Consider the following 48919-nt stretch of genomic DNA (forward strand, 5'->3'; position numbering starts at 1 on the left):
CCCCCCCCCCCCCCCCCCCCCCCCCCCCCCCCCCCCCCCCCCCCCCCCCCCCCCCCCCCCCCCCCCCCCCCCCCCCCCCCCCCCCCCCCCCCCCCCCCCCCCCCCCCCCCCCCCCCCCACGACAGCTCAGGAGACGACGGCGCGGACGATCTCGGCGATGCGCTCCTCCGTCGCTGCGTCGAGGGTCTCGAAGTACCAGGCCGCCGGCATCAGGGCTCCGTCCGCGCCGCCTGCGGGCCGGAAGTCCGCCTTCTCGGTGATCGCGAGGTTGAGGCGCTCGTCGTTGCGCAACGTCACCAGTGCCGGGGCGCCCGGTGAGAGGGCGTATGCCGGCATCCCGTACCAGATCCGCGGCTTCAGCGCGGGCGCGGTGGCCACGATGATCTCGTGCACGCGCTGCACGATCGACCGCCGCGGCTCGTCCATCCCCGCGATCTTGTCGATCACCTGGGCGAGGTTCTTCTCGTCCTTCGACGACATGCCATGTCCTCTCGTCGACCGATGCCAGGCATCGGCGCAATGAAGTCGGCGCATCAGCGCGCCGCACCCCATCCGGACATGTCCTGAGGTGCTCAGGCCTCTCCGCGATGATTCACGTGGTCTGCCACGTGGAAGCGCAGTCGGTGGCGTACCACCGCGGTCAGGCTACTGGCATGCGGACGGATCTGATCATCCGGTCGGCAGACCCCGTCACACGTTGAAGCGGAACTCCACCACGTCGCCGTCGGCCATCACGTACTCCTTGCCCTCCATGCGGACCCAGCCGCGGGCCTTCGCCTCGGCCATCGACCCGGCCTCCATGAGGTGGTCGAAGGAGACGATCTCGGCCTTGATGAAGCCGCGCTGGAAGTCGGTGTGGATGACACCGGCGGCCTGGGGGGCGGTGGCGCCGACCGGGATGGTCCAGGCGCGGGCCTCCTTCGGCCCGGCGGTCAGGTAGGTCTGCAGCCCGAGGGTGCGGAACCCGACGCGGGCGAGCTGGTCGAGGCCGGGCTCGTTCTGCCCGATCGACTCCAGCAGCTCCGCGGCCTCCTCGGCGGGCAGCTCGATCAGCTCGGACTCCGTCTGCGCGTCGAGGAAGATCGCCTCGGCCGGCGCCACGAGCGCGCGGAGCTCGTCGAGGAGCTCGGTGTTGCCCAGCTCGTCGGCGTCGACGTTGAAGACGTAGAGGAACGGCTTCGTGGTCAGCAGCGACAGCTCGCGCAGCGGCTCGGTGTCCACGCCGGCGGCGAACAGCGTCTGCCCCGTGTCCAGCACCTCGGCTGCGGCGACGGCGGCGGCGTGCAGCGCGGCGCGCTCCTTGTCCTTGCGCGCCTCCTTCTCCAGCCGCGGGATCGCCTTCTCCAGCGTCTGCATGTCCGCGAGGACGAGCTCGGTGTTGATCGTCTCGATGTCGTCCTTCGGCGACACCTTGCCCTCGACGTGGACGACGTCGGGGTCGGTGAACACGCGGATCACCTGGCAGATCGCGTCGCTCTCGCGGATGTTGGCCAGGAACTTGTTGCCCAGGCCCTGCCCCTCGCTGGCGCCGCGCACGATGCCTGCGATGTCCACGAACGAGACCGTTGCCGGGATGACCTTCTGCGACGAGAACACCTCGGCCAGCCGGTCCAGCCGCGGGTCGGGGACGCCGACGACGCCGACGTTGGGCTCGATCGTGGCGAACGGGTAGTTCGCCGCCAGGACGTCGTTCTTGGTCAGCGCGTTGAACAGGGTCGACTTGCCGACGTTGGGCAGACCGACGATCCCGATGGTGAGACTCACGGGAGACCAGCGTACGGGGCGCCGCGGACACCCGAGGACGGTCGCGGCGCTCGCGTCGACGCGGCTGCCGGGCCCTGCCACCATCCCCGGTCATGCGCGCCTCCACCGCCGCCGTCGGTCTCGCCGCCCTCACCGCCGGGGTCGTCGTCGCCCGCCGCCGCGCCGCCCGCCCCGCCACGCCGGCCGCCGGGCCGACCGCCACGCCCCCGCCCCCGCCGCGCGGACGGACCCGCACCGTCACCACCGAGGACGGCGTCGCCCTGCACGTCGAGGTCTTCGGCGCGGAGCGGCCGGCGGCGACCGTCGTCCTCGCGCACGGCTACGTGCAGTCCTCGCGGCTGTGGGCCGGCCAGGTCCGCGACCTGCTCGACGCCCGGCCGGACCTGCAGGTGGTCGTCTACGAACACCGCGGCCACGGCGACTCGGGGCCGACGACGCGCGACCGGGCCACCATCGAGCAGCTCGCCCGCGACCTCGCCCGGGTGCTGGAGGAGGCCGTCCCGGCCGGGCCCGTCGTCCTCGGCGGCCACTCCATGGGCGGCATGACGGTGATCGCGCTCGCCGAGCAGCGGCCCGGGCTGTTCGGCGACCGCATCGCCGGAGTCGCGCTGGTCGGCACCAGCTCCGGCGGGCTGGACGCCGTCACCTACGGGCTGCCGGCGCCGGTCGCCCGCGCCGTCAAGAAGCTGCTGCCGGTGCTGAACGAGCGTGCGGTGAAGGCCGAGCTGGCCGGGAAGCCGCGCGCGGTCGGCCGCCTGGACATGTGGCTCATCTTCAGCGGCACGGCGGACGCGGCCGACATCGCCGCCGCGACCGAGGTGCACCGCCGGACGACGGCCGAGACCGTCGCCGCGTTCATGCCCACGTTCTCCGACCACGACCGCGCCGAGGCCCTCGCGGCGCTGCGCGCGGTGCCGGTGCTGATCGCGGTGGGCGACGCCGACCGGCTGTGCCCGGTCGAGCACAGCCGCACCATGGCCGCGGCCCTGCCGGACGCCGAGCTCGCCGTGTTCCCCGGGGTCGGGCACATGGTGCAGATGGAGCGACGGCGCGCGGTCAGCGACCGCCTGCTGGCGCTGGTGGACCGGGCGCTGCAGCGCTCGTCCCGCCCGGCCGCGACCGCCTGAGCGGTCGGGCCGGGCGGGCGGCGGCTCAGGCCGCCAGCGCCGCCTCGATGTCCCCGGCGATCCGGTCGGGGGCCACGGTCGGCTCGTAGCGGCGGATGACCTCGCCGTCGCGGCCGACGAGGAACTTGGTGAAGTTCCACTTCACCTCGTCGGTGCCGATCGTGGCGGGGTTGCCCCGGGCGATGTGCTCGTAGAGGCCGGGCGCGGTCTCGGCAGAGAAGTCGCCGGGGTCGGCGGCGCGCAGGTGGGTCCACAGCGGGTGCGCGCCCGCGCCGTTGACGTCGACCTTGGCGAACACCGGGAAGGTGACGCCGTACTGCGTGGAGCAGAACTCCTGGATCTCCGCGTCGGTCCCCGGCTCCTGGCCCATGAACTGGTTGGACGGGAAGCCGAGCACCTCCAGCCCCTGCTCCCGGTAGCGCGTGTACAGCTCCTGGAGCCCCTCGTACTGCGGCGTCAGCCCGCACTTGCTGGCGGTGTTGACGACGAGCAGCACCTTCCCCGCGTAGTCGCCGAGGCGCTGGGTGGAGCCGTCGGCGGTCTCGACGGTGAAGTCGTGGGTCGTCATGCGGGGGTCCTCTCGGATCGGGGCTGCTGCTCCCGCAGAAGCCCCGCCACCCGCTCCCGTGTTCCCGTCAGCCCAGGTCCTTCGCCATCCGCACGCGGGTCAGCTCCACGCCGTCCACCGCCACGGTCTCCACCTCGACCTCGCGGAACCCCGCCCGGGCGAACACCGGCGCCGCCCGCCACGAGGCGTGCGTGACCAGCTCGGCCAGCCCCTCCGCGCGGGCCAGCGACTCGACCTCGGCCAGCAGCGCCCGCGCCACCCCGCGCCCGCCCGCGGACGGCGCGACGAACAGCTGGTCCACCTCGCCGGGCACCAGCCCGTCGACCGGCGCCACCGCCAGCGAGGCGAAGCCGGCCGGGCCGCCGTCCACCTCGGCGACGAGCACGACCGTCACCTCGACGTAGCGCGCGTGGGCCTCCTCGGTGCGCCGGCGGGCCCACACCGCCCGCTGCGCCGGCGTGTAGTGCTCCGCCGCCGACACCTCGATCGCCGCCCGGCTGATCGCGGCGAGCCCGGCGGCGTCCTCGGTCCGCGCCCGGCGGACGACGACGCTCACGCGCCCGGCCGCGGCAGCAGCCCGCGCTCCACCGCGACCATCACCGCCCGGGTGCGGTCGTCGACGCCGAGCTTGGCGAACAGCCGCAGCAGGTGGGTCTTCACCGTCGCCTCCCCGATGAACAGCTCCCGGCCGATGTCGGCGTTGGTCAGCCCACGCGCGACCCCGGCCAGCACCTCCAGCTCGCGCGCGGTCGGCTCCTCCACCGCCGGGGCGCGCATCCGCGACACCAGCCGCGCGGCCACCGGCGGCGCCAGCACCGTCTCCCCGCGGGCGGCGGCGCGCACGGCGTCGGCCAGCTGCGGCAGCGGGGCGTCCTTGAGCAGGTAGCCGGTCGCGCCGGCGGCCACCGCGCGGACGATGTCGGCGTCGGTGTCGTAGGTGGTCAGCACCAGCACCCGCACCCCGGGGTGCGTGGCCGCCAGCCGCTCGATCGCCGTGACGCCGTCCATCCGCGGCATGCGCAGGTCCATGAGGACGACGTCCGGCGCCAGCTCCGCGACCCGCGCCAAGGCCTCCGCGCCGTCACCGGCCTCGCCGACCACATCGAGGTCGGGCTGGGCGTCGAGCCAGCCGACCAGCCCGCCGCGCACCACCGGGTGGTCGTCGACGACCAGCACCCTGATCCCGCTCACGATCCCGGCACCCGCACGGTCACCCGCGTCCCCTCTCCCGGGGCGGAGGCCACGTCGACCTCACCGCCCACCTGCTCCGCCCGCCCGCGCAGCCCCTCCAGGCCGGCGCCGGTGACCGCCGCCGGGTCGAAGCCCACGCCGTCGTCCTCCACGTGCACCGACACCACACCGGCGAGCCGGGAGACGCGCACCACGACGGCGGAGGCGCCGGCGTGCCGGCGGACGTTGGTCAGCGCCTCCTGCGCCCCGCGCAGCAGCACGACCTCCTCGTCGCGGCGCAGCGCCACCCCCTCCCCCAGCGCGGCCGTGTCGACCCGCACCCGCAGGCCGGTCTCGCGGGCGAACCGCTCGGCCAGCCGCTGCAGCGCCTCCAGCAGCGTCGACCCGTCCAGCGCCACCGGCCGGAACGCGGCGACGACCGCGCGCGCCTCGGCCAGGTTGTCGCGGGCAACCTCCTCGATGAGCCGCAGCCGCTCCCCGGCCGCGGCCGGGTCGGTGTCCACCTGGGCGGCCGCGGTCTGCGCCAGGACGACGATGCTCGTGTAGCCCTGCGCGAGCGTGTCGTGCACCTCGCGGGCCAGCCGCTCCCGCTCCTCCATCACCCCGCGCTCCCGCTCGACGGTGGCCAGCTCCGAGCGGGTGCGCTCCAGCGACGCGATCAGCTCGCCCCGCTCGGCGCTCTGCTGCAGCACCCGGCTGATCCACAGGCCCAGCGCCAGGCTGAACAGCAGCCCGATCCCCGCCTCCCGCGCCACGTCGCCGGCGGCACGGCCCGACGTCCCGGCGACCACCGGGCCCACCGCCCCGGCGGCGGCGAGCAGGACCGTCCAGGCGACCCCCACCCGCCGGCCCTGCACGGCGAACCAGACCTGCGGGTAGGCGAGGAAGAGCAGGAACAGCAGCCGGGGCGCCAGCCAGCCGAGGACCCCGAACGCGGTCACCAGCACGACCAGGTAGACCAGGCTGCGCGCCGGCCGGCCACCGCCGATCGCCGGCCCGCCCGCGACCGCGTAGGCCACGGCGAGCACCGCCAGCACCGCCAACGCCGGGCCGCGGGCGCCGTCGTCGACCGCGTCGCCGGTCAGCACCGTCAGCAGGGCCAGCCCCCACAGCAGCGCCGAGATGACGTGCATCCCGACGACGGTCGCCCGCCAGCCGCGCGCGGACAGCGGTGCACCGCCGCCGTCCTCCCGCGGGGGGAGGACGGCGGCGGCGAGGCGGGCCGACCACGTCATGCCGGGCGCCGCCAGCGGAAGGTCCGGGCGCAGATCACGGCCCCGATGATCACCCATCCGGCCAGCACCGCGGCGGTCAGGCCGTGCTCCCACGTGCCGGCCGGCTCGACCGCGGCGGCGCCGTCGGGCAGGAACACCGACCGCATGCCCTGCACCATCCACTTCAGCGGCAGCAGGGAGGCGACCTGCTGCATCCAGCCGGGCAGCTCGGAGTACACGAAGAAGACGCCGGAGAAGAACTGCAGGACGACGGCGGAGGCGGTGATGCCGTTGCCGATCGCCCGCGAGCTGCCGCCCAGGGCCGAGACCGCGATGCCGAGCACCGTGCCGGCGGTGGCCCCCAGGACGACGACCCAGCCGAAGGTCGCCCAGCGCGCGGGGTCGGTCGGCAGCGGCACGTCGAACACCGTCGTGGCGACGGTCAGCAGCACGGCCAGCTGGGCCACGGTGGTGACCAGCACCTGGCCGGCCTTGCCCGCGAAGTAGCCGACCGGCGGGGTGCCCAGCGTCTGCAGCCGGGCGAGGTCGCCGCGCTCGCGCTCCTCGGCGATGCCGGTGCCGACGGCCTGGAAGCTGGTCAGCAGGATGCCGGTGGCGGCGATCCCGGCGAGGAAGTACTGCGCGAAGGGCACGCCGCTGGGGGTGTCCTGGTCCTCGAACACCGACGCGAAGATCAGCAGCATCACGACCGGGTAGGCGAAGGCGAACAGCACCTGCGCCGGGTCGCGCAGGAACAGCCGCAGCTCCAGCCGGGTGCGGGCGAGGCCGATGGCGGCGGCCGACGGCGGGGCCGGGCGGGTGGTCGCGGGCGCGAGGACGGCGGTCATCGGGAGGCTCCCTGGGGGTCGGCGGTGACGGCGGCGGGATCGGTCCCGACCAGGCGGAGGTAGACCTCCTCCAGGTCGGGGCGGGTGACGGTCAGGCCGGGGACCTCGCCGGCCGGGTGCGCGGCCAGCAGGTCGCGCAGGACGGCGGCGGGTTCGGCGGTGAGCACCTCCCGCGGCGCGCCGGCCTCGGTCCAGCGGACGGTGGCGGTGCGGCGCAGCTCGGCGCCGAGCTCACCGGGCGGCGCGACCTCGACCAGCCGGCCGCCGGCCAGCACCCCGACGCGGTCGGCCAGGTGCGCGGCCTCGTCGAGGTAGTGGGTGGTGAGCAGCACCGTCGTCCCGCTGTCGCGCATGCTGCGGACGAGCGCCCAGAACTGCCGGCGGGCGACGGGGTCCATCCCGGTGGTCGGCTCGTCGAGGAACACCAGCTCCGGGCGGCCCTGCACGCCGAGGGCGACCTCCAGCCGCCGGCGCTGGCCGCCCGACAGCCGGTCCACGCGCCGGCCGGCGGCCTCGGTGAGCCCGACCGCGTCCAGCAGCTCGGCGGTGTCGCGCGGGACCCCGTGGTAGCCGGCGAAGTGGTCGAGGGTCTCCCGCACGGTCAGCGCGTTCCCGGCGCCGGTGGTCTGCGCGACCACGCCCACCCGGTCGCGCCAGGCGCGCCCGGCGGTGGCCGGGTCCGCCCCCAGCACCGTGACCTCCCCGGCGTCGCGGCGGCGGACCCCCTCCAGGATCTCCACGGCGGTCGTCTTGCCGGCGCCGTTGGGGCCCAGCAGGGCGAAGCACTCGCCGCGGGGGACGTCGAGGTCCAGGCCGTCGACGACCGCGCGGCCGCCGTAGCTCTTGACCAGGCCGCGCACCCGCACGGCCGGCTCGCTGCCGCTGCCCGAGGTGCCCGCCCGGCGGGGCGCCGTCTGTGTCGTCGTCATGGCCCGAGCCTGTCGGCCGGCGGCGCCCGCCGGGACCGACGAGCCGCCGACCGGCCGTCCACCGGTCGGTGGACACCGGACGTGCGCCGGGCGTTCGCCGGGGCGGCCCGTCGTCGGGGGGCGGGCGCCATCCGACTGTGCCAGTCTCGGTCGTACACCACCTTCTACGGCACAACTGGAGGCTTCCGTTGGTTGCTGGGGTACGTCGGGTCGGGATCGCTGTCGTCGGCCTGGGAGGGGCGGTCGCGACGACCGCCGTGGCGGGGCTGGAGCTGCTGCGCCAGGGGGTGGTCGCCCCCGACGGGCTCCCGCTGGCCGGGCTCGACCTCGACGGCGTGCCCGTCGCGGCGGCCACCGGGATGGCCGACTACGCCGACCTCGTCGTCGCCGGCTGGGACCTGGACGGGTCCGACCTCGCCAAGGCCGCCGAGCAGCACGCGGTCCTCGACTCCCGCCAGCTGGGGCAGGTGGCGCCGGCGCTGTCGGCGATCACCCCGTGGCCCGCGGCCGGCGACGCCGACTTCTGCCGCAACGTCAGCGGCGGCAACGTGCTGCTGGCCGAGACCCGCCGCGCGCAGGCCGACGCCGTCCGCGCCGACCTCGCCCGCTTCCGCGCCGAGCAGCGGCTCGACGGCCTGGTGCTGGTCAACCTCGCCTCCACCGAGCGGTGGCCCGACCCGGCCGCCCCGGCGCTGCAGACCGCCGAGGCGTTCGAGGCCGGGCTGGACGCCGACGACCGGTCGATCACCCCGGCCATGGTCTACGCCTACGCGGCGATCACCGAGGGCGTCGGCTACGTGAACTTCACCCCCTCCCTGGCCGCCGACGTGCCCGCGCTCGTCGAACTCGCCGGCCGGCACGGGGTGCCGCTGGCCGGCAAGGACGGCAAGACCGGCCAGACGATGATGAAGACGGTGCTCGCCCCGGCGTTCCGCAGCCGCGCGCTGACCGTCGAGGGCTGGTACTCGACCAACATCCTGGGCAACCGCGACGGCCTGGCCCTCGACGACCCGGACTCGCTGAACAGCAAGCTGCAGACCAAGGGCAGCGTGCTGGACTCGATCCTCGGCTACCCGGTCGCCGACCACGTGGTGCGCATCGACTACTACCGGCCCCGAGGCGACCAGAAGGAGGCCTGGGACGCCATCGACCTGGTCGGCTTCCTCGGACAGCGGATGCAGGTCAAGGTCGACTTCCAGTGCCGCGACTCGATCCTCGCCGCACCGCTGGCCATCGAGCTGGCCCGGCTCACCGACCTCGCGCAGCAGCGCGGCGAGGGCGGGGTCCAGGAGCAGTTCGGCTGGTTCTTCAAGGCGCCGATGACCCCCGGCGGCGGCACCCCCCAGCACGCCCTGCACCGCCAGGAGCAGGCGCTGCTCGACTGGCTCGGCGCCGGCACCCCCGCCCGGTGACGGCCGCGCTGGACGCGCTGGGCCGGCTGCGGCCGCTGCTGGCCGAGATCGGCGACGCCAAGCGGGTGCGGGTGGCCGCCGCCCCCGGCTCGCTGGCCGAGCAGGCCTTCGCCCGGGCGTGGGGGCGGCTGACCGCCGGCGAGGACGCGGCCGCGGTGGCGCTGTCGGAGACCGCCGCCGCGGTCGCCCGTGCCCGGCTGGCCGGCATCGACGGCACCGTGCTGCGCGGGGCCGGGCTGGACGACCGGGAGACGCTCGCCGTGTTGCGCCGCGGCTTCGACGAGGTCGCCGGGCCCCTGGACGACGTCCTGCGCGAGCGGCTGCGGGAGGCGCTTCCCACCGCGCTGCCCTCCCCCGACGTCCCGACAGTGGCCGCGTCGCTGAACCGGCAGCCTCGGGCCGGCGCGACCGCCCCGGGCCGGGCCCGCGTGGTCGTCGAGCCGCCGGAGAGCCACGGCGACCACTGCCTGACCGTCGCCGTCTACGGGGTGCTCGTCGCGCCGGTCGTAGGCGCCGACCCCGTCGTCCCGTTCCTGCTCGGCCTCGCCCACCACCTGCACAACGTCGTCCTGCCCGACGCCGGGTTCGCCGGCGAGGTGCTGCTCGGCGGCGCCCTCCCCCGCGTGCTGGAGACCCTGGACGCCGACCAGCTCGACACCCTGCCCGGGCCGCTGGCCGGGCGGCTGCGGACGGTGCTCGCCCTGCGCGCCGACGCCGCCGCCCCCGAGTCGCAGGCCTTCCACGCCGCCGACGTCCTCGACCGGGTGCTGCAGGTGCACCACCACGCCCGCGCGGCCACGTTCACGGTGGAGCAGGCGCTGGACGACCTGGAGCTCGTGCACGCCGGGCCGGTGCAGGCGTTCCACCTCGACGTCCTGGCGGCGGCCGGCCTGTGAGCCGCGCGGTGGTAGATGTGCCCGTCGTCGACGGGATCCCGTTCGCGCGGGCCGGCCGCGACGAGCTGCGGGCGGAGGTGGCCGGGCTGCTCGCGCACGGCGAGGTGGACCGGGCGCGGGTGGCCCTGCTCTCCGACGCCGACGACTGGTGGACCGAGCCGCCCCCGCCGCCGGAGCAGCTGGCCCGGGTGCCGGCCGCCGGGACCCTGCGCGAGGCCATGGCGCTGCTGGGCATGGGCCGGGTGGGCGACTACTTCGCCCACCGGTGGTCCGACCCCACCCACCTGGCCGGGCTGGCGCTGTTGCAGGCGCACTGGCCCGGCGACCGGCCGGTGGTCGACGTCGCCTGCGGGATCGGCGCGCACCTGCGGGAGCTCGCCCGCCGCGGGGGAACCGACCTGCTGGGCGTGGACGTCGTGTGGGCCAAGCTCTGGCTCGCCCGACGGTTCGTCTGCCCGCAGGCCCGCTACGTCTGCGCCGACCTCACCGCCGCCCCCGACCTCGCGGTGGCGGCGCCGGCGTACGTGATGTGCCACGACGCCTTCTACTTCCTGCGCGACAAGCCGGCGGCGGCCGCGGCGATGCGCGCGCTGGCCGGGCCGGGCGGCACCGTCGTCGTCGGGCACGCGCACGTGGCCGACCCGCACGGGGAGCCGCTGACGCCGGAGGGCTACGCCGAGGTGCTCGGCGCCGGTCTCCTCTACGACGACGCCGAGCTCACCGCCGCGCTGCTGGCCGGCCGCCCGCCGCGTCCCGCGGCCCCCGGGGACCTGCACGGCAGCGAGGCCGTCGCGCTCGTGGCCGGGGACCCGCTCGGACCCGGACCGGACCTCGGGGAGCCGCTGGGCCCGCTCGTACCCAACCCCCTCTACAGCGACGGCGTGCGCACCTGGCCGAGCGCGCGCTACGCCGCCGAGTACGGGCCCCGGTCGGCGTACCTGCCGGCGCGCTGGCCCGACGCGCTGCCCACCGACGCCGCCCGCCGCCGGCTGCTCGTCGACCTGCCGGAGGCCTGGTGACCGTCGGGTGGGGCATCGCCGGGTGCGGCTGGGTGGCCCGCGACCACGCGCTGCCGGCGCTGCTCACCACCCCGGGTGCCCGCGTAGTCGCCCTGCACGACCGCGACGCTGCCGCGCTGGCCCGGCTCGACGGCGGAGTCCCCGCGACCACCGACCTCGCTACCTTCCTCGCCACCCCCGGCCTCGACGCCGTCTACGTCGCGGTACCCAACGCGGCGCACCGGCAGGTCGTCGAGGCGGTCGCGGCCGCCGGGAAGGCCGTGCTCTGCGAGAAGCCGCTGGCCGCCGACACCGCCGACGCGCAGGCCCTCGTCGCCGCCGCCGACCGCGCCGGGGTGCTGCTGGGCACCGCGTTCGACCAGCGGTGGCATCCCGCGCACGCGCGGCTGCGCGAGCTCGTCCCGGAGCTCGGCACGGTGACCGCCGTCCGCGTCGTCTACTGCTGCTGGCTGCCCGCCGACTGGACGCCGGACGGGCAGCCGCACGACAACTGGCGGGTCGACCCGGCCCGGGCCGGCGGCGGCGCGGCCATCGACCTCGCGCCACACGGGCTGGACCTGGCCGGCGTGCTGCTCGGCGAGGACGTCGTCGAGCTGACCGCCACGCTGCAGACCCGGGTGCACGGCTACGGGGTGGACGACGGCGCGCTGCTGGCCGGTCGCACCGCGGGCGGGGTGCTCGTCGACCTGCACGTCGCCTACAACACCCCCGACGCCCTGCCCCGCCGCCGCCTCGAGGTCGTCGGCACCCGCGGGATGGCGGTCGCCGTCGACACGATGGGGCAGACGCCCGGGGGGACACTGACGGTGCACCGGCCGGACCCCGTCGACGTCCCCGTCGCCGACATGGCGCCCTTCGCCGCCCAGTTCGCCGCCTTCACCGCCGCGGTCGCCGGCGACGCGGCCTGGCCGTACCCGGCCGCCCGCGACCTGGCGCTGCACCGCCTGCTCGTGCAGACCCTGTCCGCCGCCACCCCTCCGCGGGTGCTCGGCCATTGCCCACCTCACGTGGGCAGTGACCGAGCACCCGCCGACCCCATCCCGGAGAGGACGCCGTGACCTCGACCAACCCCTACCGCGGCTTGCTGCCCGACCTGCCCGCCTACGCCTGCACCAACTGCGGGCACTGGCAGCGCTGGCCCGCACCGGGGCCGCTCACCTGCCCGGTGTGCGCCGACGTCCGCAACGCGCTGCCGCAGCACGGCTTCGAGTTCGTGACCGAGAAGCAGGCCGGCGAGCTGGTCACCGGGCACTGGCGGCCCGCCCCGGTCGCGGGCGTGACCGGGTTCGGCACGGCGCCCCGCTTCGGTCTCGACAGCGTCGGCTGGGTCATCGAGACCGACGCCGGGTTGGTCGGCTTCGAGTGCGCGCCGTTCTACACCGACGAGATGCTCGCCGAGCTGCGCCGGATGGCGGCCGAGCGCGGCGGGTTCGACGTGCTGGCCGCCAGCCACGTGCACGGCTACGGCGCCCTGTGGCAGCTGCAGCGGGAGCTGGAGCCGCGGACCGTGTGCGTCGGGGTGCGCGACCTGGAGTGGACCAAGGCCTTCCGGGTGACCTGGCCGGCCGACGACGTCCTGGAGCTGGCGCCCGGCCTGACGCTGCACCGTACCGGCGGGCACTTCCCCGGCCACTCGGTGCTGCACGACCGGCGCCGGCGCGTGCTGTTCTGCGGCGACTCGCTCAAGGTCGACCTCGCCGCCGACGGCACCCCGGTCGCGCTCAGCGCGCACAAGGCCTTCCACGCACAGATCCCGCTGTCGCACGGCGAGCTGCGCGACTACCTCGCCGTGATCGGCGCGCTGGAGTTCGACACCGTGGCGACCCCGTTCGAGATGGTCCCGGGAGTCACCACCGACCACGTCGTGCACCTCGTCAAGCGGCTGCTGGCCGCGCCGCCGGACGCCGCCCCCGTCCCCCTGGAGGACCTGTGACCGCGACCATCGCACGTGTCGCCCAGCGCTACCGCGACTCGTTCCCCGCACCGGTCGAGGAGTTCGCGATCGAGGGGCTGGACGTGCTCGACGTGCCGCTGCACAGCGCCGTCCTCCCGGCCACGTCCCGGCACCCCGGCGGCAGCGGGCTCGGCTACGGCGCCACCCGCGAGGAGGCCCGCACCGGGGCGCTCGGCGAGATGGCGGAGATGGCGCTGTCGGTGCGGGCCCACGAGCACGCCCAGCGGGTGCAGGCCTCGTACGCCGAGCTGGCGCGCCGCGCGGGCCGCGACCGGGTCGCCGACCCGCGCACGCTGTGCCTGGAGGCCGGCAGCGCCTACGACGACGACCGGCCGCTCCAGTGGCTGCCCATGACCCGGCTGCGCGACGGCGAGACGGTGCTCGTCCCGGCCGAGCTCGTCGCCTCCGCGCCGCAGGACCTGCCCGGCGACCCCCCGCCCGGCGGCTGGCTGACCACGGTCATCACCAACGGGCAGGGCGCGGCGTTCGACGCCGACCGGGCGGTCACCCACGCCCTGCTGGAGGTGCTGCAGCGCGACGGCAACGCGACCGCCTTCCGCGCCATGGACCGCGGCATCGTGCTCGACCTCGACGGCCTGCGCGACCCCGACGCCCTGGCCCTCCTCGGCCGGCTCGACGCCGCCGGCATCGAGGTCGTGGTGAAGCTGGCGAGCACCGCCTTCGGCGTCGTCGACGTCTACGCGGTCGGTTGCTCCCGGGACGGTTCGGAGCCGGTGCCGGTCATGGCGACGGCGTGCGGAGAGGCGGCGCACCCCGACCGGGACACCGCCGTCCGCAAGGCGCTGCACGAGTTCGCCTCGGCCCGCAGCCGCAAGGCGTTCATGCACGGGCCGTACGAGACGGTGCTGCCGGCGACGCCGCCGGGCTACCTGGACTCGTGGCGCACCGGGCACCCGCCGGAGCGGCTGGTCGAGGAGGACCGCGCGCTGGAGGCGATGCTCGCCTGGACCCGGATGGGCACCGGCGCGCTGACCGAGCTGCTGCACGACACGGTGCTGTCGCGCCGGCAGACCGCGCGGCTGGCCGACCTGCCCCGCCACGACGGGGACGACCTGCACGGGCACGTGACCGGAGCGCTGCACGACGCCGGGTTCGACGTGCTGGCCGAGCTGCAGCCCTCGGCCGGCGAGGCGGTCGCGGCCAAGGTGCTCGTGCCCGGGCTGGAGGTGGAGACGATGTCCTACGGCCGCATCGGCGAGCGCGGGGTGCGCCGGCTGCTCGACCGGGGCGAGCCGCTCGTGGCGGTGGGCGCCGACCCCGGCGGCTGGGCGCGGGTGCACCTGACCGCGGACGCCGAGGAGCGGCTCGGCGGCCCGGCCTGGTTCGACCGGGTAGGCGCCGACCGGCGGGTGGGGGCGCTGTACCCGCTGTACCGGGAGCCCGGCCGGCACGCGGTCGCGGAGGTGCTGGCCCGATGACCCAGCTGAGGTACGCCTACAACACCAACGGGCTGACCTCCCACCGGCTGTCCGACGCACTGCCCTTCCTCGCCGACTGCGGCTACGCGGGGGTCGCGCTGACCCTCGACGTCGTCCACCTGGACCCGTTCGCCGACGACGCGTTCGCCCAGGCCGAGCGGGTGCGGGCGCGCTGCGACGAGCTGGGCCTGGGCGTGGTCGTGGAGACCGGCGCGCGGTACCTGCTCGACCCGCGGGTCAAGCACGAGCCGACGCTGGTGACGGCGGACCCGGCCGGCCGCGCGCGCCGGCTGGCCTACCTGCGGCTGGCCTGCGACCTCGCGGAGGTGCTGGGCGCCGAGGCGGTGAGCTCCTGGGCCGGGGTGCCGCGCGCCGGCGTCGACCGCGGGGAGGCGTGGGGCTGGCTGGTGGACGGCGTCCGGGCGCTGGTCGAGACGCACGGCGGGCGCGGCTACGCGCTGGCCGTCGAGCCGGAGCCGGGGATGCTCGTCGAGGACTGCGACGCCTGGGCGAAGCTGGCGGCCGAGGTCCCCGGCATCACGCTCGCGCTGGACACCGGGCACTGCGTCGTCTCCGGCGCGTACGAGCCGCAGGAGGCGGTGGCCGCCTTCGCCCCGCAGCTGGGCACGGTCGCCGTCGAGGGCATGCGCCGCGGCGTGCACGACCACCTGCCGCTGGACGAGGGGGACGTCGACCTGCCGGCGGTGCTGCGGGCACTGCGGGAGGCGTCGTTCGACCGGCTGGTCACCCTCGAGCTCTCCCGCGACGGGCACCGGGCGCACGAGATGGTGCCGCGGGCGATGGCCACGCTGCGAGCGGCCGAGGAGGCCTCGTGAGGATCTGCTTCGTCAGCCGGCGGTACTGGCCGGCGGTCAGCGGGATGAGCGTCTACGCGGAGAACCTGCTGCGCGAGCTCGTCGCGCTCGGCCACGAGGTGACGCTGGTCAGCCAGTACCGGGACGACGAGGCCGGCACCCGGGTCTACGGCGGCGGCCCACCCCCGCCCGACCGGGTGCCCGCCGGGGTCGAGGTGGTGGCGCTGGCCAGCCGCGGCGAGACCGTCGTCCCCGCGGACTGGGAGGGCGACATCGACGAGATCGTGCGCACCGTCGTCGGCCTGCACGAGCAGCGCCCGTTCGACGTGCTGCACGCCCAGTACGGCTACCCGCCGGGCCTGGCGGTGCTCGAGGCCTCCCGGCGCACGGGGCTGCCCAGCGTGGTGAGCATCCAGGGCGGCGACGGACACTGGGTCGGCACCTGCTGCACCACCCACGCGCAGGCGATGCGCACCGTCGTCGACTCCTCGGGCGCGGTGCTGATCGGCAGCGACAGCTTCCGCGACGAGGTGGTCGCGAACCTCGGCAGCGACCCGGTGCGCTTCCGGATCGTCCCGGGCGCCACCGACACCCGCCGCTTCACCCCGGCCGAGCGGCCGCTGGGCGCGCTGCAGGACCCGCCGGTGCTGCTGTTCCACGGCCGGGTCGACCGCCGCAAGGGCGTGCTGGACCTGCTGGAGGCGCTGCCCGACGGCGTGCGGCTGGTGGTCTCCGGCATCGGCCCGGACCTGGACGAGGCGAGGGCGCGCGCCGACGGGCGGACGACGTTCCTCGGGTACGTGCCGCCCGACGAGGCACCGGCGGTGTACCGGCGCGCCGACGTCTTCGTCAGCCCGACCTACAGCGAGGGGTTCAGCAACACCCTGCTGGAGGCGATGGCCAGCGGGCTGCCGACGGTGAGCACGACCAGCGTCGGCGTCGTGGACTGCCTGCGGCACGAGGAGAACGGGCTGCTGCACTCCCCCGGTGACGTGGCCGGCCTGCGGGCGGCGCTGGACCGCCTGCTCGGCGACGCCACCCTGCGGGAGCGGCTGGCGGCGACGGCGCTGGAGGAGGTGCGCCGGCTGTACTCGTGGCCGGTGCTCGCCCGCTCGATCGACGCCGTCTACACCGAGCTGGCCGGCACCGCGCCGGACCTCGACTGGTCGGTGCCGGCCGGCGTCGACCTCGCCTGCCGGTTCCGGTCGGCGGCCCACCTGCTGTAGGGGGTGTCCGGATGCGTGTCACAGCCGTCAGCCCGCACCTGGACGACGCCGCGTTCTCCGTCGGCGGCACCCTCGCTGCGCTGGCCGCGGCCGGGCACGAGGTCACGGTGGTCACCTGCCTCACCGCGAGCGTGCCCGACCCGGCGGGGTTCGCGCTGGCCTGCCAGCTGGACAAGGGCCTGCCGCCCGACGCCGACTACATGGCGCTGCGCCGGGCCGAGGACGTCGCCGCGATGGCCGTGCTGGGCGCGACACCGGTGCACCTGCCGCTGCCCGAGGCGCCGCACCGCGGGTACGACAGCGCCCCGGACCTGTTCGCCGGCGTGCACGACGGCGACGACGTGTGGCGCGCCGTCGCCGACGCGCTGCGGCCGCTCGACGTCGACGTCTGGCTGGCGCCGCAGGCCCTCGGCGGGCACGTCGACCACCGGCAGGTGCTGCGCGCCGTCGCCTCGCTGGACCGGCCGACGCTGTGGTGGCGCGACAGCCCGTACGTGCTGCGGGAGCCGGGCGCCGTCCCCGGGCCGGACCTCCCCGGCGGGCTGGCCGAGCTCGAGCTGCCGCAGGACCTCGACCGGCGCGCCGACGCCTGCGCCTGCTACGCCACCCAGCTCGGGTTCCAGTTCGGCGGCGTGGCGGCGATGCGGGCCGCGCTCACCGGCCTCCCCGAGCCGCTGCTGGCCGACGGCCGGGCGGAGGCGCTGGTCGGCTGAGCCGGGGGCCTCGGCCGGGGCGCTCGCTCAGAGGGACCGCTGGGCGCGCCACGCCGTCCAGGCACTGCCCACGATGGCCCGCAGGTCGCAGCGCGCGCGGAAGCCCAGCTCCCGGCGGATCCGGTCGACCGCGGCGACGACCAGGGGTGGGTCCCCGGGCCGGCGGCCGGCCACCTCGGGTGTGGTGTCGCCGCCGGTCACCTCGCCGATGACCCGCAGCACCTCGAGCACGCTCGCGCCCTCACCGCGACCGACGTTGTACGTGCCGCCCGGCGCGCCCCGCTGGAGGGCGCGCACGGCACCGAGGTGCGCCTCCGCCACGTCGGCGACGTGCACGAAGTCGCGGACAGGGCTGCCGTCGGGCGTGGGGTGGTCGTCCCCGAAGAGCACCGGCGGGTGGCCGGCGTCCAGCGCGGCGAACACCAGCGGGACCAGGTTCGCCGTCCCGAGGTCGCCGAGCCGGGGGGAGCCGGCGCCGGCCACGTTGAAGTAGCGCAAGCAGGTCGAGGACAGACCCCAGGCGGCGCTGTCGCGCAGCAGCCACTCCCCGACCAGCTTGGTCCGGCCGTAGGGGGAGACGGGGTCGCAGGCCGCGTCCTCACCGACGCGGTCGGTGCCCGGGACGCCGTAGACGGAGGCACTGGAGGAGAACACGAGGCTGGTGACGCCCTCGGCCCGGCAGCTCTCGAGGAGGGCGATCAGGCCCTCGACGTTCTCGCGGTAGTACAGCAGCGGGTCGGCCACCGACTCGGCGACCTGCTTGCGCCCCGCGAGGTGGACGACACCGGTGACGGCGTGCTCCCGCAGCACCCGGCGCACCAGCCCCCCGTCGCGGACGGAGCCGACGACCAGCGCCACCGGCAGCGTCTCCAGGCGCTGGGCGACACCCGTGGAGAGGTCGTCGAGCACCACGACGTCCTCATCGGCCGCGGTCATCGTGTGCACGACGTGCGCGCCGACGTAGCCCGCGCCACCCGTGACCAGCCAGGTCACCGAGCGCACCCACGGTCTCGCACGCGACCTCCCCGGGAGGTGCACCACTCGGTGGTGCACGACTCTTCATCCGGTCAGGAGCCAAGCATCCCGTACCTGCCCCGGCCTGTCGAGCGGTCAGCGCGACAGGCGCTGCCACCGGCGGACGGCCAGGACGCCGAACACCCCGGTGAGGACGAGCGGCCACGCCACCGCCAGCACCGCCGCGTGCTCGGTGGCCCACCCGCCGGACCCGGCCGGCACCCCGGTCAGCTCCCGGACGGCGGTGACCGTGGCCGCCACCGGGTTCCACTCCGCGACCGCCCCCAGCCAGCCCGGCATCGACGCCGTCGGGGTGAAGACGTTGGAGAGGAAGGCGAAGGGCCACACCAGGATCTGCACGGCGGTGACCACCCCGGGGTCGCGGGCCAGCAGGCCGAGCCAGATGCCCACCCAGAGGAAGCCGACGCGCAGCAGCAGGAGCAGCGCGGCGGCGGCCACCAGCCCCGGCCCCACGTCCGGGCGCCACCCCATCGCGAGCCCGGCCGCGGCGACGAGCGCCAGCCCGGCGACCGAGGAGCCGAGGTCGGCCAGGCAGCGGCCGGCCACCACGGCCGAGGGGGCCATGGGCAGCGTGCGGAACCGGTCGGTGACCCCGCGCTGCGTGTCGGTGGCGACGGCGCTCATCGTGCCCTCGAGGCCGAAGAGCATGACCAGCGCGAGCATCCCGGGGACCATGAAGTCGCGGTAGTCGCCGCCGGGGACGCCGATGCCGCCGCCCAGCAGGTACACGAAGGTGACCATCATCAGCACCGGGAACAGCAGTCCGACCAGCAGAACGGCGGGCTCGCGCCGCCAGTGCGCGACGTCGCGGCCGGCGACCGTGAGCGCGTCGGTCACCGCCCAGCGCAGCCGCCCGGCGGGGGTCTCGGCGGGCGGCGCGCCTGCCACCTGCGCCGCGGTCACGCCGTCACCCGCTCGGGAGCGCGCTCGCGGCCGGTGATCCGCAGGTAGGCCTCGTCCAGGGTGGTGGGCCGCAGCAGCAGGTCGGCGACCCCGATGCCCGCGTCGTCCAGGGCCCGGACCACCTCGGCGACCACGCCGCCGCGCCGCGCGACGGGGACGACGACCCGGGCCCCGTCCGGCGGGGGCGGCCCGGCCGACGTGTCCGCGGCCGCCACCCGCTCGGCCAGCCGCGCCGCCTCCTCCGCGCGGGTGGCGTCGGTCAGCACCAGCTCCAGCCGGTCCCCACCGATCGCCGCCGTCAGCTCCCCCGGTGTGCCGCGGGCGACGACCCGGCCGCCGTCCAGCACGCACACCTGGTCGGCCAGCCGCTCGGCCTCCTCGAGGTACTGCGTGGTGAGCAGCACCGTCGTCCCGCCGCCGACGAGGGCCCGCACCGTGTCCCAGACGTCGCGCCGGCCGGCCGGGTCCAGGCCGGTGGTCGGCTCGTCGAGGAACAGCACGCGGGGTGCCAGGACCAGGCCGGCGGCGAGGTCGAGCCGGCGGCGCATCCCGCCGGAGAACTGCCGCACCGGGCGGTCGTCGACGTCGGCGAGGCCGACCTGCTCGAGGAGCTCGCCGGCGCGGCGCCGGGCGGTCACCCGGTCCAGGTGGTGCAGCCGGCCGAAGAGCACCAGGTTCTCCCGGGCCCCGAGCACCTCGTCGACCGTGGGCTGCTGGCCGACGGCGCCGATCCGACGGCGCACCTCCCGGGGACGGGTGCCGACGTCGACGCCGGCGACCTCCGCCGTGCCGCCGTCGGGCCGCAGCAGGGTCGTGAGCACCCGCACCGCCGTCGTCTTCCCGGCGCCGTTCGGCCCGAGCAGGGCGCACACCGAGCCGGCCGCCACGTCGAGGTCCACCCCGTCGAGGACCGTGCGCCCCCCGAACCGCCGCACCAGCCCGCGGACCCGTACCGCTACCTCCACCACGCCACCTCCGTACGTTGTACGAGATCCATCGCGGGCGGTAACGTACGCTGTACGGAGATGGTTCCGCAAGGCGCCGGACGCGGATGGGAGAGGCTGGCGTCATGGCGATCGAGTCCAGTGGCGGCGGGGACCCCGCCCGCACGATGGCGCTGTTGTGGCGCACCCCCGGCGAACCCGGCCGCCGCCCCGGGCCGCGGGCGGGCCTCGACGTCGACCGCGTCGTGGTCGCCGCCGTCGCGCTGGCCGACCGCGAGGGCCTGGGCGCGGTGACCATGCGCCGGCTGGCGACGGAGCTGGGCGTCGGGGCGATGACCCTTTACACCCACGTCCCGGGCAAGGCCGAGCTGGTCGACCTGATGTACGACGCGGTCCTCGGCGAGCTCTACGAGCAGCCGCCCGCCGGCCCGTGGCGCGCGCGGCTGAGCGCGGTGGCGCGCGAGAACTGGGCCCTGTTCGTCCGGCACCCGTGGGCGGCCGGCGTCGGCACCGGCCGGCCGATCCTGGGGCCCAACCTGATGCGCAAGTACGACCTGGAACTCGCCGCCGCCGACGGGCTGGGCCTGTCGGAGGTCGAGATGGACCTCGTCATCACCCTGGTCGGCGCCTTCGTGCGCGGCAGCGTGGTCAGCGTGCACGACCAGGCCGCCGCCGAGCGCAGCAGCGGGCTGACCGACGAGCAGTGGTGGCGGGCCACCGAGCCGCACATCGAGAAGGTGTTCGACGCCGAGCGGTTCCCGACGGCCGCGCGGGTCGGGCCCGTGGCCGGCCCGGAGCTCGGCGCCGGCGACCCGGCGCGCTCGTTCGAATTCGGCCTCGCCCGGCTGCTCGACGGCATCGCGGCCATGGTCGAGGGCTGAGCGGAGGCCGCACGGCGACGTCCGATTCCCGCCGGTCGACCCCCTGGCCGGGTGGCACGCTGGATCCATGACGGCCTCCCTGGACCACGAGCGCTGCTACCGCGCGGTGGCCGGCCGCGACGTCCGCTTCGACGGGTGGTTCGTCACCGCCGTCCGGACGACGGGCATCTACTGCCGCCCCTCCTGCCCGGCGCGCACCCCGCTGGCCGCCAACGTCTCCTTCTTCAGCACCGCGGCCGGCGCCCAGTCCGCCGGCTACCGCGCCTGTCGCCGCTGCCGCCCCGACGCCGTGCCCGGGTCGCCGGAGTGGGACGCCCGCGCCGACGTCGTCGCCCGGGCGATGCGGCTGATCGCCGACGGCGAGGTGGAGCGCTCCGGCGTCCCCGGCCTGGCCGCGCGGCTGGGCTACTCCGAGCGGCAGCTGCACCGGCACCTGGTCGCCGAGCTCGGCGTCGGCGCGCTCGCGCTCTCCCGGGCGCAGCGGGCGCAGACCGCGCGGGTGCTCCTGGAGACCACCCCGCTGCCGGTCACCGACGTGGCCTTCGCCGCGGGCTTCGCCAGCGTCCGCCAGTTCAACGACACCGTCCGCGAGGTCTTCGCCGCCACGCCCACCGAGCTGCGCCGGCGCCGCCCCGGCACCCCGCCGGGCACCCCGGCCGAGCTGACGGTGCGGCTGGCCGCCCGCCCGCCGTTCGACGCGGCGGAGGTGCTGCTGTTCCTCGGGGCGCACGCCGTGCCGGGCCTGGAGGAGTGGGACGGGACGACGTTCTCCCGCGTGCTCGACCTGCCGCACGGCCCCGCGGTCGTGCACCTCTCCCCTGCCGGGGGCTGCGCGGTGACCGCCCGGCTGCGGCTGGCACAGCTGCGTGACCTGGCCGCCGCGGTCGCCCGCTGCCGCCGGCTGCTGGACCTCGACGCCGACCCCGTCGCCGTCGACGGGGTGCTGGGCGCCGACCCCGCGCTCGCCCCGCTCGTGGCCGCCGCCCCCGGCCGCCGCGTGCCGGCCTCCCCGGACGCCGCGGAGTGCGCCGTCCGCGCCGTGCTCGGCCAGCAGGTGTCGGTCGCCGGCGCCCGCACGCTCACCGCCCGGCTGCTGACGGCCGCCGGCACGCCCCTCCCCGAGCCGTGCGGCACCCTCACCCACGCCTTCCCCCGGCCCGGCGCGCTGGCCGGCGCCGACCTCTCGGCGGTCGGGCTCACCGGGACCCGGCGGCGCACCGTCACCGCTCTGGCGACCGCCCTGGCCGACGGGACGGTGGCGCTCGGTCCCGGGGCCGACCGCGAGGAGGCGGCCCGGTCGCTGCTCGCCGTCCCCGGCATCGGCCCGTGGACGGCGGCGCTCGTCGGGCTGCGCGGGCTGGCCGACCCCGACGTCTGGCTGCCCGGCGACCTGGCGCTGCGCCGGTCCCTGGCGGCCCTGGGCAGCTCCGACGCCGAGGCCGCCGCCCGCTGGCGTCCCTGGCGCTCCTACGCCGTCCTGCACCTGTGGGCGCTGGCCGTGCCCTCGCTGTTCACCCGTCCCCTCCCCGCCACCCGCGATCGGAGCGCGCCATGACCGCCCCCGCCCGCCACGCCACCGTGGCCACCCCGCCCGGCCCGTTCACCGTCGTCGTCACCGAGGGTCCCGACGGCGCCGACGTCGTCCTCGCTGGTGGCTGGACCGCCGACCTCGGCGACCTGCTGCCGGTGGTGCACCCCGCGCTGCGGCCGGCGTCGGTCACCGCCGACCCCGGCCTGCCGGTGCTCGACGTGGTGGAGGCCTTCCACGCCGGCGACGTCGGCGCGATCGACGCGGTGGCCGTGCAGCAGCGCTCGGGGCCGTTCCTCACCGAGGCGTGGGAGGTGCTGCGCACGGTGCCCGCGGGCCGGCCGGACACCTACGCCGGCTTCGCCGCCCGCTGCGGCCGCCCGACCGCCGCCCGGGCCGCGGCCAACGCCTGCGCCCGCAACGCCGCCGCGCTGTTCGTGCCGTGCCACCGCGTGCTCGGCTCCGACGGCGGGATGGGCGGGTTCCGCTGGGGCACCGACGTCAAGCGCTGGCTGCTGGCCCACGAGGCGCGGCACGCCCCCGTCCCCGCCTGATCCCCCCGAGGCATGGGAGGCCATCCCCACGTCTCAAGCCCGCCAACGGGGGGATCGCCTCCCATGCCGCGCGTGGTGCGCCGGTCCTGTCGGTGGGCTGGTGCACCCTGCCGGACGTGGACGCCGCCTCCCTCCTCCTCGGCCTGCTGTTCGGCGCGCTGCTGGCCACCGCGGTCACCCTCGGGGCCGTCTCGCTGCTGGGTCGCCGCCGGCCCGACGACGCCGGGCTGGAGCCGGTGCACGAGTCGCTGGACCACCTGCACCGGCTGCTGGCCGGCATCGAGCGCGACCGCGCCACCGCGCACGGCGAACTGCGCGAGCAGATGGGCACGGTGGGGCAGACCTCGGCGCAGCTGCGCCAGGAGACCGCGGCGCTGGTGACGGCGCTGCGCACCCCGCACGTCCGCGGCCGCTGGGGTGAGGTGCAGCTGCGCCGGGTGGTGGAGGTCGCCGGCCTGCTGGAGCACTGCGACTTCGTCGAGCAGCCCAGCGGCACCAACGACGCCGGCGCCGGCGTCCGCCCCGACCTGGTGGTCACCCTGGCCGACGGCCGGCAGGTGGTCGTCGACGCGAAGGTTCCGTTCACCGGCTACATCGACGCGGTGCAGGCCACCGACCCGGCCGTGCGCAGCGAGCGGGTCGCCGCGCACGCCCGCCAGCTGCGCGCGCACGTGGACGCCCTCGCCGCCCGGCGGTACCCGACCGCCTTCCGCCCGGCCGCACCGTTCACCGTGCTGTTCGTCCCCTCCGACGGCTTCCTCACCACCGCCCTGGAGGCCGAGCCCGGGCTGCTGGAGTACGGGTTCGGCCGCGACGTCGTCCTGGCGACGCCCAGCACGCTGCTCGCCCTCCTGCGCACGGTGGCCTACTCGTGGCGCCAGGAGCGGCTGGCCCGCGACGCCGACCAGGTGCTCGAGGTGGGCCGCCGGCTGCACGCCCGCCTCACCACCCTGTCGGGCCACCTGACCCGGCTCGGCTCGGCCCTGGGCAGCGCGATGGCCCGGTACAACGACACGGTCGGCTCCTACGAGCGCTCGGTGCTGACCGCGGCCCGCCGCTTCGACGAGCTGGGGGTGGCCGAGACCGAGGTGCCCGCACCCCAGCCGATCGAGGCGACCGTCCGCGCGCTGCGGCCACCGGTACCGCACGAGCAGACCGCGGTGCCCGACCAGCGCGAGGGCACCGCCGGCTGACCCGCGGCGCCGCGACGCCTCCCCCGTTGCGCGCGTCCTCCCTGGTCACACCCGCCCCGCGCCCGGCACGAGTGGTCAGCTCCCGCCCCGCACTTGGGCAGAAGTTGCCCACGCGCGTCGGCGCTCCCTCCACCCGCTCCCCAGGTCGGCTCGCTACCGTTTCCCCGACGACGGGAGCCCCTTCCCCGGGCTCCCCCGAACGGGACGGGAGGTGCGCCATGGCCTCGGTGAGTGCGGCCGACACCTGGCGGGATGGCGGGGCCCGCTCCGATCGGTCCGCCGGCGGTCCGGCCCGGCCGTCCTCCGGTGGCCGTCCCGGTGAGCGACCCGCGCGCCCTCCGCTGCCGCCGCTGCCGCCGCTCCCCTCGCACGGCCGCTCCGGCGCGCCCGGGCCTCGCCCCGCCGTCCCCGCCGCCGCCCAGCGCCCCCCGGCGCAGCGCCCCTCCGCGCAGGGCCGGCCCACCGCGCGCCCGCAGGCGCCGGCCGCCGACCGCGGGGTCCCGCCGCGCCCGCAGAGCGACCCCGCCCGGGTCACGCCCGGCTACCCGCGCCCCTCGGCCAGCCTGGCCTCCGACGCCGGCCGCCGCCGTCCGCGCCCCGACCTCGACGAGGCCGGCCCGGCCGCCGGCGCACCGCGCGCCCCGCGCCGCCCCGCGCCGGCCGAGGCCCCGGAGACCGGCAGCCGCCTGCGCGGCAGCCTCGCCGTCGTCGGCATGTTCGCCATCACGCTGCTGGCGGGCTTCCTGGACGCCGCGGGCAGCCCCGACCTCGGGCTGGTCACGCTCGTCGGCCTGGTGGGCGGTACCGCCCTGGCCACGCTGCTCGTTCGCCGCCGGGACCTGGTCACGCCCGTGATCGCCCCGCCGCTGGTCTACCTGGCCGTCGTCGCCGTCCTGCAGTTCGTGCACCGCACCGACGGTGACGGGCTGAAGCAGGTGGTGGCGAAGATCGCCGCCGAACTGGCCCTGGGGCAGGGCTTCACCGTCATGGCCGCGGCCACCGGCACCGGCCTGGTGCTCGCGCTGATCCGCTGGGCCGCCCGCCGCTGACCCGTGGGACGACGAAGGGCCCCCGCCGACCGGCGGGGGCCCTTCGCGCGTCAGGGGGTCACTCGGCGTCGGTCCGCCGCGGGCGCAGCTCGTGGGGCAGGGCGAAGACGAGCCGCTCCTCGGCGGCCTTGACCGTCTCCACGTCGCCGTAACCGCGCTGGGCGAGCCAGTCCAGCACCTCGTCGACGAGCACCTCGGGCACCGAGGCACCGCTGGTGACGCCGACCGTGGAGACCCCCTCCAGCCACGCCTCGTCGATCTCCGCGGCGTAGTCGACGAGGTACGAGGCGCGGGCGCCGGCCTCCAGCGCCACCTCGACCAGCCGCACGGAGTTCGACGAGTTGGTCGAGCCGACGACGATGACCAGGTCGCAGCCCGGCGCCATCTGCTTGACCGCCTGCTGGCGGTTCTGCGTGGCGTAGCAGATGTCGTCGCTGGGCGGGGACTGCAGCGTGGGGAACCGCTCCCGCAGCGCGTCGACCGTCGCGAGCGTCTCGTCCACCGACAGCGTGGTCTGCGACAGCCACACGACCTTCTCGGGGTCGCGGACCTGCACGTTCGCGACGTCGTCGGCGCCGTCCACCAGCTGAATGTGTGCGGGGGCCTCCCCGGAGGTGCCCTCGACCTCCTCGTGGCCGCGGTGCCCGATCAGCAGGATGTCGAAGTCGTCCTTGGCGAACCGCTTGGCCTCCGAGTGCACCTTCGTCACCAGCGGGCAGGTCGCGTCGATCGTGCGCAGCGACCGGCGCGCCGCCTCCTCGTGCACCGCCGGGGACACCCCGTGGGCGCTGAAGACGACGACCGCGCCCTCGGGCACCTCGTCGGTCTCCTCGACGAACACCGCCCCGCGCCGCTCCAGCGTCGCGACCACGTGCTTGTTGTGGACGATCTGCTTGCGGACGTAGACCGGAGCCCCGTGGATCTCCAGCGCACGCTCGACGGCCACCACCGCTCGGTCGACGCCGGCGCAGTAGCCCCGAGGGTCGGCGAGCAGGACGCGTCCGCGCTGATCAGCCATGACCCCATGGTAGTGACAGGACCCACCTGTCCCCCGGCCGCCGCGGGCCCTGGCCGGGCCCCCGCAGGTGGGCCGGGGGGTTCCGTGACGGAACTCATGCCCGGACCGGGTACATCCGGGGGGACCGTGCTGCCGGACGCCGACGGCTGCGGCACCCTTGACGGCATGTCGCGTGAGATCCCCCAGCCCATCCGCGCCTACGTCGGGCTGGCCGCCACCGTCCTCGACGAGGCCCGCAAGATCCCCGAGTCGCTGCCGGGGCTGCCGGTGCGGCTGGTCGGCCTGGCGATGCAGACCGCGCTCAAGGTCCAGCAGCAGTGGGCCGGGCTGGTCGCGCGCGGCGACGAGGTGCTCACCGGGATCCGCGGCGAGGACGAGCCCGGTCTGGCCACCTTCGACGACGACGAGGACGTCCCGGCCGCCGCCACCCCACCGGCCGCCTCGGCGCGCGCCTCGGCCTTCGACCGGGCGGCCGCCGTCGTCCCCGACCACGACCCCGACCACGACGGGCCGGCGCACGACGACACGGCCCTCGTCGACGACGAGGTCTCCGGGCTCGCGGCCGCCCCCGACCCGGCCGAGGTCGTCGAGACGCTGCAGGACATCACCGACCAGGTCACCGCGCGGGACGCGGGCGAGGGGGCCGCCCCCGGCGACGCCGCGGCCGTGCTCACCGCCGAGGACGCGCTGGAGACCGCGCTCCTGGAGACCGACGGCACCCTGGCCTTCCCGGCCGATCCCGGCGGGTCCCCCGTGGGCGAGGTGGACGGCGTCCCGGACGTCGGGACGGCCGGCGAGGTCACCGAGGTCGACGTCCTGAGCCCCACGGGCGAGGTCGAGACCGTCGCGGCGACCGTCACCGACGAGGCCGTCGCCGCGCCCGAGTCCGCCGCCGACCTCGAGCCGGCCGAGCCGGGCCCGGCCCCGGCCGGTGAGGCCGACGCGGACACCGGCGCGACCGACGCCGAGGCCACCACCGACGCCGACACCGCCGTCGACGAGGGCGGCACCACGGTCGCGGCCGCCACCGGCGTCCGCACCGACGTCGGCGGGGCCGACACCGCCGAGGAGGACGCGGCGATCGCCGCCGGTGCCGCCGTCGACGCGGTCGGCGCCACCGTCGACGACGCGGGGGCGCCCCCCACCGACGACCCCGAGGGCGGCAGCGAGCTGTCCGGGTCGCAGGCGGCCGGCAGCGCCCCGATCGCCGGCTACGACGGCTGGACCGTCGCCCAGCTGCGCGGCCGGCTGCGCGGCTACCAGCTGGCCACCGTCTCGGACCTGCTCGCCTACGAGGAGGCGACCCGCAACCGCGAGCCCTTCGTCCGGATGCTGCGCAACCGCCTGGAGAAGGTGGAGCGGCAGGCCGTCGAGTCCAGCCCGCTGGCGCCGCGCGGCCTGTGACCGCCGCGCGGCCCTCGGGCCGGCAGGTCCGTCGTCCCCACGTGCCACCCTCCGGGGCATGACCAGCCCGTCGTCCCCCGAGGCGCCGTGGCCGGTCCGCACGGTGGCCCGCAAGGTCGCCGAGTGGATCGGCCGGCTCGGCGAGGTCTGGGTCGAGGGCCAGGTCGCCCAGCTGTCCCGCCGCGGGGCCGCCACCGTCTTCCTGACGCTGCGCGACCCCGCGGCCGACCTGTCCGTGCCGGTGACCTGCGCGCGCGACGTCGCCGACCGGCCCGGCCTGGAGCTGGCCGAGGGCGCCCGCGTGATCGTCCGTGCCCGGCCCGACTACTACATCGCCCGCGGCTCGTTCTCCCTGCGCGCCACCGAGATCCGCGCCGTCGGCCTGGGCGAGCTGCTGGCCCGCATCGAGCGCATCCGGCGGCTGCTCACCGCCGAGGGCCTGTTCGACGCCGCCCGCAAGCGGCCGCTGCCGTTCGCCCCGGCCGTCGTCGGGCTGGTCACCGGCAAGGACAGCGCCGCCGAGCGCGACGTGCTGGTCACCGCGCGACGGCGCTGGCCGGCCGTCCGCTTCGCCGTCCACCACTCCCTCGTGCAGGGGCCGTCGGCGGCGGGCTCGGTCATCGAGGGCCTCCAGCGGCTGGACCGCGACCCCGCCGTCGAGGTCATCGTGATCGCCCGCGGCGGCGGCTCCGTGGAGGACCTGCTGCCCTTCTCCGACGAGGGCCTCGTCCGCGCGATCGCCGCCTGCCGCACGCCCGTGGTCACCGCCGTCGGCCACGAGACCGACACCACCCTGGTCGACCACGCCGCCGACGTCCGCGCCGCCACCCCCACCGACGCGGCGCACCGGGTGGTCCCCGAGATCGGCGAGCAGAGCCGGCTGGTCGCCACCCTGCGGGCCCGCGCCCGGCACGTCCTGGCGGGCCGGCTGGAGCAGCAGGAGCGCTGGCTGGAGGGCGTGCGCAGCCGGCCGGTGCTGGCCGCACCCGAGCGCATGCTGCACGGCCGGGCGGACGACGTCGCGGCCCTGCGCGGGCGCGCGCTGCGCACCCTCACCCACCGCGTGGAGGGCGCCGAGCGCGACCTGGAGCACGCCCGCGCCCGGGTCGCCGCCCTCTCCCCCGCCGCGACGCTGGAGCGCGGCTACGCGGTCGTCCAGCGCGCCGACGGCGCCCTCGTGCGCGACCCGGCGGAGGTGGCCGACGCCGAGCGGCTCACGGTCCGGGTCGCCGGGGGCCGCCTGCCGGTGCGCGTCGCCAGGGAGGATGGGCAGCCGTGAGCACCCACGCCGAGAGCGCCCCCGCCGCGAGCACCGAGCCCACGACCACCTACGAGCAGGCCCGCGAGGAGCTCGCCGACGTGGTGCGGCGGCTGGAGGCCGGCGGGCTCACCCTCGAGGAGTCGCTCGCCCTGTGGGAGCGCGGTGAGCAGCTGGCCGAGCTGTGCCAGCACTGGCTCGAGCGTGCCCGCGAGCGACTGGCCGCCGCCGCGCCCGCCGAGGACCAGCGCTAGCCCGGGCTCAGGCGGCGGCCTCCGCGGCGGCCGGCGCCCCGTCGGCGAGGTCGAGCGCGGCGAGCAGCCGGGTCGCCCGGTCGCGCAGCAGCGTCGAGGCGGCCGGGTCCAGCGCACCGGTGCCCTCGCGCAGGCAGCGCTCCAGCAGTGCCAGCGCAGCCGTGTCCAGGCCGACGGCGTTCGAGTCGGCGGGGTCCGGGGCAGCACCGGTGTCGTTCCGGCGAGGGGCCGCGGGACGGCGGGCGGGGACGCGCGTGACCATGCCGCACGGGCACGAACCGCCGTCCTGGGGCGCGCGGTGGTCCCCGCCGCGGCACGAGCCGGATCCGTTCACGCCGGTCTCCTCACTGAGCACGGTGCCCCGGGATCCCACGGGCCGGAGCGAGGACTGTCCTCCCCGTCCCGTCCGCAACTCGGCGCGCCACACCGGCGCGTGCCCGACTCGTGACGTGGCGCTCACTCGGCGACCGGGCGGACGGCGGCCGCGATGGTCTGCAGCTCGTCGTCGGCGGCGCCTCCGGTCACGAGCACCGTCACGCCGTCCTGCTGCAGCGACAGCGCCGTCTCCCCGCGCGCCGTCGTCGAGCGCGCCCACTCCCGCCCGCCGATGCCCACCGTGCCGTCGGCCTGCGCGCCCTCGAGGACGTCGCCGACCGCGGCCGCCTCCGGGTCGTCGCTGGTCACGAAGAGCGCGTACTCCTCCGACGGCGTCGAGTAGTCGATGCCCAGGGTCACCGGACCGTCGGGCTGGCCGGTGAAGTCGGTGTCGGTCGCGCGGTAGTCCGCGGGCAGGTCCGCGGGAGCCTCCAGCGGGTACCGGGCGTACTCGGCGGCCGTCCGGATGCTCCCCGACGGGTCGACGGCGCGGACCGGGTCGGTGTCGTCGCGCACGAACGCCAGCCAGCCGACGACGGCCAGGCAGAGGACCACCAGCGGCGCCAGCGAGCGCAGCATGTTGGCCGCGCTCATCCGGTTGGCCCGCTCCACCGCCGACACCGGCGGCGGCAGTTCCTCCTCGGGGGTGCCGTGCTGCTGCTGGCCCGACGGGCCGACCGTGGTCATACGCCTAGGATCGCAGCACTGCTCCCCGCGCGGCCGACCGCGCGCGTCCGCGCCCCCCTCCAGGGCCTCCCCGAGCGTGCGACGGGATCCAGGAAGAGGGCCCTTCCCCCAGGAGGTCCCGTGTCCCTGCCGCTCCCCGACGGTCGGCCGAGCTCGACCAGCCGCGCGAGCACCTTCCTCTCCGACCGTCCCGCCCCCGACCGCAACCTCGCCCTGGAGCTGGTCCGCGTGACCGAGGCCGGCGCGATGGCCGCGGGCCGCTGGGTCGGGCGCGGGGACAAGAACGGCGGGGACGGCGCCGCGGTCGACGCGATGCGGGCGCTCATCGGCACGGTGAGCATGCGCGGTGTCGTCGTCATCGGCGAGGGCGAGAAGGACGAGGCGCCCATGCTGTACAACGGCGAGCAGGTGGGCGACGGGTACGGCCCCGAGACCGACGTCGCCGTCGACCCGGTCGACGGCACGACCCTGATGGCCAAGGGCATGCCGAACGCGATCTCGGTGATGGCCGTGGCCGACCGTGGGGCCATGTACGACCCGTCGGCCGTCTTCTACATGGAGAAGATCGCCGTCGGCCCCGCCGCCGCCGACGTCGTCGACATCACCGCCCCGGTCGCCGAGAACATCCGCCGGGTCGCCAAGGCCAAGCACAGCTCGGTCGCCGACGTCACGGTCTGCATCCTCGACCGGCCGCGGCACGAGCAGCTGGTGCACGAGGTCCGCGAGGCCGGCGCGCGCATCAAGTTCATCAGCGACGGCGACGTCGCCGGGGCGATCGCCGCCGCCCGCGAGGGCACCGGCGTCGACATGCTGATCGGCATCGGCGGCACCCCGGAGGGGATCATCGCGGCCTGCGCGCTCAAGTGCATGGGCGGGGCGCTGCAGGGCCGGCTGTGGCCGAAGGACGACGAGGAGCGGCAGAAGGCGATCGACGCCGGCCACGACCTCGACCGGGTCCTCACGATCGACGACCTGGTCGCCGGCGACGTCTTCTTCGTGGCGACCGGCGTGACCGACGGCGAGCTGCTGCGCGGCGTGCAGTACCGGGCCGGCGGCTGCACCACGCAGTCGCTGGTCATGCGGTCGCGCTCGGGCACCATCCGCCTGATCGACAGCCTGCACTCGCTGGAGAAGCTGCGGGCCTACTCGGCCGTCCCGTTCGACCGGCACGACACCGAGAGCTGAGAACGCCCGGCCCGCGGGCCCCGCTCAGGGGCCCGGGGGCAGGGGCGGGACCGGCGGAGGCGGTGGCCGGCGCCCGCGGTGCAGGCGGGCCCGCCACCGGCTCGTCGGCTCCCCGGGCGCGAGGCTGCGCAGCCGCAGGTCGCCGAAGACCGTCCGGGCGCTGACGAGCACCAGGGGCGTCCCGGGGGTGCGCGGCACCGGCGCCAGCTCGGTGCGCTTGTCGCCGAAGACCGTCCAGCCGCGCAGCTCGGCCTCCACGCCCTCGTCGACGACGACGTCCACGTCGCCGAAGACGGCGCCCAGGGCGACCTCGAGCCGGTCGGCGCTGCTGCGCAGCCCCCGCAGGTCCAGCCGGATGTCGCCGAACACGGCCGCGACCGCCTGCGGGATGCCCGTCGTCCCCCGGAGGACGACGTCGCCGAAGAACGAGGTCACCCGTTCCGGCGCCCGGCCCCCGACCACCTCGGCCGCGGCGGGGGCCGCCGGCGAGGTCGGGCCCGGCAGGTCCGCCACCAGCCCGGCGAGCTCGGCGGTGGTGACCGCGGCGTGCGCGGCCTCGGCCCGCTCGCCGAACTCGTCGACGTCGATCCGCCCCTCGGCGAGGGCGGACTGCAGCCGCGCGACCACGGCCTCCCGGTCGGCGTCGGAGGCACGGACGGGCGGCGTCCCCTCGGCGTTGTCGGTCACGCCCCGACCGTAGAGGTCGCCCGCGCGACGACACCGGCGCGACCCCCCGCCCGGGGTGGCGCGCCGGCGTCGCGGGCCGGTGGGGAGGTCAGCCGGGGAACGTGTTCCGGCAGAGCTGGCCGGTGCCCTCGGGCTGGCGGCCGGCGCAGCTGTCGGCGTAGCCGCGGTAGGGCGACCCGGACTCCGTGGCGAAGTACAGGTCGTCGCAGGCGCGCATGTCGCCGTCGTAGCAGGCCTGCGCCTGCGCGTTCAGCGACGGGTCGTCCCCCAGGCCGGTGGGCGGGATGGTCGCCGGGGGGATCGGTCCCGGGCTCGTGCCGTCGGTCGTGCTCGGCGCGGTGGCACCCCCCTCGTACGTGGCCACGCAGAGTCCGGGCGCCGCGGGGTTGCGACCGCCGCAGGTGGCGCCGTAGGTCTCCCAGTCCGAGTCGCTGCGGCTGTGCGACCAGAGGGTGTCGCAGGCGTCCCAGTCCTCGTCGGCGCAGTCCTCGGCCAGCGGCAGCAGGTCGCCGTCGGGGTCGGGCTCGGTGATGTCACACGGGCTGTCGGGGTCGGGTACGCCCGGGGACCCGCCGCCGGAGGGCTCCCGGCACTCGACCGCGCTGGAGGTCGCGGTCGAGGGAGGGGTGTCCTCCGTCGTCGTGACCGGCGAGGTCGTGGTGGGGGTCGCGGTGTCGTCGCCGTCGTCCCGCAGCAGGAAGAACAGGCCGACCCCCGCGCCGGCGAGCACGACCACCACCGCGACGATGATGGCGACCAGCTTCCCGCCGCCGGAGGAACCGCTCCCGCCGGGTCCGTACCCGCCGGGCGGAGGCACCGGGCCGCCGGGCACACCGAACGCGGGCTGGCCGTACTGCGGCTGCCCGTACTCCGCCTGCCCGTACCCGGGCTGGCCGTAGGGGGGCTGCCCGTACCCCGGCTGCCCGTACTCCGGCTGCCCGTACCCGGGCTGCCCGTACCCCGGCTGCCCGTACTCGGGCTGCTGGCCGTACCCCGGCTGCCCGTACCCGGGCTGCCCGTATCCGGGCTGCTGGCCGTAGGGCGGCTGCCCGAACTGCGCCGTCTGGTCCCACCCACCGCCGGGCTGCCCGGGCTGCGGGCCGGTGGGCTGCTCCGGGGGCTGCCCGGAGCCCCACCCCTGCTGGCCGGACGGGTCGGAGCCGCCCGGAGGCGGGTACGGCGGCTGGGACACGGCGGGCTCCTCGCAGGTGGCGACCGGGATCACGGCGGGCCGTGACGGGGGGATGCTATGCGCCGCCCGGCCGGCCCGGCGCGGACCGGGCCGTACCCGGACGGGGCCGGAGACGAGGACGGCCCCGCCGTCCCGGGATCCGGGACGACGGGGCCGTCGCACGCGCGGGCAGCACCCGCAGCCGGTCAGGCGCCGGGGTAGATCTCCACGCAGTACTGGTCCTCGTTCGGGGCGTTGCGGCCGCCGCAGGTGAGGCCGTACTCGTACATCTCCTCGAAGCCCGCCACGCCCTCGGCGCCGCGCAGCACGTCACAGCCGAACATCTGACCGGCGACGCAGGCGTCGATGAAGGTCTGGAACTCGGCCGGGGTGCCGGCGGGCGGCGGGCCGGCGGCCGGCACGTCCGCGTTCGGCGTCACCGGGGTGTCGGCGCCGCCGTCCCCGTACAGGCCGGCGCAGAGGCCGGACGGCGCGTTGCGACCGCCGCACGTGTCGCCGTACTCCTCGTAGGCGCTGTCGACGTCGCTCGTGAGGTAGAGCTCGTCGCACGCCGCCCAGTCCTCCTCGTAGCACGCCTCGGCGAGCTGCTGGAGCGAGCCCGTCGTGTCCTCCCCGAGACCGGTCGGCGGCTGCCCCTCGGGGACGTCACCCGACCCCGATCCGCCGGACGGGGTCGTCGGACGGGACGGCGTCGTCGACGGCGCGTCGGTGGTCTCCTCCGAGCTGGAGGTGGACGTGGCGCTGGTGGTGGCGGCCGCCCGGTCGCCGTCGTCCCCGTCGTCCTTGAGCAGGAAGAACAGGCCGACGCCGGCACCGGCGAGCACGACCACCACCGCGACGATGATCGCGATCAGCTTGCCGCGACCACCGCCGGAGGAGCCACCGCCGGGGCCGAAGCCGCCGGGCGGCGGCACCGGGCCACCCGGGCCACCGAACGGCGGCTGCCCGTACTGCTGGCCGTACTCCGGCTGCTGCCCGTACTGGGGCTGGCCGTACTCCGGCTGCTGCCCGTACTGCGGCTGGCCGTACTGCTGGCCGTACTCGGGCTGCTGCCCGTACTGCGGCTGCTGGCCGTACTCCGGCTGGCCGAACTGGGCCGTCTCGTCACGCTCGCCACCGGGCTGGCCGAACTGGCCGGCCTGGAACTGCTGCGTGGGCGGCGCGGGCTGACCGAGCTGCTGGGTGGGCTCCTCCGCGGGCGAGCCCTGGCCCGGCTGCTGGCCCCAACCCTGGTCGGGGCGCTGCTGACCCGAGGGGTCGGAGCCACCCGGAGGCGGAAACGGCGGCTGGGACATGGTGCGGACACTCCTCGAGCGAAGGGACGACGGCTCCTCGGCCTGTCGTGGCCTGGGGATGCTATGTGCGCCCACCGGCCCCGACCAGCACGGTCGGGTCACGTGCGGACCCACGAGCACCGTCTCCACCAGCGGTTGCGGCCGACTTGCGACACGCTGGCGGCCGACTGCACCGGACCGGCGTCCGCGCGCTCCGGCCGGCCCGGCCGGAGCGCGCGGGGCCGCCTGCCCCGGGGCCTGCGGCCGGGGGCATCTAGGGTCCTCCCGGAGCACCGACCCCCCTCACCCCACCGGGAGCGCAGCCATGCCCCCTGCCGACACGACCCCCGAGACCGCCGCCGCGGAGTACCGCGTCGAGCACGACTCCATGGGGGAGGTGCGGGTCCCCGCCTGGGCGAAGTGGCGGGCGCAGACGCAGCGCGCCGTGGAGAACTTCCCCATCTCGGGCACCCCCATCGAGCGCGCGCTCATCGGCGCCCTGGCCGCCATCAAGGGCGCGGCCGCGAGCGTCAACGCCGACCTCGGCGTGCTCGACCGCGAGGTCGCCGACGCCATCGGCACCGCCGCGGGCGCCGTCGCCCGTGGCGACTGGGACGCGCACTTCCCGATCGACGTCTTCCAGACCGGTTCGGGGACGTCGAGCAACATGAACACCAACGAGGTCATCGCGACCCTCGCCACCGAGGCCCTCGGCCGGCCGGTCCACCCCAACGACCACGTCAACGCGTCGCAGTCGTCCAACGACGTGTTCCCCTCGGCGATCCACGTCGCCGCGACCAGCGCGATCGTCAACGACCTGGTGCCCGCGCTCGAGCACCTGGCCGCCTCGCTGGAGCGCAAGGCGACCGAGTACGCCGAGGTGGTCAAGAGCGGCCGCACGCACCTCATGGACGCCACCCCGGTCACCCTCGGCCAGGAGTTCGGCGGCTACGCCGCGGCGGTCCGCTACGGCATCGAGCGGCTGCAGGCCTCGCTCCCCCGCATCGGCGAGCTGCCCCTGGGCGGCACCGCCGTCGGCACCGGCATCAACACCCCGCCCGGCTTCGCCGCCGCGATCATCGAGAAGCTCGCCGGCGAGCTCGGCCTGCCGCTGTCGGAGGCCCGCGACCACTTCGAGGCGCAGAGCTCGCGGGACGCGCTCGTCGAGGGCTCCGGCCAGCTCAAGACCATCGCCGTGGGCCTGGTGAAGATCGCCAACGACCTGCGCTGGATGGGCTCCGGCCCGCGCACCGGCCTGGCCGAGATCAACCTGCCCGACCTGCAGCCGGGCAGCTCGATCATGCCGGGCAAGGTGAACCCGGTGATCCCGGAGGCGACCATCCAGGTCGCCGCCCAGGTGATCGGCAACGACGCCGCCGTGACCTTCGCCGGCACGACGGGCGTCTTCGAGCTCAACGTGACGCTGCCCCTCATGGCCCGCAACGTGCTCGAGTCGATCCGCCTGCTGGCCAACGTCAGCCGGGTGCTCGCCGACCGCTGCGTGGACGGCATCACCGCCAACGTGGAGCGCTGCCGCGAGTACGCCGAGTCCTCCCCCTCGATCGTGACGCCGCTGAACAAGTACATCGGCTACGAGGAGGCGGCCAAGGTCGCCAAGCAGTCGCTGGCGGAGCAGAAGACGATCCGCCAGGTGGTCCTGGAGCGCGGCTACGTCGACCAGGGCAAGCTCACCGAGGCGCAGCTCGACGAGGCCCTCGACGTCCTCTCGATGACCCACCCCTGACCGACGGTCCCGGTCGGTCGGGAGCACGACGTGTGCGGGCCGACCGGAAGTGAGTAGCGTCCTCCCCGATGAGCGAGACAACGAGCGCCGGCGACGTAGCCACCCCTGACGTCGCCCTGCGCTACCCCGGTGGAGAACTGTCCCTGCCCGTCGTCGCCGCCACCGAGGGCGCCGACGGGTTCGACACGAGCAAGCTGCTGACCACGACCGGTCACGTCGCGCTGGACGTCGGCTTCGTCAACACGGCGGCCTGCACCTCGGCCATCACCTACATCGACGGCGACGCCGGCATCCTGCGCTACCGCGGCTACCCCATCGACCAGCTCGCCGGCCGAGCCAGCTTCCTGGAGGTCAGCCACCTGCTGATCTACGGCGAGCTGCCCACCGCCGACCAGCTGGCCGCCTTCGACTCGGGCATCCGCCGGCACACGCTGCTGCACGAGGACCTCAAGCAGTTCTTCAAGGGCTTCCCGCTCGACGCCCACCCGATGCCGGTGCTCTCCTCCGCCGTCAGCGCCCTGTCGACCTTCTACCAGGACTCGCTCGACCCGTTCGACGAGCGCCAGGTGGAGATCTCGACGCTGCGGCTGCTGGCGAAGCTGCCGACCATCGCGGCGTACGCGTACAAGAAGTCGGTCGGCCAGCCGTTCCTGTACCCGGACAACTCCCTCGGCCTGGTGGAGAACTTCCTCCGGATGACCTTCGGGTTCCCCGCCGAGCCCTACGAGGTCGACCCGGAGCTGGCCGCGGCGCTGGACATGCTGTTCGTGCTGCACGCCGACCACGAGCAGAACTGCTCCACGTCGACCGTCCGGCTGGTGGGCTCCTCGCACGCCAACCTGTTCGCGTCGGTCTCCGCCGGCATCAACGCCCTGTTCGGCCCCCTGCACGGCGGGGCCAACCAGTCGGTCCTGGAGATGCTCGAGGCCATCAAGCGCGACGGCGGAGACATCCAGCGCTTCGTCAAGCGGGTCAAGGACAAGGAGCCCGGCGTCAAGCTCATGGGCTTCGGCCACCGGGTCTACAAGAACTACGACCCGCGCGCGGCGATCGTGAAGAAGACCGCCGACAGCGTGCTGGACAAGCTCGGCGGCGACAACGAGCTGCTGGACCTGGCCCGCCAGCTCGAGGAGATCGCACTGTCGGACGACTACTTCGTGCAGCGCAAGCTCTACCCGAACGTCGACTTCTACACCGGCCTCATCTACCGGGCGATGGGCTTCCCGACCCGCATGTTCACCGTGCTCTTCGCGCTCGGTCGGCTGCCCGGCTGGATCGCCCAGTGGCGCGAGATGATCGCCGACCCGTCGACCAAGATCGGCCGTCCCCGCCAGCTCTACACCGGTCCCACCGAGCGCTCGTTCGTCGAGCTCGGCGACCGCTGACGGGTCGCGCTCATGTCCCAGCCGCCCGGGGAGGAGGTCGTCGTCCTGCCGCCGCTGCCACTGGCGACCGGACGTCTCCTCCCCGGCGGTGACGACGTCGCCCCCGCGGGCAGGCGCATCACCGAGGTGGCGCTCGTCGTCCGCACCGAGGACGGCACGGAGCACCGGCTGCCCCTCGTCGAGCAGCACGGCGCCTGGTGGGCCCCCACCCCGCCCCGCTGGACGCCGGCGCCGGGCCGGTCCACCGATCGGGCGACACGCACCGGAAACCACCCTCACCCGGAGGGGTGAGCCGCCCTCCCCACCCCCTCCGGGCACCCCCGCGTCCCGTCGATACGACGGCGAGGCCGCTGCACCGCAGCGCGCCGGCCACGTAGGACGAGACCGCCGGGGGACCCGCAGTGCCCGCACCACGCACGCCCGCCCCCCGGGCCACCCGCAGCACCGCCGCACCCCGGACCGCCCGCCCCCGGACCGCCACCGGCCGGCCGCAGCTGACCCCGCAGGAGGCCGCCGCCCTCCGCGCCCTGCTGGCGGCCCGAGCCGCCGCCGCGGGCGAGGGTCCGACCACCGCGCGGACGGCGACCGGGACCCGCACGAGCACCGGCACCCGGAAGAGCACCGGCACCCGCACGAGCACCGGCACCCGGAAGAACACGAGGAGCGCCGGGCGGACCACCCGTCGTCCCACCTCCCGGCGCCCCGCCCGCCCGGCCGCGTGGCGGCGGTTCCTGGCCACCCAGCACGCCGGGGCGTGGAAGCGCCGCGCCGCGGTCGTGGCCCTGGGCGTCGTCCTGCCCGTCCTCGCCGGCGCCCTCTCCCCCACCCCGCCCGTGCCCGCGACCGCCGCGGCCACCGACCCGGCGGGCCAGGCCGTGGCCGTGCAGCAGCGCCTCGCCGACGACGCCGCCCGCTACCGCCGGCTGCAGCAGGACCTGGTCGGCCGGCGCGACGCCCTGGCCCGCGCCGAGGCCGCCGAGGCCGACGCCCGCGCCGCCGCCGACGCCGCCCGGGCGACCGTCGGGGACGGTGCCGCCGACCTGTACCGCATGACCCTGGACCAGCGCGTCCCGCTCACCGCACTCGACGTGCACGCCCCCGACGGCGCCGGCGACGCGCTGTGGCTGGCGGCGCTGGCCGAGCGGGCCGACGAGCGGCGCTCGGTCGACGTCGTCCGCGCCGCCCGCGCCGAGCAGGCCGCCCGCGCGGCCGCGACCGCGACCGCCGCGGCACGGATCGCCGTGGACGCCGGAGTCGCCGAGTCCCAGGCTCTGCTGACCCGCGTGCGCGGGGAGGTCGCCGGACTGGTCCCGGCCACGGCCGCGCAGCTGGCGGGCCTGGGCACCGTCCCGGCCGCCGGTGAGCAGCAGGAGCGCAACGCCTCCGCGCTGCGGCGCTGGCAGGACTACCTCGGCACGCTGGCCGTCGCCGGCATCGTGCCGCCGCCCGCGGCGCAGCTCGCCGACCCGGCCGCGCTGCCCGACGGCTTCTCCCCTGCCCGCGACGCGGCCGGCGCCCCGGTCCCCGGCGTGGCCCTCGCCATCGCCGGCAACCGGCCGGTCACCGTGCTCTCGGCGGAGACCGTCGCGGCGGTCAGCGTCGCCTTCGCGCAGCTGGGCCGCCCCTACCAGGCCGGCGCCACCGGCCCGGACGCCTACGACTGCGGGGGCCTGACCGCGGCCGCGTGGGTGCAGGCCGGTTCCGGCCTCCCCGCGGCGGCCGCCGACCAGTGGGCCACGGGCTCGCCGGTCCCCTCGGCGCAGCTGCAGGTGGGCGACCTCGTGTTCGCCGACGGCGGCGCGGACGTGGGCATCTACGTCGGCGAGGGCCAGGTGCTGGGCGCCTCGGCGGCCGGCTACCAGGTCGGCGTCCGGCCGATGACCGCGGCGGTCGGCACCGTGCGGGTCACCCTGCCCGCCCCGGACCGGGCCAACCCCGAGCTGCCGGCCGCGGTCTCCGGCAACGGCGCCTGCGGTGCCCCGCCGGCCCCCGTCGGCCCGGTCAGCCCGTCCTGGGGCGGCTTCGGCAACGGCCGCATCCCCGCCTCGGCGCTGTGCTCGATCGGCGACTCGCACGCGCTGCGCTGTGACGCCGCCGCCGGCTACGCCGCGATGGCCCAGGAGTTCGCCCGGGCCTTCGGCCGGCCCATGTGCATCACCGACTCCTACCGGTCCTTCGCCGCGCAGGTCTCGGCGTTCCGCGCCAAGCCGCGGCTCGCGGCGGTGCCCGGCACGTCGAACCACGGGTGGGCGCTGGCGGTCGACCTGTGCGGCGGGATCAACCACGGCGGCAGCGCCGAGTGGCGGTGGATGACCGCCAACGCCGGCCGGTTCGGCTTCGTGCAGCCGGACTGGGCGGGCCCGTCGGGCGAGAAGCCCGAGCCGTGGCACTGGGAGTTCGGCCACCTGCTCGACGCCTGACGCCGTGCACCTGACGCCGGGCGGCGCCGGCCGGGTCTACCGCCAGGGCAGGGTCGGCAGGGCGGTCCAGGGCAGCCGCACGCAGGGCTCCCCGGTCGCCTCCGCCAGGCGCGCGGCCACGCCGGCCACCGCGCCGGCCACCGGGCGGCCGGGGGTGAGCACCACCTGCATGTCCGGCAGCGCCACGCCGGCGGCGGCGACCCGGTCCAGCACCCGCCCCGGGGCGACGAAGGGCGCCGACGCCAGCAGTGGCACGTCCGGGTGCGACCACAGCGCCACCGGGCCCTGCACCCGCAGCTCGGTCTCGACGTCCGCCGCCCGGGCGACCGCCGCCGCGCGCACCCGTGCGACGTCGGCGGCCCCGGCGCGGGACGACGGCGACCAGGGCAGCGCCAGCGCTCCCCGGCGGACGACGACGCGCCACCCCACGACGGACCGGCGCTCGTCGGTCCAGTCCAGGACGGCGACCCCGGCGGCGTCGGCCGCGGCGTCGGGCACCGGACGGTGGGCGACCCACGAGAGCAGCGCCGCGGCGAGCCCGTCGGGGGTCGGCGCGACACCGGCCGCGGTCATGTCCTCGGCGAGGTCCCGCAGCGGCGCGCGGACGGCGCGCTCGTCCTCGCGCAGCAGCACGACGGGGCCGTCGACGCGGTCGTCGGTGAGCGCGGCGCGCAGCCGCGGCGCCCCGAGCCCGGGCAGCACCTCGAGGGCGACGTCCCGCAGGTCCGCGGGGTCGATCGGCACGGGCCGCAGGCGCTGCAGCAGACCGGCGCTGGCGCGCCCGAAGGGCCGGTCGCTCACCGCGGCTCCCGGGCCAGCGCCGCGCGCAGGGCCCCCGGCAACTGCGGGAGGGCGAGCACGCTGGCGCGCTCGATCGCCGACAGCCGCACCGGCAGCACGTCGTCGTCCCAGCCGGTGACCCGGCGGACCCGGGCGGCCGGGTCCGGCCAGACGGCGTCGCGGGCCATGGCCACGTGCAGCTCGGTGAGGACGTCGGCGAGGTGGATCGCGGTGACCGGGTGCACCTCGTCGGCGGCCAGCCCGGCGCGCACGGCGGCGGCGAGGGCGGCGCGCTCGGGCGCGGCCAGCCAGAACGGAACGAGCACGTCGGGGGTCGGCTCCCCCGCCGCCAGGGCGCTCAGCTCGGGCCCCCCGGGGACGTCCCCGGCGCCGGGCGGCGGAGCGGGGAGGGGGTCACACCGGAGATATCGGCAGTCCCGACGCCCTTCGGACCCGCTCGGGTCACGAATTCCCGGACGGATCCAGCCGCGGTCCGGCCCCGGGGACGCCACCGGCCCCGGTCCGCGCGGGACCGGGGCCGGGGTGAGCTGACGGCACCCGCTGCAGGGGCCCGCCGCGAGCGTGCGAGTGGTGGGGGCCTCTCTCAGTCGGAGAGCTCGGCCAGCTGCGCCTTGAGCGCACGCTCGACCCGGTCGGCGTGCACGTTCATGTTGCGCACCGAGGTGCCCAGGTCGGCCGAGAGCTGGGTCTTGGTGACCCCGCCCCAGGTGGTCAGGTACCAGGTGGCCCAGCCGAGGACGTTCGGCTGGCCGGCGCGCTGCTCGCGCCGCGCCGTCGGGTCCGGGGCGCAGGCGGCGGTGAGGGCGTGCGACAGCAGCGTCTGCTCGGCCTCGTCCATGATGTCGTCGGGCGCCTCGTGGCTGTCGGGGATGAGCACCTCGGCCGCGTCGGGGGTGCCGTCCAGCGACTGCAGGTTGCGCAGGCCGTTGAGGGTCGCCACCGTCTGCGAGTTGCGCCGCAGGGTCGCCACGCTCTGCCCCATGTAGGCGGCCAGCTCCTTCTCGGAGGGGCGGCGCTGGTGCTCGGCCACGAAGGCGGCGATCGCCTTCTGCTGCTTGTTCTCGGTGTCGGCGGCGGTGCGGCCGTGGGCGGCGCGACCGAGGTCGTGCACCCACTTGGACAGCTGGGTGGCCAGGAATGCGCCGAAGGGCACCGACTTGCTCTCGTCGAACTGACCGACGGCCTTGAGGATCCACTCGTAGACCTGCTGGGTCAGGTCGTCGGGGTCGGGCAGGTGCAGCCGGATCGTGCTCATGTTCCGCTGCAGGCGCTTGAGGCTGAGCGGGGCGTAGTGCCGGCACAGCTCGTCGAGGAAGGCCGGCGGCAGGTCGCGGGGCGCGCGGCGGCGGACGTCGGCCTCGGCCCGCAGCCCCACCGTGGTGATGCCGCGGCCGGCGCACCAGGCGCGCACCCAGTCGGCCAGCACCGCGCCCTGGCCGCAGGCGCCGTCGACGCGGTACAGGCCCTCGCCGGCGTCGAGGCTGACGGTCACGCCGTCGGGCAGGTCGGCGCGGAACTCCTCCAGCGGGAGCTCGCGGTCGGCGCGGAAGTGGACGCGGTCCCGGGGGGTGATCGGGACCCGCGCGAAGCCCTCGGCCTCGGGGATGCCCCCGAAGACGAGGGGCTGGCGGGTGGGGGCGGCGGTGGCGGTCACGGGAGGCTCCTGGGGAAGAGGACGTCGCGTGGGGGCTCGCGGCTCAGGCGAGGGCGTGCTCGGTGGCGGGGACGGCGCGCGGCGCGGGGACGACGGCGGGCGCGGGCCCGCCGACCCCGAGGCTGGCCATGAGGCCCGCGGCGGCGGCGCGCTCGGCGGGGCCGGGCTCGGCCGTGTAGACCGGCATGTGGTCGTAGAGCGTGGTGAACAGCTCGCTGACGAAGGCGTAGGCGGCCTGGGCCTGCGGCGAGAACCGGGCCACGCCGGCGCGCGGGCCGAGCTCGACGCCGACGGTGACCCGCACGGTGCGCTCGTCCTTGCCCAGCCCGGACACGGCGACCGCGACGTCGGGGTGCGCGGCGGCGAGCGCGGCGAGCCCGGCCAGGCAGCGGCGGGCCGAGCCGCGCCGGGGGCGCAGGGCGACGTGGACGACGACCGTGTCGGCCTCCTCGGCTGCCTCGGCCGCGAGGTCCGCGTCGGCCTGGGTCGCCGCGAGGTCGTCGGTCGTCAGATCGACGGTCCCGGCCGGGATGGCCTGGTCAGCGCTGCGGTACATGGAATCGCCCCCTTGTCGTGCTTGGGGGCAACTCTGGCGCATGACGACGGCGCCCACGCCACAAGACTCGCTGTGCCATCCGCAGTTGTGGGGGGTCCACTTCGGCACTTGTTGCCCGTGTCGATGCCCCCTGCGCGCCCAGCCGCCTCGTCGTCGTCAGCTTCTGACGACCGGCGGGCGGCCGGGCGGTGCAGATGCGTCAGGCGGTCGGGGCACCGCCGGCGGGGACGTCGCCGTCGGCCGGCGCGGGGGCCGGGGCGAACGCCGCGAGGGCACCGAGGGTGTCCGCGGTGACCTGCGCCGCGAGGAGGTTGGCCTCGGCGATCTGCCGGTAGACCTCCTCGCGGTGGATCGTCACCTCGCGCGGGGCCTTGAAGCCCAGGCGGACGGTGCCGCCCCGGACCTCCACGACGTGCACCTCGATGTCGTCGCCGATGCGGATCGTCTCGCCGACGCTGCGGGTCAGTGTGAGCATGGGAACCCCTCCATGGGTCGTTGTGGCCTCCGTGGCACCCCCGCCGGGCGGGGGACGGCGTGCCGCCGGCTGCGGCGGGACACCGTGTGCGGTGCGGCGCGGGCGCGCCAGTGTCGTTATCGGCGCAGTGGCCGCCGGATGGGATGGGCGCTGTCGGTGAGCACGACCTGGGTGGCCCGCCAGGTCGCCGGGTTGACCACCACGGGCGCCCGCAGGTTCACCGTCGCCGCGGCGGGACCCTCGTCGGGAACCGTCACGAGACAGAACAGCCGGGCGTCGGCCGGGTCGGTCAGCCCGAGGTCGGCGCAGACCGAGCGGGGCAGCTCGGGCGCGTAGTCCGGGAAGTACCGGGCCGGGGCGATGGCCAGGAACCGCGGACCGTCGGCGTCGAGCGACTGCAGCCAGAACAGGAGCCCGTCGCCGTCCGCCGTGACGAGCACGTAGTCACGGTGGTCGGGGAAGCCGGGCACCGGCTGGACCATGCCCAGCAGGGGCATCGTGGCGACGGGGGCGAGCGTCACCGGAGGTAGTCCATGAGGCTGGGCTGGATCGCCTTGGCGGTGGCACCGAGGGCCGCCTCGTAGCCGGTCTTCTGCATGTTGAGATCCATGATCGTCCTGGGGAGGTCGATCTCCTCGACGTCGGACAGCTGTCCCTTGAGGGTCAGCTGGAGGTCGGTGTTGACCTGCTGGGCCGAGACCAGCCGCGCCGACCGCGCACCGATGCTGGCGGCGGCGGTCAGCATGCGGCTGATGGCCTTGTCCAGGTCGCCGAGGTCGGTCTGCAGGTCGGTGGGGTCCGCCGCCGCCGTCAGCACGTGGCCGGCGATGTCGCCGACGAGCCGGAAGAGGTCACGCCCGGGGGCCTGCTCACCGAAGGCCTCCGGGCCGGTGATGTCCACCCGGATGACCTCGGTGTCGGAGACCCGGCGGACCAGGGGGACCGTCTGGTCGACCCCGGCGACGGTGCCGCCCACGCCGAGGAACGCGCCGGTCGTCGGGTCGTAGGCCTGCGCCTGGCCGGTCGCCCCGCCGAAGACCGGCTGGCCGTTGATGGTCTGGTTGGCCACGCCGAGCAGGCTGGCCCGCAGGGAGGTCACCTCCGTGGCGATGGCGGCCGCGGAGTCACCCTGGACCGACCCGGTGTTCAGTCCCTGCACGGTCAGGTCACGCACCCGGCGGACCTGGTTGAGCATCGTGGTGAGGGCCGAGTCCGCGGCGTCGAGCCAGCCCTTCCCGTCGGAGATGTTGCGCGCCTGCTGCATGACCGCGTCGGTGCTCTGCCGCACCTGCATGGCCTTGTTCGTGCCGGTCGGCGAGTCCGACGGCGCGTTCAGCACCCGGCCGGTGGTCAGCTGCTCCTGCAGCTTGGCCATGCGGGCGAGGTTCTGGTTGAGGCCGAGGAGACTGGTCTGCGCGACGGCCCGCTGGGTGATCCTCATCAGCGGCCCACCAGGCCCATCCGGGTGATCATCGTGTCGAGCGTCTCGTCGACCGCGGTGACCAGGCGGGCCGCGGCCGAGTACGCGTGCTGGTACGACATCATGCGGGTCATCTCCTCGTCGAGGTTGACGCCGGCGACCGACTCGCGGGCGGCGTCGACCTGGTTGCGGACGACGGTCTGCACCTGCAGGTCGCCCTTGGCGACCGAGGACTGCACGCCGAGACCGACGATCATCTCGCGGTAGGTGGCGTCGACCCCCGTCGGCGCCAGGGACAGCCGGTACAGCGCGTCCGCGTTGTTGCCGTTGACGGTCACCGCCCCGCTGGGCACCACGCCCGCGGCGGCGAGCTTGCGCGGGTCGGTCAGGGTCACCGTGATGTTCGACGCCGTGACGGTGCCACCCGAGGAGGGGCCGAGGAGCGGACCACCGGCGACGCCGTCGAGGTCGAGGCCCTGCGCGTGCTGGGTGTTCAGCGCGGTCGCCAGGCCGGCCGCGAGCGAGTCGAGGGATGCGCGGTAGCCGGGGACGATCGACCCGAGGACGGCGATCTGCCCCTCGGCCGTGCCACCGATCTGGAGGTCGGTCCCGCCGGGCGCGGTCACCAGCTTCGGCGGCGTCGCGGCGGCGCCCGCCGGCGAGGTGCCACCGGCCAGCGCGATGGCGATCGTGGTGTTGCCGGTGACCAGCGACGACCCCCCGACGAACACGTCGAGGACGCCGTCCTCCCGCGGCGTGGCGGTCGCGCCGACCTGCTGGGCGAGCTTCATGACCAGGGAGTCGCGACGGTCGGAGAGCTCGTTGACCGGCGTGCCGCTCAGGTTGCCCAGCCGGATCTTCTGGTTCAGCTCGGCGATCGACGACGCCGTGGCGTTGACGTCACTGACGAGCGACCCGAGGGCGGCGTAGGTGTCCTCCCACTGCTTGTCCAGGCTGGTCGCCGTCGTCCGGATGCCCGCGGCGAGCGTCTGCAGGCGCTCGATGACCTGGCTGCGCGCGGCGAGGTTCTTCTCCGTCGGGTTGTTCGCGACGTCGCTGAACCCGCTCCACACATTGGCCAGCATCTTCTGGATGCCGGTCGCCCCGGGCTCCCGGAACGCCGCCTCGATCTGGGTGTAGGCGCTGCTCTCCACCTCCAGCCGCGCGGTCGTCGCGGTCTCCAGCCGGCCACGGGCCTCGAGGAAGGCGTCGCGGATGCGGATCACCGTGTTCGAGTCGACGCCCGACCCGATCCCGTCACCGATCGAGTGGATCGCCGGCACGGTCGCGCCGTTGATCGACTGCTGCTCCACCCGCTGCCGCGTGTAGCCGTCGGTGTTGACGTTGGAGATGTTCTGCCCGGTGACGTCGAGGCCGCGCTGCGCGGCCCACAGCGCCGTCGAGGCCCGGGTCAGGCCACCGAAGGTGCTCACAGTGCTCCGTCCAGGGTCACGGCACGGTTGGTGCCGGCGGTGGTGCGCCCCGAGGCCCCGTAGGTGCCCGCGGAGGGCGCGCGGACCGACAGCAGCGCCTCGTCCAGCGCGGCCAGGCCGCCCTCGATGAGCTCGCGGTTGCTGTCGGAGAGGCTGCGCAGCTCGGTGACGAGCACCAGCAGGGCCTCGTGGTGCTTGGCGAACAGGTCGTTCCACGGCGCCGGCGCCGACTCGGCGACCTGGCGCAGCGAGGGGTTGGCGTCCAGGCCGAGCTTGACCGCCAGGGCCTCGGTCACCGCGGCGCGCTCGACCTCGAGCGTGCGCAGCTGGTCGAGGACCACCTCGATCTCGTGCGCGATCCGGGCCAGCCAGCGGGTCTTGCCGGTGACGATGAGGTACTGCTTCTCCTCCGCCTTGAACAGCAGGAGGTCCAGCAGCTCCTGCTCGCGCCAGAGCAACGTCGACAGGTGCTGGTAGTCCACGTCCCCACCGCCTCTCTCGTCCGTCGTCCCTCGTGGGCCGTGCGCCGGGGTCACCGGGCGGCCCGTGGTCTCGCAGGTCAGCCATCGGCACCGGGCGAGGAACCCTCAAGCCGAGGGGCGGACGTTGTCAGATGTTCGCCGCCGGGCCACGGTGCCGTGGCGCACACGGGGTGCCGAGAAGGAGGACGTGCGAGCAGCCCGATCCCCGGTGACCGAGCGATCCCCGGCCGTCCCCCGTCCGCGGTCGGCCGGCTCCGTCGACTCCCTGGTGACCGACCACCTGCCCCTGTGTTCCTTCGCGGTCAACGCGGTCGCGTCCCGCATCTCCCTGCCCGCCCACGTGAGCCGCGAGGACCTGCTGTCCTGCGCGCGGGTGGCGCTGGTCGAGGTGGCCCGCCGGTTCGACCCCGACGCCGGGGCCACCTTCGCCACCTACGCGCTGCCGCGCCTGCAGGGTGCGGTGCTCGACGAGCTGCGCTCCGGGGACTGGGCCAGCCGCTCGGTCCGGGCCGCGGCCCGGCGCACCGACGCGGCCGCGGACGCCCTGACGATCAGCCTGGGCCGCCCGCCGACCCGCGAGGAGCTGGCCGAGAGCCTCGGCATGCGCCAGGGCGAGCTCGACGCGCTGCAGGTCGACGTCCACCGCGCGGTGATGGTGAGCATCGACGCCGAGACCGGCGGGGAGGGCGGCGGCGGGCTGGACCTGCCCGACCCCGGCGAGTCGCCCGAGCGGGCGGTGCTGCGCGGAGAGCGCGGGCGCTACCTGCAGCAGGCCATCCGCGAGCTGCCCGACCGCCTCGACGAGGTGATCGAGCGCAACTTCTTCGGCGGCGAGTCCCTCACCGAGATCGCCGAGGTCCTCGGCGTGACCCTCTCGCGGGTCTCGCAGATGCGCGCCCGGGCCCTCACGCTGCTGCACGCCGCGATGAGCGAGGTGTGGGACGGCCGCGCCGTCCCCGCCGACGGCGGCGTCCGCGCCCGCAACCAGCAGCGGTCCTACGTCGACCGGGTGGCCGGCCGCAACGGTCCGCCACCCGCGCCGCCGGCCCCGGTGCCCTCCCCGCGGGGCGCCCGGCTCGCCGAGCGGTACGGCGCCCCCCGCCACGGGGCAGAGCGCTACGGGGCCGCCCGCCCCGCGTGACCACCGCGACCCGACCTGCAGCGCCCCGGCCACCGGCCGGGGCGCTGCGGCGTCCGGGGGCTCCTCCCCCGCTGGGGGGATGAGCGGCGCCACCGGCGAATTGGTGCTCAAGTGACTCGTGGGACATGCCGTTGGGGGGTGTGCAAGGCCCGCGGCACGGACGCGGCGGGCCTCCGGCCCCCGTCCAAGGAGGATTCCCATGGGTCTCAGCGTGAACAACAACATCGCGGCGATGAACTCGTACCGCAACCTGGCCTTCACCGACGGCCAGATGGCCAAGTCGCTGGAGAAGCTCTCCTCCGGTTTCCGCATCAACCGCGCCGCCGACGACGCGGCCGGCCTGGCCATCTCCGAGGGCCTGCGCTCGCAGATCGGTGGCTTCAAGGTCGCCGTCCGCAACACCCAGGACGGCATCTCGGTCGTGCAGACCGCTGAGGGTGCGCTCACCGAGACGCACTCGATCCTGCAGCGCATGCGCGACCTGTCGGTGCAGGCCTCCAACGACGGCGGCCTCAACGGCGCCGCCAAGACCAACATCCAGGCCGAGGTCAGCCAGCTCAGCTCCGAGCTGGACCGGATCGCCTCCACCACCAAGTTCAACGGCAACAAGCTGCTCGACGGCAGCTTCAACGCCAAGTTCCAGGTGGGCGCCAACGCCGGCGAGACCATCGGCGTCGCGGTCACGCAGGGCATGAGCGCCGCCCAGCTCGGCCTCGGCTCGATCGACGTCTCCACCGGTGGCCCCGAGTGGTCGACCGCCCCCGGCGGCCTGACCTACACCGGCGCCACGGCTCCGGCGCTGACCGTCAACGTCATGTCCACCGGTGCCCGCACCCTGGACCTGACCGGCTGGTCGACCGGCACGACCGCCG

General features: G+C 76.1%; 51 protein-coding genes. 25 read left to right on the forward strand and 26 right to left on the reverse strand.

Translation table 11 applies throughout. The annotated features are described in order from the left end of the window. Positions 1–126: 126 nt before the first annotated feature. Together ACI781_RS15850 and ychF are read right to left on the reverse strand one after the other, a co-directional pair. Positions 127–480: a DUF1801 domain-containing protein gene (locus ACI781_RS15850; RefSeq protein WP_456567081.1), complete on the reverse strand. Its 354-nt coding sequence runs from the start codon at positions 478–480 to the stop codon at positions 127–129. A gap of 210 nt (positions 481–690) precedes the next feature. Further along, the gene (ychF, locus tag ACI781_RS15855; RefSeq protein ID WP_456567082.1) at positions 691–1764 is read right to left on the reverse strand and encodes a redox-regulated ATPase YchF; all 1074 of its coding nucleotides are present in this window, start codon (positions 1762–1764) and stop codon (positions 691–693) included. 92 nt (positions 1765–1856) lie between these two features. On the opposite strand from ychF, the gene ACI781_RS15860 reads away from it, so the two are divergent. Beyond that, a complete protein-coding gene (locus ACI781_RS15860; RefSeq protein WP_456567083.1) occupies positions 1857–2891 on the forward strand; it encodes an alpha/beta fold hydrolase in 1035 nt (344 codons plus the stop codon). A 25-nt stretch (positions 2892–2916) separates the two neighbouring features. On the opposite strand, the gene ACI781_RS15865 is transcribed toward ACI781_RS15860, so the two are convergent. The 6 genes from ACI781_RS15865 to ACI781_RS15890 form a co-directional block, all read right to left on the reverse strand. Continuing rightward, the gene (locus ACI781_RS15865) at positions 2917–3459 is read right to left on the reverse strand and encodes a glutathione peroxidase (protein ID WP_456567084.1); all 543 of its coding nucleotides are present in this window, start codon (positions 3457–3459) and stop codon (positions 2917–2919) included. A gap of 67 nt (positions 3460–3526) precedes the next feature. Continuing rightward, positions 3527–4015 (reverse strand): N-acetyltransferase family protein, encoded by a 489-nt coding sequence (locus ACI781_RS15870; RefSeq protein ID WP_456567085.1) that lies wholly within the window; start codon positions 4013–4015, stop codon positions 3527–3529. Continuing rightward, positions 4012–4650 (reverse strand): response regulator, encoded by a 639-nt coding sequence (locus ACI781_RS15875; RefSeq protein WP_456567086.1) that lies wholly within the window; start codon positions 4648–4650, stop codon positions 4012–4014. Before ACI781_RS15875 ends, ACI781_RS15870 begins: the two co-directional genes overlap by 4 nt. Further along, positions 4647–5885, reverse strand: coding sequence for a sensor histidine kinase (locus ACI781_RS15880; protein WP_456567087.1), 1239 nt, complete (start codon positions 5883–5885; stop codon positions 4647–4649). Before ACI781_RS15880 ends, ACI781_RS15875 begins: the two co-directional genes overlap by 4 nt. Next, positions 5882–6712 carry an ABC transporter permease gene (locus tag ACI781_RS15885; RefSeq protein ID WP_456567088.1) on the reverse strand — a complete coding sequence of 277 codons (831 nt, stop codon included), beginning with the start codon at positions 6710–6712 and terminating at the stop codon, positions 5882–5884. The genes ACI781_RS15880 and ACI781_RS15885 overlap by 4 nt, the downstream gene beginning before the upstream one ends. Next, positions 6709–7641 (reverse strand): ABC transporter ATP-binding protein, encoded by a 933-nt coding sequence (locus ACI781_RS15890; RefSeq protein WP_456567089.1) that lies wholly within the window; start codon positions 7639–7641, stop codon positions 6709–6711. The genes ACI781_RS15885 and ACI781_RS15890 overlap by 4 nt, the downstream gene beginning before the upstream one ends. Positions 7642–7829: 188 nt before the next feature. On the opposite strand from ACI781_RS15890, the gene ACI781_RS15895 reads away from it, so the two are divergent. From ACI781_RS15895 to ACI781_RS15935, 9 genes are read left to right on the forward strand one after another with little or no spacing between them, the layout of a single operon-like run. Beyond that, positions 7830–9053: an inositol-3-phosphate synthase gene (locus ACI781_RS15895; RefSeq protein WP_456567090.1), complete on the forward strand. Its 1224-nt coding sequence runs from the start codon at positions 7830–7832 to the stop codon at positions 9051–9053. Further along, positions 9050–9949, forward strand: coding sequence for a hypothetical protein (locus ACI781_RS15900; protein ID WP_456567091.1), 900 nt, complete (start codon positions 9050–9052; stop codon positions 9947–9949). The genes ACI781_RS15895 and ACI781_RS15900 overlap by 4 nt, the downstream gene beginning before the upstream one ends. A gap of 17 nt (positions 9950–9966) precedes the next feature. Continuing rightward, positions 9967–10968 (forward strand): class I SAM-dependent methyltransferase, encoded by a 1002-nt coding sequence (locus ACI781_RS15905; protein ID WP_456567092.1) that lies wholly within the window; start codon positions 9967–9969, stop codon positions 10966–10968. After that, a complete protein-coding gene (locus tag ACI781_RS15910) occupies positions 10965–12026 on the forward strand; it encodes a Gfo/Idh/MocA family protein (protein WP_456567093.1) in 1062 nt (353 codons plus the stop codon). Before ACI781_RS15905 ends, ACI781_RS15910 begins: the two co-directional genes overlap by 4 nt. Beyond that, a complete protein-coding gene (locus ACI781_RS15915; RefSeq protein ID WP_456567094.1) occupies positions 12023–12901 on the forward strand; it encodes an MBL fold metallo-hydrolase in 879 nt (292 codons plus the stop codon). The genes ACI781_RS15910 and ACI781_RS15915 overlap by 4 nt, the downstream gene beginning before the upstream one ends. Further along, the gene (locus ACI781_RS15920) at positions 12898–14361 is read left to right on the forward strand and encodes a YcaO-like family protein (protein ID WP_456567095.1); all 1464 of its coding nucleotides are present in this window, start codon (positions 12898–12900) and stop codon (positions 14359–14361) included. Before ACI781_RS15915 ends, ACI781_RS15920 begins: the two co-directional genes overlap by 4 nt. After that, positions 14358–15197, forward strand: a complete 840-nt coding sequence (locus ACI781_RS15925; protein WP_456567096.1) for a sugar phosphate isomerase/epimerase family protein — start codon at positions 14358–14360, stop codon at positions 15195–15197. The genes ACI781_RS15920 and ACI781_RS15925 overlap by 4 nt, the downstream gene beginning before the upstream one ends. Further along, positions 15194–16402, forward strand: a complete 1209-nt coding sequence (locus ACI781_RS15930) for a glycosyltransferase family 4 protein (RefSeq protein WP_456567097.1) — start codon at positions 15194–15196, stop codon at positions 16400–16402. The genes ACI781_RS15925 and ACI781_RS15930 overlap by 4 nt, the downstream gene beginning before the upstream one ends. An 11-nt stretch (positions 16403–16413) precedes the next feature. Beyond that, a complete protein-coding gene (locus tag ACI781_RS15935; RefSeq protein WP_456567098.1) occupies positions 16414–17115 on the forward strand; it encodes a PIG-L deacetylase family protein in 702 nt (233 codons plus the stop codon). Positions 17116–17142: 27 nt separating this feature from the next. Here ACI781_RS15935 and galE read toward each other — a convergent pair whose 3' ends face one another. The 3 genes from galE to ACI781_RS15950 form a co-directional block, all read right to left on the reverse strand. Beyond that, positions 17143–18108 carry a UDP-glucose 4-epimerase GalE gene (galE, locus tag ACI781_RS15940; protein ID WP_456567099.1) on the reverse strand — a complete coding sequence of 322 codons (966 nt, stop codon included), beginning with the start codon at positions 18106–18108 and terminating at the stop codon, positions 17143–17145. A gap of 117 nt (positions 18109–18225) precedes the next feature. Continuing rightward, positions 18226–19053: an ABC transporter permease gene (locus ACI781_RS15945; protein ID WP_456567100.1), complete on the reverse strand. Its 828-nt coding sequence runs from the start codon at positions 19051–19053 to the stop codon at positions 18226–18228. After that, positions 19050–20018 (reverse strand): ATP-binding cassette domain-containing protein, encoded by a 969-nt coding sequence (locus ACI781_RS15950; RefSeq protein WP_456567101.1) that lies wholly within the window; start codon positions 20016–20018, stop codon positions 19050–19052. Before ACI781_RS15950 ends, ACI781_RS15945 begins: the two co-directional genes overlap by 4 nt. A 104-nt stretch (positions 20019–20122) precedes the next feature. Between ACI781_RS15950 and ACI781_RS15955 the strand changes: the two genes are divergently transcribed. The 5 genes from ACI781_RS15955 to ACI781_RS15975 all read left to right on the forward strand — a co-directional run bounded on the left by ACI781_RS15955 (position 20123) and on the right by ACI781_RS15975 (position 25202). Continuing rightward, entirely contained in the window at positions 20123–20878 is a 756-nt protein-coding gene (locus ACI781_RS15955; protein ID WP_456567102.1) for a TetR/AcrR family transcriptional regulator C-terminal domain-containing protein, read from the forward strand. 67 nt (positions 20879–20945) lie between these two features. Next, entirely contained in the window at positions 20946–22433 is a 1488-nt protein-coding gene (locus ACI781_RS15960; RefSeq protein WP_456567103.1) for an AlkA N-terminal domain-containing protein, read from the forward strand. Then, positions 22430–22960, forward strand: coding sequence for a methylated-DNA--[protein]-cysteine S-methyltransferase (locus ACI781_RS15965; RefSeq protein WP_456567104.1), 531 nt, complete (start codon positions 22430–22432; stop codon positions 22958–22960). The genes ACI781_RS15960 and ACI781_RS15965 overlap by 4 nt, the downstream gene beginning before the upstream one ends. Positions 22961–23076: 116 nt before the next feature. Next, the gene (locus ACI781_RS15970; RefSeq protein ID WP_456567105.1) at positions 23077–24153 is read left to right on the forward strand and encodes a DNA recombination protein RmuC; all 1077 of its coding nucleotides are present in this window, start codon (positions 23077–23079) and stop codon (positions 24151–24153) included. 218 nt (positions 24154–24371) lie between these two features. After that, positions 24372–25202, forward strand: a complete 831-nt coding sequence (locus tag ACI781_RS15975; RefSeq protein WP_456567106.1) for a DUF6542 domain-containing protein — start codon at positions 24372–24374, stop codon at positions 25200–25202. Positions 25203–25260: 58 nt separating this feature from the next. Here the strand turns inward: ACI781_RS15975 and ACI781_RS15980 are convergent, their stop codons facing one another. After that, positions 25261–26220 (reverse strand): 4-hydroxy-3-methylbut-2-enyl diphosphate reductase, encoded by a 960-nt coding sequence (locus tag ACI781_RS15980; RefSeq protein WP_456567107.1) that lies wholly within the window; start codon positions 26218–26220, stop codon positions 25261–25263. 165 nt (positions 26221–26385) lie between these two features. On the opposite strand from ACI781_RS15980, the gene ACI781_RS15985 reads away from it, so the two are divergent. Genes ACI781_RS15985 through ACI781_RS15995 form a run of 3 tightly spaced genes read left to right on the forward strand, consistent with a single transcriptional unit; the run spans position 26386 to position 29136 of the window. Further along, entirely contained in the window at positions 26386–27624 is a 1239-nt protein-coding gene (locus ACI781_RS15985) for a hypothetical protein (protein WP_456567108.1), read from the forward strand. 58 nt (positions 27625–27682) lie between these two features. Continuing rightward, the gene (gene xseA, locus ACI781_RS15990; RefSeq protein WP_456567109.1) at positions 27683–28903 is read left to right on the forward strand and encodes an exodeoxyribonuclease VII large subunit; all 1221 of its coding nucleotides are present in this window, start codon (positions 27683–27685) and stop codon (positions 28901–28903) included. Further along, positions 28900–29136: an exodeoxyribonuclease VII small subunit gene (locus ACI781_RS15995; RefSeq protein WP_456567110.1), complete on the forward strand. Its 237-nt coding sequence runs from the start codon at positions 28900–28902 to the stop codon at positions 29134–29136. Before xseA ends, ACI781_RS15995 begins: the two co-directional genes overlap by 4 nt. A 7-nt stretch (positions 29137–29143) precedes the next feature. On the opposite strand, the gene ACI781_RS16000 is transcribed toward ACI781_RS15995, so the two are convergent. Next, positions 29144–29470, reverse strand: a complete 327-nt coding sequence (locus tag ACI781_RS16000) for a hypothetical protein (protein ID WP_456567111.1) — start codon at positions 29468–29470, stop codon at positions 29144–29146. Positions 29471–29592: 122 nt separating this feature from the next. After that, positions 29593–30198 carry a DUF4245 domain-containing protein gene (locus tag ACI781_RS16005; protein ID WP_456567112.1) on the reverse strand — a complete coding sequence of 202 codons (606 nt, stop codon included), beginning with the start codon at positions 30196–30198 and terminating at the stop codon, positions 29593–29595. Positions 30199–30318: 120 nt separating this feature from the next. Here ACI781_RS16005 and glpX point away from each other — a divergent pair, with 120 nt between their 5' ends. After that, positions 30319–31383, forward strand: coding sequence for a class II fructose-bisphosphatase (gene glpX / locus ACI781_RS16010; protein WP_456567113.1), 1065 nt, complete (start codon positions 30319–30321; stop codon positions 31381–31383). A gap of 24 nt (positions 31384–31407) precedes the next feature. On the opposite strand, the gene ACI781_RS16015 is transcribed toward glpX, so the two are convergent. The 3 genes from ACI781_RS16015 to ACI781_RS16025 form a co-directional block, all read right to left on the reverse strand. Further along, positions 31408–32070: a DUF1707 SHOCT-like domain-containing protein gene (locus ACI781_RS16015; protein WP_456567114.1), complete on the reverse strand. Its 663-nt coding sequence runs from the start codon at positions 32068–32070 to the stop codon at positions 31408–31410. A gap of 88 nt (positions 32071–32158) precedes the next feature. Next, a complete protein-coding gene (locus ACI781_RS16020) occupies positions 32159–33262 on the reverse strand; it encodes a hypothetical protein (RefSeq protein ID WP_456567115.1) in 1104 nt (367 codons plus the stop codon). A gap of 185 nt (positions 33263–33447) precedes the next feature. Next, on the reverse strand, positions 33448–34557 hold the full coding sequence (locus ACI781_RS16025; protein WP_456567116.1) for a hypothetical protein: 1110 nt from the start codon (positions 34555–34557) through the stop codon (positions 33448–33450). A 304-nt stretch (positions 34558–34861) separates the two neighbouring features. Here ACI781_RS16025 and ACI781_RS16030 point away from each other — a divergent pair, with 304 nt between their 5' ends. From ACI781_RS16030 to ACI781_RS16045, 4 genes are all read left to right on the forward strand, one after another. Beyond that, positions 34862–36280 (forward strand): class II fumarate hydratase, encoded by a 1419-nt coding sequence (locus tag ACI781_RS16030; protein WP_456567117.1) that lies wholly within the window; start codon positions 34862–34864, stop codon positions 36278–36280. A gap of 68 nt (positions 36281–36348) precedes the next feature. Further along, positions 36349–37665: a citrate synthase gene (locus ACI781_RS16035; protein WP_456567118.1), complete on the forward strand. Its 1317-nt coding sequence runs from the start codon at positions 36349–36351 to the stop codon at positions 37663–37665. Positions 37666–37677: 12 nt separating this feature from the next. Next, positions 37678–37956, forward strand: coding sequence for a hypothetical protein (locus ACI781_RS16040; RefSeq protein WP_456567119.1), 279 nt, complete (start codon positions 37678–37680; stop codon positions 37954–37956). Between the two features lie 110 nt (positions 37957–38066). Further along, positions 38067–40085, forward strand: coding sequence for an NlpC/P60 family protein (locus ACI781_RS16045; RefSeq protein WP_456567120.1), 2019 nt, complete (start codon positions 38067–38069; stop codon positions 40083–40085). 36 nt (positions 40086–40121) lie between these two features. On the opposite strand, the gene ACI781_RS16050 is transcribed toward ACI781_RS16045, so the two are convergent. From ACI781_RS16050 to ACI781_RS16090, 9 genes are all read right to left on the reverse strand, one after another. Continuing rightward, positions 40122–40886: a hypothetical protein gene (locus tag ACI781_RS16050; protein ID WP_456567121.1), complete on the reverse strand. Its 765-nt coding sequence runs from the start codon at positions 40884–40886 to the stop codon at positions 40122–40124. Then, positions 40883–41191 (reverse strand): hypothetical protein, encoded by a 309-nt coding sequence (locus ACI781_RS16055; protein WP_456567122.1) that lies wholly within the window; start codon positions 41189–41191, stop codon positions 40883–40885. The genes ACI781_RS16050 and ACI781_RS16055 overlap by 4 nt, the downstream gene beginning before the upstream one ends. A gap of 278 nt (positions 41192–41469) precedes the next feature. After that, positions 41470–42540: a flagellar biosynthesis protein FliA gene (locus tag ACI781_RS16060; RefSeq protein ID WP_456567123.1), complete on the reverse strand. Its 1071-nt coding sequence runs from the start codon at positions 42538–42540 to the stop codon at positions 41470–41472. Between the two features lie 43 nt (positions 42541–42583). Beyond that, on the reverse strand, positions 42584–43096 hold the full coding sequence (locus ACI781_RS16065) for a hypothetical protein (protein ID WP_456567124.1): 513 nt from the start codon (positions 43094–43096) through the stop codon (positions 42584–42586). Between the two features lie 199 nt (positions 43097–43295). Continuing rightward, positions 43296–43571, reverse strand: a complete 276-nt coding sequence (gene csrA, locus ACI781_RS16070; RefSeq protein ID WP_456567125.1) for a carbon storage regulator CsrA — start codon at positions 43569–43571, stop codon at positions 43296–43298. A 116-nt stretch (positions 43572–43687) separates the two neighbouring features. After that, a complete protein-coding gene (gene fliW / locus ACI781_RS16075; protein WP_456567126.1) occupies positions 43688–44092 on the reverse strand; it encodes a flagellar assembly protein FliW in 405 nt (134 codons plus the stop codon). After that, positions 44089–45012 (reverse strand): flagellin N-terminal helical domain-containing protein, encoded by a 924-nt coding sequence (locus ACI781_RS16080; RefSeq protein WP_456567127.1) that lies wholly within the window; start codon positions 45010–45012, stop codon positions 44089–44091. Before ACI781_RS16080 ends, fliW begins: the two co-directional genes overlap by 4 nt. Continuing rightward, positions 45012–46424, reverse strand: coding sequence for a flagellar hook-associated protein FlgK (flgK, locus tag ACI781_RS16085; RefSeq protein WP_456567128.1), 1413 nt, complete (start codon positions 46422–46424; stop codon positions 45012–45014). Before flgK ends, ACI781_RS16080 begins: the two co-directional genes overlap by 1 nt. Further along, complete coding sequence (locus tag ACI781_RS16090) at positions 46421–46906, reverse strand: flagellar protein FlgN (protein WP_456567129.1); 486 nt, start codon at positions 46904–46906, stop codon at positions 46421–46423. The genes flgK and ACI781_RS16090 overlap by 4 nt, the downstream gene beginning before the upstream one ends. A gap of 208 nt (positions 46907–47114) precedes the next feature. Here ACI781_RS16090 and ACI781_RS16095 point away from each other — a divergent pair, with 208 nt between their 5' ends. Together ACI781_RS16095 and ACI781_RS16100 are read left to right on the forward strand one after the other, a co-directional pair. Beyond that, positions 47115–48047, forward strand: coding sequence for a sigma-70 family RNA polymerase sigma factor (locus ACI781_RS16095; protein WP_456567130.1), 933 nt, complete (start codon positions 47115–47117; stop codon positions 48045–48047). Positions 48048–48246: 199 nt separating this feature from the next. Then, on the forward strand, positions 48247–48919 hold a 673-nt coding region (locus tag ACI781_RS16100; RefSeq protein WP_456567131.1), incomplete at its 3' end, for a flagellin N-terminal helical domain-containing protein.

The organism is Blastococcus sp. SYSU D00695, assembly GCF_054050555.1.

Excerpts from the sequence above, each read along its gene's own strand:
- ACI781_RS15850 (WP_456567081.1), bottom strand. The coding sequence starts at position 480 with ATGTCGTCGAAGGACGAGAAGAACCTCGCCCAGGTGATCGACAAGATC.
- ACI781_RS15860 (WP_456567083.1), top strand. The coding sequence starts at position 1,857 with ATGCGCGCCTCCACCGCCGCCGTCGGTCTCGCCGCCCTCACCGCCGGG.
- ACI781_RS15865 (WP_456567084.1), bottom strand. The coding sequence starts at position 3,459 with ATGACGACCCACGACTTCACCGTCGAGACCGCCGACGGCTCCACCCAG.
- ACI781_RS15880 (WP_456567087.1), bottom strand. The coding sequence starts at position 5,885 with ATGACGTGGTCGGCCCGCCTCGCCGCCGCCGTCCTCCCCCCGCGGGAG.
- ACI781_RS15885 (WP_456567088.1), bottom strand. The coding sequence starts at position 6,712 with ATGACCGCCGTCCTCGCGCCCGCGACCACCCGCCCGGCCCCGCCGTCG.
- ACI781_RS15890 (WP_456567089.1), bottom strand. The coding sequence starts at position 7,641 with ATGACGACGACACAGACGGCGCCCCGCCGGGCGGGCACCTCGGGCAGC.
- ACI781_RS15925 (WP_456567096.1), top strand. The coding sequence starts at position 14,358 with ATGACCCAGCTGAGGTACGCCTACAACACCAACGGGCTGACCTCCCAC.
- ACI781_RS15935 (WP_456567098.1), top strand. The coding sequence starts at position 16,414 with ATGCGTGTCACAGCCGTCAGCCCGCACCTGGACGACGCCGCGTTCTCC.
- ACI781_RS15955 (WP_456567102.1), top strand. The coding sequence starts at position 20,123 with ATGGCGATCGAGTCCAGTGGCGGCGGGGACCCCGCCCGCACGATGGCG.
- ACI781_RS15960 (WP_456567103.1), top strand. The coding sequence starts at position 20,946 with ATGACGGCCTCCCTGGACCACGAGCGCTGCTACCGCGCGGTGGCCGGC.
- ACI781_RS15965 (WP_456567104.1), top strand. The coding sequence starts at position 22,430 with ATGACCGCCCCCGCCCGCCACGCCACCGTGGCCACCCCGCCCGGCCCG.
- ACI781_RS15975 (WP_456567106.1), top strand. The coding sequence starts at position 24,372 with ATGGCCTCGGTGAGTGCGGCCGACACCTGGCGGGATGGCGGGGCCCGC.
- ACI781_RS15980 (WP_456567107.1), bottom strand. The coding sequence starts at position 26,220 with ATGGCTGATCAGCGCGGACGCGTCCTGCTCGCCGACCCTCGGGGCTAC.
- ACI781_RS15985 (WP_456567108.1), top strand. The coding sequence starts at position 26,386 with ATGTCGCGTGAGATCCCCCAGCCCATCCGCGCCTACGTCGGGCTGGCC.
- xseA (WP_456567109.1), top strand. The coding sequence starts at position 27,683 with ATGACCAGCCCGTCGTCCCCCGAGGCGCCGTGGCCGGTCCGCACGGTG.
- ACI781_RS16005 (WP_456567112.1), bottom strand. The coding sequence starts at position 30,198 with ATGACCACGGTCGGCCCGTCGGGCCAGCAGCAGCACGGCACCCCCGAG.
- ACI781_RS16025 (WP_456567116.1), bottom strand. The coding sequence starts at position 34,557 with ATGTCCCAGCCGCCGTTTCCGCCTCCGGGTGGCTCCGACCCCTCGGGT.
- ACI781_RS16030 (WP_456567117.1), top strand. The coding sequence starts at position 34,862 with ATGCCCCCTGCCGACACGACCCCCGAGACCGCCGCCGCGGAGTACCGC.
- ACI781_RS16035 (WP_456567118.1), top strand. The coding sequence starts at position 36,349 with ATGAGCGAGACAACGAGCGCCGGCGACGTAGCCACCCCTGACGTCGCC.
- ACI781_RS16040 (WP_456567119.1), top strand. The coding sequence starts at position 37,678 with ATGTCCCAGCCGCCCGGGGAGGAGGTCGTCGTCCTGCCGCCGCTGCCA.
- ACI781_RS16065 (WP_456567124.1), bottom strand. The coding sequence starts at position 43,096 with ATGTACCGCAGCGCTGACCAGGCCATCCCGGCCGGGACCGTCGATCTG.
- csrA (WP_456567125.1), bottom strand. The coding sequence starts at position 43,571 with ATGCTCACACTGACCCGCAGCGTCGGCGAGACGATCCGCATCGGCGAC.
- ACI781_RS16080 (WP_456567127.1), bottom strand. The coding sequence starts at position 45,012 with ATGAGGATCACCCAGCGGGCCGTCGCGCAGACCAGTCTCCTCGGCCTC.